We start from the raw sequence: 57,478 nt of genomic DNA on the forward strand, positions 1-57,478 counted from the left end.
GAACATCCAGGCAGCGATCATGGCATGCCCGAAGGATGGCCGCGTGCTCGTGCCGGCAGGCAAATACCTCGTGAAGTCGCTCTTCCTGAAGTCCGGGTGCTCGATCGAGCTCCAGGAAGGCTCACAGATTCTTGCCCGCCACGACCGCGACCAGCTTGCCTATATCCCAGGCACGCTCAAGGGCACAGAGGGCCTCGGCAAGGATGCGACGGACCTCTTCCCGCTGGGACGCTGGGAAGGCGAGTCCATCTCGACCTACTGCTCGCTCTTCACGGGCCTCTCTGTACATGATGTCAACATCTATGGCCGCGGCACGATCGATGGCCAGACGGACTTCGCCGATGACAACTGGTGGCACAACGTGAAGGACCTCTACCGTCCGGAAGAGGGAAGAGACATCGCCCGTCCGCGCATGGTCTTCCTCTCCGAGTGCTCCCATGTGTCTCTTGCCGGCATCACGGTCCAGAACTCGCCTGCCTGGAACATCCATCCGGTCCTGTGCGACCACTTCGATGCCCTGTGCCTCAAGATCTGCGGTCCCAAGAACTCCCACAACACGGATGGCATGGATCCTGAGTCCTGCTCCTTCGTGCGTATCCTCGGCTGCGAGTTCTCGGTCGGCGACGACTGCATCGCCATCAAGTCCGGCAAGCTCGGCATCGACAGGCCGCTTCGTCCTGCCACGCACGACATGCTCGTGGCCCACTGCCTCATGCATGATGGACACGGCGCGGTCGTCTTGGGTTCTGAGGCGGCAGGCGGCATCAAGGACCTTGTGGTCCGTGACTGCGACTTCCGCCGTACGGACAGGGGCCTGCGCATCAAGACGCGCCGCGGACGTGGCAATGACGCCGTGAACGAGGGCATCCTCTTCGAGAACATCCACATGGACCATGTGCTGACGCCCTTTGTCGTCAATGCCTTCTACTTCTGCGACAAGGATGGCAAGACAGACTATGTGCAGTCTAGAAAGCCGCTTCCGGTCGATGAGCGCACCCCGGGCTTCGGCATGCTCGAGTTCCGCGACATCGTGGCAGAGAACTGCCAGGTGGCTGCTGCCTGGATCACGGGCCTTCCTGAGCGCAAGATCTCCGAGCTCGTCTTCGACGATGTGAAGATCTCCTTCGACCCGGATGCCGAGCCAGGCGTGCCGGCCATGGCATCAGGCGTGGAAGCAATGGCACGTAAGGGCATCATTGCCCAGAACGTCGAGAGGCTTGTCCTGCGCTCCGTCACGATGGAGGGCCAGGACGGCGACGAGCTGGTGCTCGACAATGTCGACGAGGTTGTCCACCTCTAGCTTCCTTCCGGCAGCCTGCTCCTTTGCATATCGGCTGCCATTCCATAGAGCTTCTCTGCACCATCCCACCCAGCAGAAGAGAGCGTACACACGAGGCGCCAGATGCCTTCGGGCATCCAGCGCCTCTTTGCTGTCGCACTATAGAGGCTCAGAAAAGCCTGATGGCCGTCCTGCGCTGTTTTGGGCACAAGAAGATATGACGCGTATCCTCTATGGATCAGAAGGGTGCCAGGCAATATGCCTGACGAACTTTCTCTGTCCGTACGATTGGCATCGGAAAAGCTCGGCCACGAACCATGCGGTGAGAGCCTCTATGCTCGAGGCGTCGCTGTAGCTCATGATGGGGCAGCATATAGAGCGAAAGCCCCGGAAGGTCACTCATGCAAAAGATCATGATACCCCGGGGTTGCTTTTTGTCCGCGGCACCCAGCGCTCGGCGTCAGCTCGCGTCTCCAGCTATTGGCCATCTCCGGACGTCTCTTCTGGCCTGATGCTGCATGGGCGGTCCGCAGGGAAACCAGTTTGCATCGATCTCTGGAAGCCAGGTCTGCGAAATTCAGAGTTGAAGACTGGCATATCAGAGAAATGCATACTTCTGCATAGACTGGCCGAAGAGTGTACGTTCACCCTGAAAAAGTAACCGTTCACCCGAACCTGAACGAAAAATAACTGACATGCCAGTGTAAGGGCTATGCAACGTGCTATAACTATTCGCGTCAGATAAACCTGTTTAGAGACGGCGAAATCGCAAAGAAGACAGGAAATGTGGCATGCCAGATGGTATTAAGGAACAGCAAACAAAGTTCCACACATTTTTTCTGAATCTTCGGCGCAGGGGAGCAGTTGCAGGTGCATCTGGAATGCACGCAGCCTATGGGGGATGGGACCCTTTGAGAGGAGTGAGACGGCGTGTCAAAGATAGGTAAGAAGCGCAAGATAAACTTCTGGACAAGGCTCGGTTTCGGTATGGGAGGCATGGCCAACTCTGGTGCTCTGACCTTCACGCACAGCTACATGGTCATGTTCCTGTCCACGCAGTGCGGCCTGTCTGCAACGGAAGCAGCACTCATTGCTTCTGCGGCCATCTACATCAATGCCTTCCTCTGCCCGATCATGGGATTTGTGGCAGACAACTTCTATGCCACGAAGGTCGGCCGCAAGTTCGGACGCAGGCGCTTCTGGATCCTGCTTGCCATTCCTATGATGCTTGCTGAGCCGTTCATCTTCCTCGTCACGCCGTTCGGCTTCGGCTACTACTTCGTGCTCTACATGATCTACAACATCGCCTACGCCTTCGTGACGACGAACCTCGTGCCGCTCACGATCGAGATGACGGACGACTACAAGGAGCGCAGCCTCCTTACCGGCTATAAGCACATCTTCGGCAATGTCTCCGGCTTCGTTATGGCTCTTCTCGTCGGCATCGGCTTTGGCTTCTTCGGCGAGGACAATGCATCGTCCTACTTCATCATCGCTACGACGAACTCCCTCATCATGGTCGCCTCCCTCATCGCCGTCTACTGCTCCACGTGGGAGCGCTCGCCTGAGGAAGTTGCCCAGGAGAAGATCGACAATGCCTGGGAAGCCATCAAGAAGCTCTTCATCGATGTCTTCTCCACGTTCCGCAACCGTTCGTTCCGCCGTGTTCTTTCTGTCTATCTGACCATGAAGTTCGCAGCAGCCTGCTGGTCTGCCTGCCTCTCCTTCTTCATCGTCTACTCTCTCGGCATCGCAAAGTCCTACGAGTCCGTGATGGAGATGCCGGGCAAGATCGTCGCAATCGTCTGCACGGCTGTCTGGGTTGCCTGGATGGCAAAGAAGGGCTTCCACACGCCTTGGTACGTGTCCACGATCGGCGCTGCCGCCTGCATCATTGCCTTCAACTTCTTCGCCTTTGGCCGCATCAACGGCGCGTTCGATGTCACGACCGCTATGATTGCCTACCCGATCATCTTCGCAATCTGGAAGTTCTTCTACGTCGGATTCCAGTATCTGCCTGATGTGCCTATGAACTATGTCCCTGATGTCGATGAGCTCATCACGCTCCGCCGCCGTGAGGGTGTCTACTCTGCAGCACAGCAGTTCGTCCAGCAGATTGCTTCCGCTCTTGCTGCAACGCTCTGGTCTGTCGCCCTTGCCATGTCCGGATTCATCTCCTCGACCGGCAACAGCGCCCAGGTCCAGCAGCCTGCTTCCGTGCCTATCACGATCTGCACCTACATGCTCATCGGCTGCGCCGGCTTCTTCATCCTTTCCTGCATCCTCGGCTCCCGTATCCACGTCGACAAGACCGAGTGCGACATGCTCTGCGCTGAGGTCAAGCGTGTCCGTGAGGGCGGCAAGATGGAGGATGTCAAGCCTGAGGTCAAGAAGGTCTGCGAGGATCTCTCCGGCTTCCCGTATGAGAAGTGCTTCGCCCACAACAACGTCGGCTACCAGGAAGACATCAAGGCAGCTGACTAGGGTCTCAAGAGCATCTTTGAGCTTGTGGGATCCACACCGCGCGCCATGAGCCCCAGAGCTCATGGCGCGCTTCTTTCAGAGGAGGGATATGCGATGGAGGCAAGAGTCGCAGAGGTTGCTGCCGACGGCACTGGTGCGTACTCCCGCATCCAGGATGCACTCGATGCACTGGGTGAGCTTGCACCTGATGAGACACAGGAGTGCATCATCCATATAGCCCCTGGCACCTACGAGGAGACGGTCGAGATCCGCCGTCCCCATGTGACGCTTCTGGGCGAGTGTGCAGACCAGGTCAAGATCAGGGGCACCCATGGCGCCTTCGAGGAGATGCCGGATGGCACCAAGAGGGGAACCTTTCGTACCTATGTCGTCTTAGTCGATGCTCCTGACTGCCGCTTCGAGAACCTGACGATCGAGAATGCGGCAGGGGATGGACGTGAGGTCGGCCAGGCGCTTGCGTTCTATGCAGACGGCGACCGCCTCGTCGTGGATTCCTGCCGCCTTCTGGGACATCAGGACACCGTCTTCCTGGGACCTCTTCCTCCGACCGAGGTGAAGCCCGGCGGCTTCCGTGGCCCCAAGGAGCACGCACCGAGGATGCCGACGAGGCAGTATTGGCGCCGATGCTACATCGAGGGCGATGTCGACTTCATCTTCGGCGGTGCCACAGCCTTCTTCGAGAGCTGCGAGCTCCATTCGCTCAGCCGCGATATGGACGTGAATGGCTACGTGACGGCAGCCTCGACGCCTGAAGAGATGCCCTATGGCTTCGTCTTCCATGGGTGCTCGTTCACAGGGGAGTGCGCTGAGAACACGGTCTATCTCGGCCGCCCCTGGCGCGAATATGCCAAGACGGCGCTTGTCGACTGCTGGCTCGGTCCCCATATCAGACGTGATGGCTTCTGGGACTGGAACAAGGAAAAGGCACGGGAGTGCGCAGAGTATAGGGGAGCGCTCCTTTCGGGACCTGGGGCCACAACCGATGAATGGGTGCCCTTTGCCTCGACCATCCAGGAAGATCAGCTCGTCAGGTATAGCCGCGAGAAGGTGCTGGCAGGAGAAGACGGGTGGGACCCTGAAGGCGGCGGCATAGCAGACACCGAGACCTCGAAGCTCTCGGAAAATGGCAGGACCGTCCATACGGATACGTACTGCGCAGACGACGAAGCATTCGCGAAGCGCTTCGACCGCGAGGCACGGCAGTGCAGGTTTGTAGGCCAGACGGCGGAGGACTTCCTTGCCTGGCAAAAGGTCGCCAGGCAGAAGCTCGCGGAGGCCCTCAAGCTCGATGCTATCGAGAAGGTGGAGCCTCGTGCCCGTCTTGTCGGGGCCGCATCGGTGCCGGGCCATATCGAGCGCAGGAAGTATCTCCTCGAGGTCGAGCCTGATGTCTGGATGCCTGTCTATGTGCTGATGCCGGATGCGCCTTTGCGTGACGAGGAGGGACGCAGCTACACGTTCATCTGTCCGCATGGACACCAGGGGGCAGGAGCGGCGAGCGTCGCTGGCATCCTGGGCGTCCCTGCAGTCGATGAGGCGATTCGCCGCTTCAATTACGACTATGGCCTCCGCTTGGCCAGGCACGGCTATGTGGCCATCTGCCCTGAGGCAAGAGGCTGGGGAGAGCGCAGGAGCTGGAAGGGCCAGGGAGATACGGTTGACGCCTATGTGCGTGGCACCTGCTTGAACGAAGCACGGATGGCAGAGCCTTTAGGTCTCACGCTGCTGGGCCTTCTGGTATCCGATCTTCAGCGCCTCATCGACTGGATAGAGGCAGAGCCTGAGCTTTCGGCCAAGCATCTGGGATGCGTCGGCTTCTCCGGCGGCGGCATGCAGACGCTCTATCTTGCGGCTTTGGATGAGCGCGTGAAGTGTGCCTTCATCTCGGGCTACCTCTACGGCGTGAAGGATGCGCTCCTGCATCTCAATGGCAACTGCTCCTGCAACTATGTGCCGGACCTCTGGAAGCTCTTCGATATGGGAGATGTCGCCTCGCTCATTGCGGCGCGTCCGCTCCTTGTCCAGAGCGCAGACCATGACCACCTGATGGGGCCAAGGGGCCTTGCCAATGTCTTCGAGCAGACCGATATCGTGTGGCGTGCCTATGAGCTTCTGGGGAAGGAAGACCGCTTCAAGCACGAGGTGATACCAGGCGAGCACCATCTCGGCGTCCTCAGCTTTGCGGATGATATCGCATGGCTTCTCGCTGCCAGCACGGAAAGGAATGATGGCTGATGAGCCTTGAAGGAAAGACGATCGCCTGCTTCGGCGATTCCACGACCTGGGGAGACAACGGAACGGGGAAGGGCGGTCCTGCCATCTCCTGGACCTCGCATATGGCAGAGCTCACGGGCGCTGCCAAGGTCCTGAACTTCGGCGTCAAGGGCTCACGCATCGCCGTCAAGGCCGACCGCGATGACTCGTTTGTCGAGCGCTTTGGTGAGTATGACATGGCATCAGATGTGATCTGCCTCTTCGGCGGCGTCAACGACTTCTGCCGCAATGTGCCGGTGGGTGCGCCGGAAGACAAAGATGTCCATACGTTCTATGGGGCGCTCACCTGGCTTGTGGAGCAGATTGCAGAGAAGTACCCTGAGTCCATCCTTGTCGGCATGACCCCGTGCAAGACGGCAGGCGTTCCCAGGAAGGGCCTTCCTGCCTACAACGCGGCAAACGATCTGGGGTTCGTGGAAGAGGACTACGCGGATGCCTTCCTCGATGTGATGCACCGCTTCGGCGTACCCACGATCGACCTCTTCCGTGAGAGCACGATCTCGCCGCTTCTGCCAGCTCATCGCGAGCGCTACATGCCGGATGGCCTGCACTACTCGCCCGCAGGATATGAGCGCCTTGCCAGAAGGATTGCAGCAGGACTTGCCGCTATCGTCGGATAGGATAATTGTGCCGGCCAGATGCCGGCAGTGAAGGAGGGGACAATGGCCTCAAATGCCATTCTCGACCGCTACATCCAGCAGCTCATGGAGACCTCGACGCCCGAGGCGCCGGCCTGGAACATCGAGAAGATCCGTGCCGGGAAGAAGAACACCTGGAACTACATCGATGGCTGCATGATCAAGGCCCTGATTGAGCTCTACGGAATCACGAAGGATGAGGGATACCTCGACTTCGCCGATGCCTTCATCGACCATTTCGTCGACGAGGAAGGCCACATCGAGGGCTACCGTCCCGAGGACTACAACCTCGACAACGTGAATGCCGGAAAGACGCTCTACAGGCTCTATGAGATCTTCGGCAAGCACAAGTACCGTCTTGCAATGGACACGATCTATGGGCAGCTCGAGCATCAGCCGCGCACCCGCGAGGGCAACTTCTGGCACAAGGCCATCTATCCGAACCAGGTCTGGCTCGACGGCATGTACATGGCGCAGCCGTTCTACATGCAGTACGAGCTTGCCTTCCATGACAGGCGGGCGTGCTCTGACTCCTTCCACCAGTTCGAGACCGTGCACAAGATCATGAGGAACCCGCTCAACGGCCTCTATTCCCATGCTTATGATGCCTCGAGGAAGCAGTTCTGGTGCGACCCGGTGACCGGCCTCTCCTCGAGCTTCTGGCTCCGTGCCGAGGGCTGGTTCGCAATGGCGGTCATCGATACCTGGGAGCTCATGCCGCCTTCGATGTCGGGGGAGAAGGATGCTCTGCGCCAGATGTTCCAGGAGCTCGTCGATGCGATGCTGCCCTACCAGGACAAGGAGACGGGCATGTGGCATCAGGTCATCAACCTGCCGAACATTGCCCCGAACTACCTCGAGGAGTCCGGCTCTGCCATCTTCGCGAACGCAATCATGAAGGGCGTGCGCTTGGGCGTCCTCGATTCTTCCTACTATCCGAAGGGCCGTGCTGCCTTTGATGGCATCTGCCGTACCTGCCTCTCCGAGGAGGATGGCAAGCTTGCCTTGAAGAACATCTGCCTCGTTGCAGGCCTCGGCAACAAGACGCACCGCGAGGGCACATTCGACTACTACATGAGGGAGCCCATCGTCGAAAACGATGCAAAGGGCGTGGCTCCCTTGATTCTGGCCTACATTGAGACCATGCAGCATGATGCACTGAAGGGAGCGGCAGACCCTGCTTCTCCCTGCGGCACCTGTTCGCTCGACGACCCCTTCGACGGCTATACGCCAGGCATCAACGGAAAGAAGGAGTCATGACGGGCAGGATTGTCCCTGGTGTGAGGCTCCACGATGTGGCGGGAGACACGCTCGAAGAGAAGGTCCATAACGCAGCTGAGCTTGGCTTCAAGTGCGTCCACCTTGCCTCGAAGCTCCTCTGCAAGAGCTGGGATACCGATATCTTCGGGCTCACCGACGAGCGGGCCAAGCATCTCAAGGATCTCTTTGCAAAGGAAGGCCTGACGGTCACGGTCTTCGGCTGCTACAAGAACCTGCTCGAGCCCGATCTGGAGAAGCGCGAGGGGATCTTGAGGCAGTATGAAGCCTCAGGCCGCTTTGCCCGCGTGCTTGGCGCCTCTGTCGTCGGCACCGAATGCGGACGTCCCGATTCGAAGAACCAGATCACAGAGGCACGTACAACCGATGAGGCACTCCATGAGCTGGCACGTGAGGTCAAGCGTGCCGCAGCACTCGTCGAGGACGAAGGGTCGCGCCTTGCTATAGAGCCTGGCTGGAACGAGGCAGCCTCGACGCCTGAGCGTGCGCGCAAGGTGCTGGACGAGGCAGGAGATCCGGCTGTCTCTATCATCCTGGACCCCGTCTCGCTCCTGCATCCCACAATGCTCGAGGATGCTGCTGTCCAATCCGAGCGCGAGCTTGCGCTTCTGGGGGAGCGCATCTCTGTTCTCCATGCAAAGGACTTCCGCGTCATCGGGAACGAGGAGAAGGCAGGCTGGTGCGACGGGTCCGGAAGCAGGCTTGAATGCTATGGCGCTGGCGTTACGGGCAGCTTCGACTATGCTCCCTTCGTGCGCTGGGCCAAAGGCACCGGGCGAAGCATTCCCTGCATTGTCGAGAACGGAACGCCCGAGACGTTTAAGACATCTCTTGCCTATCTCGCGAGGCTGCAGGAGACGGCCTAAAGAGCCCGTTTCAGAGGTGCCAAAGAGCAGAAGGAGCTCTCTGCCAGAGTGTGTGGCAGAGAGCTCCTATTCGTACGCAGCGGCTTTCCGAAGACTATGCTGCGGCAGCTCCTGCAAGCGGCTTTGTGCTGAAGTTCGCGACATAGCCGAGCTCGTCCTTGTGGGAGTTGAAGAAGCGGAACATGTTCGAGAACATCTCATGGTTCTCCTGCTTCATCGCATTGAACATGATCTTCAAGGCGCCTTCCACGCCTGCGTCGTGGATCATGCCTTTCGGATCCATCACCGTCATGGCTCCCACCTTCTGCTCTGTCGCGAAGCCGTGCGACTCGATCCTGCTCTTCCGGCCATCGCTGGTGAGGGGCTCCACATTCACGTTGATGGCACGGCTGAGTCCTGCCCTGAGCTCCTTCTGCTCTGCTGTATCGTCGCAGCGGAAGCAGACATCCTGGTTGACACTCCCCACGGCTGAAGCTGGGGGATTCTCGCTTCGACGCAGATAGCCTTCCTCCGCCTTGCGGCGGAAGCTGGTCTTACGCCTGCTCCACGAGCGTTCGGGACGCTTTCGCGTCCCCGGTTCCCGCAAGCCCTGCGGTACCGTCTGCTTCATTTAGAAGCCGCGCTCCTTCCCGCGCGATGTTCAAGGCCGCATTGAGATCGCGGTCGTGGCGGCACCCGCATGCGGGGCAGGTCCATGCCTCCACGCCCAGCACGACCGCCTGATTGACCTGTCCGCAGGCAGAGCAGGTCTTGCTCGACGGGTAGAACCTGCTGACCTTCACGAACCTTCGCCCGTACCAGGAGCACTTGTACTCCAGCTGGCGGGCCATCTCGGACATGGAGGCATCCGCGACGGACTTGGCCAGGCGGCGGTTCTTCTCCATCCCCCTGACGTTCAGGTCCTCGACGGCGATGGCTTGGCTCTCGCGCACCGCCTCGGTCGTGGCCTTGTGCAGGGCGTCTTTTCTCTGGCTGGCTATCTTTTCGTGTACGCGGGCGACCCTTGCGCGCTGCCTGGCGCGTCTTCTGGAGCCCTTCTTCTTCCTCGAGAGCCTCCTCTGCGCCTGCGCCAGCTTCCTCTCCGATCTGGCAAGGCTCCTGGGATTTGCGATCGCATTCCCGTCCGAGCGGGCCATGAGGCAGCGGATGCCCACGTCCACGCCCAGGACCTCGATGCGCCCTTCGGGAATATCGGGCTTCGGACAGTCCGTGCACGTGAGCACGCAGAAGTACTTGCCGCTCGGCACGCGCTTCACGGTCGCGTTGAGGACGCGCCCCTCGACGGGGCGGCTCACTCGTGCCCTCACCAGGCCGAGCTTCGGAAGCCTCACGTGCCGGGCATCCGGCACCGAGATTCCCCAGTTGGTGCGGTAGGACTGCCTCGTGTCCCGCTTCGACTTGAAGCGCGGATATCCGGGCTTCCCGCCCGCCCTGCAGCGGCGGAAGAACCCATCGAAGGCCCTCCCCAGGTTCACGGCCGCCTGCTGGAGCGCGTGGGAGTCCACCTCGGCAAGCCAGGGTGCATCCGTCCTTTTCCAGGCCGTGACGAGCTTCTGGAGCTGGTGGACCGACGGCGATCTCCCGGTCCTCTCGTATTCGGCCTTCCTGGTCTCGAGGCACCTGTTGTAGACCCACCTGGCGCAGCCGAAGGTGCGCTCGACAAGCTCGCGCTGGGCGGCGTTGGGGTAGATGCGGATCTCGTAGGCCCTTTCCATGGCTACACGCTCTTCTGGTTCTCGATGCATTGCCTGGCGACTGCCAAGGGTGCCCCTTCCACGCTGGAGACGGAATGGCTGCTGGCCCTAAGCGCAGGGATGCGGGCCCTGAGCCAGGGGAACCCAGCCCTCAGGTCGTGGCTGGTCCTGCCCTTGATGCGCTTGACGGCCCTGTGGATCCCCAGCTGGGGGCCTGCCTCCAAGAGCATGTGGACGTGGCCGGGCATGGCCTCCATCTCGATGATGTCGAAGCCCATCTCGTCCGCCACCTCCAGCGCTATCTCCTTGAGGCGCTCGTCCACGCCGTCCACCAGCACCGGCCTGCGGCACTTCGGGCAGAAGACCGCGTGGTGCTTGCAGCTGCAGACGACGCTGTCGTTGCTCTTGCATTTCATGCAAGCATTATACCGCTTGCAGATAGCTATCGCCTGACGGCGATGCGCGGCTTGACCCCATGCCTGAAGGAAGGGGCTTGCGCCGCGCTTTTGGTCAGAAGGACGCCGCCGGGCTTGAGTACCCGCGCATACTCGGCAAGAGCCCTGTCCTTGCTGTCGCCTGTGAGCATCGTGAGCATGGCCTCATTGATAACAATGTCGAAGGAGGCATCCTCGAAGGGGAGCTCGAAGGCGCTGGCCTGAAGGACCTGGAGCCTGTCTGCAAGGCCATTCTTCTCGATATTCTCCCTGGCCTTTGTGAGCGCCTTCTCGTCGAGATCGAGTCCGGTGACGCTGCACCCATACTTCTTTGCAAGCATGATCATGGTCGTGCCCATGTTGCAGGCCACTTCCAGAATCTTCGTATCGGGACCGATGCCAGCCTTCTCGACAAGCCAGTTCGTGGCGTCGATGCCGTCGGGACGGAGCTTCGTCTTGCCGAGACGTGCGAGAAATGCATGTCCAGCTTCATGCATGAGAGGCCTCCTGACGATGAGTTAACTGTTGCTAATAAGCTAGCAGATGGCAGGAGGGCTGATTGCTCATCAAGTAAAATACGGCTAACTTGGCGCAGGCGTCCGTTCGGGAGAGCTGTCCCATGGCATGCAGATGCTCGGTATCATAGAGATCTGCGTTGCAAGGGCTTCACGAGTCACCGAGACGGAAATCTGGACAGGAAGCTGGTTCGTGCCATGGGAAAGCCGAAGGTAGCATTCATCTGCGTGCACAACGCATGCCGAAGCCAGATTGCAGAGGCACTGGGCAGGCTCCTTGCCTCTGATGTCTTCGAGAGCTACTCGGCAGGAACAGAGACGAAGTTCCATATCGATCCTGATGCGGTACGCATCATGAAAGAGCTTTATGGCATCGATATGGAAAAGACCCAGCATCCCAAGGCCATAGCGGAGATGCCTGCGCCGGATATCGCGATATCCATGGGATGCAATGTAGGGTGCCCCTTCATTGGCAGGCCATTCGACGAGAATTGGGGGCTCGAAGACCCGACCGGGAAGTCGGACGAGACCTATGTCTCTGTCATCAAGGAGATGGAGACCAGAATACAGGCACTCAGATTGGAGCTGGCCAGAGATGATTGATGTGCCCTGCATAGGACCCCGCTCCGTGGCCGTTGTTCCCGGCCTTGCTGGCTGCATGCGCTAAGCAGAGATGCTGGGCGCGTTGCTTGGGGATTGCTGCAGAAGTAAGGATCTGCGAGATAGGGAGATGCCTGCACGATGCAAAGCGAAGCGGAACAGCCAGCAAGAGAGGCTTCGCCCTATGATGCAGCATCTCGTGACTGAGGATGACGGAGCTGCATATCTTGATGCTGCACGCGAAACAGGGGATTTCTGGCTGTTTGAGGTGGCGCTGGGCGATGCGGCCCGTGCCCGCAGCAGAATGAGGCGGGTGTGTGATACACAATACGCTGACGTATTGCCTGCGGATTCATGGCACGAGGCCTGAGCCTGAGGTGGGATTCTATGCAGCAGGCCCTGTGGCCTCTCTGTGATGCTCAACTGGCGGGTTTGACCTATCTGCAGGATATTCCTCGGCATCGCATGGATGAAGCTGGCCAAGCTGGTTTTGAGACGGAGCGTTGCCAGAATCATCGGACATGCAGTAGAGTAGGGGACGGACGGCACCCGTGCCAGCGGGCCTAAAGCCGCTCCTTGCACTTTTTTAGAGTTTGGAGAGTGGCCGTTTCCGCTTAAGCGGGGGCGGCTATTTTCCTCTTCGTCCGATATGGTAGCCCAACCAGATTCCGAGGTCCGTAGCTGCGATAAGGATTCCTACGAGACTTATGACGGTTTCGATGTTCACTATGGCCTTTCCTTTCTTTCGATTGGAGCGGCCCCCGTCTGTCCCGTATGCTGCTGCATGATTGTCTAGGTACGAACAAGAACAAATGTTCTTGTCAATGAAATGATATTGCCTATGCGAATCTGACGGCAAGGGAAAGCCGTTTCATCTGCTTGAAGAGTACCTATGTTCGGTAAACGGCAGCCGTCGCTGCCGTTTGGCATCGGTCCGGGAAGTTCATCTGCCGCTCGCTCTCTTTATGGAGAGCAGTCCTCTGCCATATGTTCTCCTGCACGAGGACAATAATGGACTCATTCCATTTCCATAGCGCCACCCAGCCCTGGCTGTGCTCTGCACAGGATGGAGAAGGGGCGGGGCATGCATGTTGAGTGAAAGGATCCTATGGCAGCTTCTCGGGGAACGGCAAAGCCGATTGATATCCTTCATGGCAATCTCTGGACATCGGTCCTGCGTTTTGCCCTTCCGGTTGCAGCCACAGGCATCCTGGAGCAGCTCTCGAACCTGATTGACACGATGATGGTAGGAAGGCTTTCGGGAGATCTCGGAACCCTCGGCATGGCTGCCGTCGGCTCGAACACGCCGATCTCTGGCCTTCTGATTGGCCTCTTTGTCGGCATTGCCCTTGGCTCCAATGTGACGATTGCCACTGCTATCGGCAGGCGCGACCAGGATGCGGTCACGAAGGCCGTGCATACCTCCATGCTCATGACCCTTGTGGGCGTTGCTATGGCCATCGTCGGAGAACTTGCCGCAGAGCCTCTGCTCAGGCTCCTGCTTGTGCCTGAAGAGACACTTGGTGAGGCAGTGCTGTTCCTGCGTGTCTATTTCCTCGCGCTTCCTGCCATCCTGCTCTACAATCTCGAAGCGGCCATCTTCCGCTCGGTGGGCATCACCCGTCTGCCGCTCCAGGCCCTTGCTATCGCAGCCCTTCTCAATGTGGCCTTCGGCTACCTCTTCATTGGCGTCTTCGGCTGGTTTGTTGTGGGATCTGCGCTTGCAACCGATCTCTGCTATCTTGCGAGTGCACTCATCCTGCTTGTGCGGCTCTTGAAAATCGACTCGCCCATCAGGGTGGAGCCTTCGAAGCTCCACTGGGACGGCCGCTCGGCTGCCCAGATCGTGCGCATCGGCCTTCCTGCAGGCATCCAGAGTGCCGTCTTCTCGCTTGCGAACATCGTGATCCAGTCTGCCATCAACAGTCTCGGCACCACCGTCATGGCGGCATCGAGCGCCGGCATCTCGATTGAGTCGGTCGTCTACAACCTCCTGAACTCCTTCAGCCAGGCCTGCACGACGTTCGTCGGCCAGAACAATGGCGCCCGCCAGCTTGCGCGCTGCCGCTCCGTCTTCAAGGTCTCGCTCGCCGAAGGCTTCATCGCAGACATCGCGGTCATCGTCCTTGTCCTCATCTTCGGCCATCAGATGATCGCCCTCTTCAACAGCGATCCTGAGGTCATAGAGCTCGGCTATACGCGCATCTCGATCATCATCTCGTCCTACGTATTCTCGATGCTCTATGAGGTGACGAGCGGCTACCTCCGTGGTTTCGGCATCTCCGTCGTTCCTGCCATCATCACTTCTGTCGTTATCTGCGGCATCCGCTTCTTCTGGATTGCCTTCATCTTCCCGGCAGATCCGACCTTCCGCACGATCATGCTTGTCTACCCGATCAGCCTGGCGGCGAATGCCGTCTGCATTGCAGCGCTCGCGCTTTTCCTCCATCCGTCACGCACGGACAAGAAGGCAGATGCTCCGAAGGCTCGGGCATAGCTGCCAGCTGTCCGAACAGGAAGCACGAGAGCACAGGTCCCGGCTGCAGGAAGATGCAGCCGGGACCTGTCTCATTCTTGGTGCATATCGGGGATGCGCAGCTAGCCCTTGAGCCACGTGACATCTGCCACGCTGTAGAGCGGGATGAAGGGGATAAGAATCGGCGTCTTCTTCACGTAGGCCTGATACTCGGGGTCTTTCCCATAGTTCCTGTTCTGCCTGAGCTCGAGCCTGCGGGCGCCGCCGAACATCACGTAGACGATACCGAGATAGCCTGCAAGGGCAAAGATCCACTGGAATGGCCCTTCGAGTGCCGTGAGGCCGGAGATGAGGACACCTGTCCAGGTCAGGACCTCGCCGAGATAGTTCGGGCAGCGCACGAAGGAGTAGAGCCCCTTGTCACAGAAGCGCCTGGGGTCGGCCTTCTTCTGGGCGCTCTTCTGGAGGTCGGCAGCAGACTCGAGGACGATGCCTGAGAGCATCAAGACAGCACCGATATAGGTCGAGACGTCGGCAGCTGCCCCATTCGCGATGCGGAAGAAGATAGGGGAGGCCTCGGCAGCATAGAGGAGCGCACAGACTGCCCAGATGAGGATACGGATGGGAAGCGAGAGCCCAGAGCCGTCATTCACCTGCGTCTTCATCACATGGTTATAGGCTTTGCTCCTGCGCTCTCGGATGAGGAGATAGAGGCCAAGCCTCATCCCATAGAACACCATGAGCCCTGCCATCAGGAAGAGGACAGGCGAGGTGGCAGGGGTGGCCGCTGCAAAGACGGTCAGCGCCACACCGATCGCTGCCATGGAGAAGCCGTAGCCAAGCGAGATGAACCAGACGAACTTGTGGAAGCCAATCGAGCTCACGACGAGGCCGATCAAGAAGAGTGTCCAGATGCTCATGGAGCCTCCTGATTTGAATTGGTTGCATGCCTTAACGAGCTATCAAGTATATGCTTGTTCCGTACCCGCAGATGCGTGTTTCAGGAAGGCGGAAGGGTTATGGAGCAGAAACAGGGAAAGGTGTTGCCGGACGCAGAGATGCCCGAGGGCTTCACGGTGACGCTTGCGCTTGAGGATGCCGTGCCGGTCGTGCTCTTCTGCCTGGCCACCATCTCCATGGGCCGTGCCATACAGAGCCCGCTCTTCGTCCTCGGCGCCTCTATTGCCTTCGCAGCAGGAGCCTTGAAGGTCGCTTGGAAGCTCGTGATGGCCTTGGGCCACAGGAATATCCTTCTTCTATCCCACCAGATGCGCTATGTGATGCCTCTTGGCTTCCTGCTTATGGCAATCGGCCTCATCGTGCAGCGCGATGCAGCAGGTGCGCTGATACTGCGCATGCTCGAGCTCCCAAGCCTTCCCTTCACGCTTGTCTGGGCAGCCCTCATCTGCCTCATGGTCCATTTTGCCCGCACATCAGACCAGCTCGAGAGCGCAAGCAACTGGAAGGAGCAGGGGACGAACAGCGCAGCACAGCTTGCCTTCCTTGTCTCCGTGCTGCTTGCGAGCATGTGAGACGTGGGAAGAGGGGAGCGCCCAGGCGCTGCATCGCTCTCTGTCATGATTTCCCTGCATTTCGGGTAGGCTGAGATTGTGACACTTCCGGCAGCTCTGCTGCCTTGATGCTTGAGGAGCCATGAGAGACATGATGTGGCCTGAACCGATCGTGACCGAACGCCTGACGCTTCGTCCCTGGAGGAAGGACGATGCCGATGCGCTCTTTGCTGCTGCCTCCGACCCTGCCATCGGCATCCCCTGCGGCTGGCCACCCCACAGAACGCCCGCGGATTCTGCGGCAGCGCTCGAGTCTGTCCTTATGAAGCCGGAGTGCTATGCGATATGCCTGCGTGCCTCCAGGACGCCGGATGCGCCCGTCGGTGCCATCAGCCTCAGGAAGGAGGACAAGGATGTCCCGATTGCGGCAGATGAGGCAGAGCTCGGCTACTGGATTGCAAAGCCCTACTGGAATGCCGGCTACATGACGGAGGCCGTCCAGGCTCTTGAGCGCCATGCCTTCCTGGATCTGGGCCTCTCTGCCCTCTGGGCTGCCAGCTACAGCGAGAACCCGGCAAGCGCTGCTGTGCAGAAGAAGGCGCATCTCACGTTCCATCACCACCAGGACCGCTCGCTCGACCTTATGGGCAAGGCGCATGGCCTCGAGGTGAGCCGCATCACGCGTGCCGAGTGGGAGTGCGCGATTGCCGCAGATCCGACCGGCAAGGACTACCGCGGCGCCCAGCAGGCAGAGGCTTCCCGGGTCATGGCGGAAATGCCGCTCATCTCTCAGGTGCGTTCGGGAGGCCAGACTGGAGCCGACCGAGGAGGCCTTGATGCCGCACGCGAGGCTGGCGTCCCCATCTGCGGGTGGTGCCCGCCGGGTGGCTTGGCAGAGGACTTCCCCGAGGCACCAGGTCTCATGAAGCTCTACCCCGAGCTCCAGGAAGGCCATGCTCCCGGCTATGTGGAGCGTACGGCCTGGAATGTGCGCGACGCCCATGCGACCTTGATCGTCTCGCCGGGAGGGATCGAGCCCCTGAGCGGCACGGAGATGACAAAGATCTTCGCAGAGCGCTTCGGGCGTCCTGTGCTCGTGCTTGAAGGCGACAACATCGAGGACGATGCAGCGGCCGCGCTGGGCTGGCTCCGTGGCCTCGATATGCTGGGCTTGACGCTCAATGTCGCAGGACCCCGCGAGTCGAAGATGCCAGGCACCTACCAGAAGACGAAGGACATCGTCGCAGCCCTTCTTGCAGCTCAGAGAAGCGACAGCACGATATAGGCAGCGATGCCGCCGACGCAGCACCAGAGCATGGACTTCGTCTTGGCAGCGATAAGGCAGACGACAGCAGATGCCAGCAGCGGCATGAGGCCAGGCCAGACACCTGAGGCAAACATCGTGGGCGAGAGCAGGTCGTTTGCCACAAGGGCTGCAAAGACCGCGGTCGGAATATAGCTCAGCGCCTCCTCGACGCGGGGAGGAAGGCTCCTGCCCTGGAGGAGCGCTACGGGAAGCATGCGGCAGCAGAAGATGAAGGCAGAGCAGACAAGCCAGATGATCAAAAAGTCGGTCGTGCTCATGCCTGGTCCCTCCTTACAGCTGCTGCGATGAGTCCTGCGGCAACGCCGACGAGTGCCGCTATGGGCACGGCGGCGCCTGCTGCCCCTGCGGACTTTGCAAGGAAGACAGAAAGCGCTGCTGCCAGAGCCACGACGATGGAGGTCCTGTCCTTCAGCTGTCCTGACAGCAGATAGATGAAGAGGCCTGTCATTGCAAACGATGCGACCGCCGTAGGTATATTGGCGGCGCTTCCTATGACAGCGCCGGCAGCGACAGATACTGACCAGGTCAGAAGCAGGATGATATCGAGTGTGAAGGCATGGCGGAAAGACCAGGAGTTGCCCTCTGAGAGCTTGCCCAGGGTGATGCCGTAAGCCTCTTCGGTATAGGTCGAGGCAATGGCAAGAGACTCGCGCTTCGAGAAGCGGGCCAAGGCAGGGGCGAGCGATGCCGAATAGAGGGCAAAGCGCGAGGAGACGGCACAGACGGAGATGGCAAGCGAGGCGATAGGCGTTCCCTGGAGCCAGAGGTTCGATATCATGAACTGCCCCGATCCCGAGAGATAGGTAGCGGAGAGCAGGAAGCACTCGAGTCCGTTCATGCCTGCCTGGTCGGCGAGCACGCCGCAGGCAAGGCCGACAGCGACATAGGAGAGCATGACAGGCCAGGCGACGGCGAGAATCTCTGGAAATACGGATGAGCGATTCTTTGAAGCAAAGACCATGGCATGGCTTTCAGAAGGGCGAATGTGCATAAAGTGCATGAAGCGTAGCATACGTGCGGGCGGGCAGGCTTCCAGGAAATGCCGATATCCAGATATCCAAGGGAGATATTGGCCGCTCTGACCGATCTGTGTCTGAGGTAAGATGGCTCAGAACCAGAAAGGATCTCAATGACCCATACCTCGAAGCATCCGCAAGCGCTCCACCATCCCCATGATCTGCATCCTGGCCATCCCCTCATGGTCTTCGATGACTTCTGCTTTGCCTATGAGAACAGACCGGTGCTCTCGCATATCGACCTCACGATCGATGCGGGGGATTCGGTCGTGCTGATGGGGGACAACGGCTCCGGCAAATCGACTCTTCTCAAAGCCATGTGCGGCCTCATCTTCCCGGCAGAAGGCACCTATCGCTTCGACGGCGAGGTCGTGGATAGCAAGAGCATGAAAGATCCGCTCTTCTCGAAGCGGCTCCACCAGAGGGTCGGCTTCATCTTTCAGGACTCGGACTCCCAGCTCTTCTGTGCAAGTGTCGAGGAGGAGATAGCCTTCGGACCCCGGCAGATGGGGCTTTCCAGCTCCGAGGTGGAGCGGCGCGTGAACGATGTGATGCATCTCCTCAAGATCGAGGACCTCAAGGAGCGCGCTCCCTGGACGCTTTCGGGAGGAGAGCAGAAGAAGGTCGCTATCGCCTCCGTGCTCTCGATGAACCCGGATGCCTACTGCTTCGATGAGCCGATGAGCGGACTTGACCAGAAGTCGCGCGAATGGCTGCTCGGGTTCCTCAAGAGTCTCAAGTCAGCAGGCAAGACCCTCATCGTCGCGACGCATGACCAGTCGCTTGCGGATGAGGTGGCAGACTATTTCGTCTATTTCGGGGACTATCACGGCTACGAGGACAGGCCCCATATCCATATCAACAGGTACCCTGAGAAGGAGGACTAGGCTTCCTTCTCTGCAGCAAGTGCCTGGCTCAGGCGCCTGTAGTGCAGGAAGATCCCCTCATCGGCGAGTGCCCTGATCTCGTCTCTTGTGGCAAGGCGGACCGCTGTGGCTTCGCGCTCCTGGAGCTTCACATCTGCGAGCGTGAAGTCGAGGTGCAGATGGTAGATGTCGACGATATAGGAGTCTCCGCGCTCGGCATCGTCGTTCCTATAGCGCCAGATGGGCGTGGCGTCCTGGGGCACATCGAGCCCGACCTCTTCCTTCACTTCGCGGGTCACGGCTTCAAGCGAGGTCTCGCCTGAGCGCACGCCGCCGCCCGTGACTTCCCACCAGCCGGCAGCCCACTTCTTGTCAAGCGCGCGCTGGGTGATGAGGATGCGGCTCGAAGGGTCTTCTATGAGGGCAAGGACATAGAGCATGTAGCGGCCCGGAGCCAGGAAGGTGCCACGAGGAGCCGTCTCGCCGGTCTTCGTGCCGTCTGCGTTATAGATGTCTATCGTCTCTGCCATCAGAGGTCCAACTCTCCTTCTGCCGCCTGGAGTGCCGGCGTGAGGTCGATGTTCAGATCCACGCTGCCCTGGATGCCATTGACGGTGCCGGTGTTCGTGTACTGCCACATCGTGAAGGCGACGCTTGTCGTCGGCGTGGCGGAGTACTGCGCCATCCAGAATCCGTACTGGGACAGTCTGTCGAGGTTGTACATGTTCGTGAGGTCGGAGGAGCTGCAGTAGATGGCAGCCTTGTAGCCGGCATCCTCGATCGTGCTGCAGAAGGCAGCAGCGATGCTCGTGCGCTCCTGGGTCGTCAGGCCAAAGGCACGGTCTCCCGCGACCGGCTCGAAGTCGAAGATGACGGGGTAGGAGAGCTGGGCGCCATTCAGCTGCTCGAGCACGAACTTCGCCTCGGTCACGGCCTCGTCTTCTGTCGTTGCCTGGGAGTAGAAGTAGGCACCGACGCCGAGTCCTGCCTCCTTGGCACCGGCAAGATTCCTCGAGAACGAGTCGTCGACGACGATTGCATCGTTCGCTGTGCCGTGGGCACCGATGCGGATGATTGCATAGTCGATGCCATCTGCCCTGACCTTCGCCCAGTCGATTGTGCCGTTGTGCTCGGAGACATCGATGCCTTCGCGCGAGAGCGTGACGTCGGAGCCGTCAGATGCTGTCCCGACGTAGATGAAGTTGCCGTTGGCATCGGTCGTGAGATTCGACCAGTCATACGGATTGCTGTAGAGGAAGCGCGACTTGTCGACCGCCAGGCTCACGGTGCCATTAATCGGATAGGAGCCATCGCCTGCTGCCGTCTGGGTGTCGGAGGTGTCATCTGCATCCGTGTTCGTGACATCGCTCACGGCATTCTCGACAATCTCTGCTGCCTTGAAGCTCGGGTCGGTGAAGACCACGACGATTGCGACGCCGATAACGATGAGGGCGATGAAGAAGGCAAACGGGAAGATGTGACGGCGCCTCTGTGCTGGGCGCCTCATATGCCTGTCATCGGGACGGGTGCCGCGCGGACGCGGTGCCGGACGTGCCTGCTGGAAGCCGGATGCGCTCCTCGACGTTGCGGCATAGCGGCTGCTGGAGCTCCGCGGAGCAGTGCTCCTGGCAGAAGAGGTGCTGCGTGCAGACGTCGCGCGGGTGCTTCCGTAAGGGCGGGGCGTGTAGGAGCCTCTAGCTGACGAGGTCCGGGCGCTTGCCTGGTATCTCTGGGACGCAGCGGAGGGCCTCTGGGCAGAGGGACGCGATGTGCGGGCATGCGGTTCTGCGGCATACGAAGGCCGCCCCGAAGCGATGTACGGTTTCGGGGCATATGCGCGAGAGCTTGTGTCTGTTCGGTTATAGCTGCGGTTCGTGCTGCGTTGTGCTGTGTTTCTCGAGCTCTGGCGCGGTGTCGGTGTGGTGTGTCGTCTTCCTTGCACCTATGCTCCGTCGTGCCTGCCAAAATCCTGAGAATGAACTCGGAATATTCTAGAAGCTTGTCTGGGCCTTGCATAGAGCTATGGACGTTCTCGACAAAAAGGACAGCCATTAATTCTCATGGCTGAAACGCAGATGGCGGGCATGGAACTGCCTGGAGAATTTGGCAGCTGTTATCCAATATTTCTGTCTGAGGGAAATGGGGCATAGGGCAGATCGGAGAGACCTTGCCTTCTGGGGTGCAGGGGGCGCAGCTTGCCTGTCCGGCATCTGGCAGGCAGCCTCCATTCAGCTTCATGCTGCCTGGATGTCGGAAAATGGGGAGAATATTGCGGGCATGCGGCTTTGGTTACAGCTTGCGCATGGAAATGTTACAAGCCTGAGAGATGCTTGACCGTGCATTCGTTTGGCGGTTTCCTGTCAATGGCGCATCCCTTGCATATCCAATAATGGCAGGGAGCCCAAGCTACCATCCCAACTCTTCAAAGGAGCCAGCCATGTCCTTCGTCCTGCCTGCCTACCATGAGCCCGATTTCACAGATCCGAAGCTCCGCCAGGCACCCGATGCCACAACTGCCCGTGTCATCAAGGACGGTGTCGCTCCTGAAGGCTTCCACAGCACCTCGATGTATCCCGAGTACTTCAAGCTCGGCGGCAAATGGGTGCTTGCCCAGGAGAGCAGGATGGACTCTTCGGTCGTCGTCTGCCCGGATGGCTCGCTCGACGTCGTCGAAAACAGGAACCTCAAGGCAGGGCAGAAGATCGTGATCGGACGCACCGAGGATGGCTCTGAAGGCATCCTCGTGCATACGAAGGGCTTCTCGTCCGGAGAAGACGATGAGGGCGCCGGCGAGTTCGTGTTCCGCCAGGGAAGAAGCCGCGAGACGTCGTATGCCCGCGACTACGACAAGCTGGTCGACCTTCTGCGCTATGAGCATGACCACGGCTTCGTGCTCTGGGTCATGGGTCCGGCCTTTGCCTTCGACTACGATGCCCGCCGTGCCATGCAGGCCATGATCGACGCGGGGTATGTGAACGGCGTGCTTGCAGGAAACGCGCTTGCGACCCATGACCTCGAGGCAGCGACCCTCCATACGGCGCTTGGCCAGGACATCTATACGCAGAAGTGCCAGCCCTCAGGACACCACAACCACCTCGATGTGATCAACCGCGTCAGGAGGTCCGGCTCCATTCCGCAGTTCATCGAGGACCAGCATGTCGATAACGGCATCATGTATGGCCTTGTGAAGAACAATGTCCCGTTCGTGCTCACAAGCTCGATCCGCGATGACGGCCCGCTTCCTGAGGTCATTGCAGATGCCTATGAGGGCCAGACGCAGATGAGGAACCTCATCCGCCAGTCCACGACGGTCATCTGCCTCGCGACGATGCTCCATACGATTGCAACGGGCAATATCACGCCGAGCTTCCGTGTGCTGCCTGATGGCACCGTGCGCCCCGTCTATCTCTACGCGGTCGATGCGGCCGAGTTCGTCTTGAACAAGCTGCAGGACAGAGGCTCCCTTTCTGCCACGACGATCGTCGCGAACGTCCAGGACTTCATCACGATCGTGTCGCGCGGCCTCGGGGTCTTCCCGAAGGATTAGCCTTAGCTCCTGAACGGACTAGACTGGAGCTGTACCAGATCTATCCTCTTGAGGGGAGCGGCATATATGAGCACATTCCTGAACCGCACGCATGTCTATGGGCCGGTGCATAGCCGCAGGCTTGGCCTTTCGCTCGGCGTGAACATGAATCCGCTCGACGGCAAGCACTGCACGTTCGACTGCATCTACTGCGAGCTTGGCACGAACGAGCTGAGGCATACGGCAACGCCCTTCCCGAAGGCAGAAGAGATTGCGCGCGCCTTGGAGGAGCGCCTCGCCGAGCTTGCCTGTGACGGTACCGTGCCCGACGCAATCACGCTTGCCGGAAACGGCGAGCCGACGGAGAACCCCGAGTTCCCGGAGATGGTGGAGCGTGCGCGTGCGCTTCGCGACCGCTTCTGCCCGAAGGCAAAGATTGCCGTCCTCTCGAATGCGACGTTTGCTGCAGTGCCGAAGGTGCATGAGGCGCTCGAGCAGGTGGACATGAATATCTTGAAGCTCGACTCGGTCGACCCCGAGTTCATCCGCCTCGTCGACAGGCCGCACATCCCTTACGACGTGGAGGCTGTGATCGATGCAATCGCTTCCTTCAAAGGCCATGCCATCGTCCAGACGATCTTCCTCACAGGCGATGTGGACGGCGTGCACATCGACGACACGGTGCCCGAACTCGTAGATCCGTGGCTCGACGCGCTTGCCCGCATCAAGCCGGAGGAGGCCATGATCTACACGATCGCCCGCGAGACGGCGCTTCCAGGCCTTCAGAAGGCGGCGCCCGAGGTGCTTGATGCTATCGCTGCCAAGGTCGAGAAGCTTGGCATCCCCTGCGAAGTCGCGTACTAGAAGGCAGGACAGACAGAAAAGAGGGGAGCCCGGACTTGCGTGTCCGGGCTCCCCTCAGCATGTCTGGAGCTTCTTGCCTATGCGCGGTCGGCGACAGCCTTTGCGACGACATCTGCGACGCTCTTGTCGAGCGCAGACGGGATGATGTAGTCGGGAGCGAGCTTGTCCTCCGGCACAAGTCCAGCGATAGCCTCGGCAGCGGCGACCTCCATGTCCTCCGTGATCTGGGAGGCGCGGGCCTTGAGGGCGCCCTTGAAGATGCCCGGGAAGACGAGGACGTTGTTGATCTGGTTCGGGAAGTCGGAGCGGCCGGTTGCGACGACCTTGGCGCCAGCTGCGAGCGCCTCGTCTGGCATGATCTCAGGCGTCGGGTTCGCGCAGGCAAACACGATGCCATTGTTCATGGAAGCGACCATGTCCTTCGTGAGAAGGCCCGGCTTCGAGACGCCGACGAAGATGTCGGCACCCTTGATGACATCAGCGAGCGTGCCCTCTTCATGATTCTTGTTCGAGATCTTGGCAATCTCTTCCTTGACGGGGTTCAGGTTGTCCCTGCCTTCATAGATGGCGCCATGGCGATCGGTCAGGATAACGTCGCCGAAGCCCATGTGGATGAGGAGCGTGGCGATAGCGATGCCTGCTGCGCCTGCACCGGACATGACGATCTTGAGGCTGCCCTTCTGCTTGCCCGTGACCTTGAGGGCGTTGATGAGGCCGGCGGCCGTGACGATGGCGGTGCCGTGCTGGTCATCATGGAAGACGGGGATGTCGCACATCTCCTTCAAGCGCTTCTCGATCTCGAAGCAGCGCGGTGCGGCAATGTCTTCGAGGTTGATGCCGCCGAAGGACTTGGAGATCAGATAGACGGTCTCGACGAACTTGTCCACATCGTGGGTATCGACGCACAGAGGAATGGCATCGACATCGCCGAACTCCTTGAAGAGGAGGCACTTGCCCTCCATGACCGGCATGCCGGCGGCAGGTCCGATGTCACCCAAGCCCAGCACTGCCGTGCCGTCGGTGATGACGGCGACGAGGTTGCCGCGGCGCGTGAGCTCCCACGACTTCTGGTAGTCTGCCTGGATCTGGCGGCAGGGCTCAGCGACACCCGGCGTATAGAGCAGCGCCAGATCCTCGTTGGTCTCAGCCTTGGCGCGGGCAACGACCTCGATCTTGCCATGGAGCTTCTCGTGGAGCTCCAGGCTCTTCCTGCTGGTTTCGTCCATGGTGCTAAACCATCTCCTCAGGTCTCATGACCTTGTCGAATTCCTCCGCCGTGAGATAGCCAAGCGCAAGGCAGGCATCCTTCAGCGAAGTCCCTTCTGCATACGCCTTGTGGGCCACTTTCGCAGCCCGCTCATATCCAATATAAGGGTTCAGGCACGTCACGAGCATCAGGGAATTATGCAAATTGCTCTGCATCTTGTCCCTGTTTGCAGCTATGCCTGAGACGCAGTGGATATCGAACGAATGGATTGCATCGGCCAGGAGCCTCACCGACTGGAGGTAGTTGTAGGCGATGACGGGCATGAAGACATTGAGCTCGAAATTGCCCTGGGAGGCCGCAAAGCCGATAGCGGCATCGTTGCCCATGACCTGGACGGCGACCATCGTGACTGCCTCGCACTGGGTCGGGTTCACCTTGCCAGGCATGATGGAGCTGCCGGGCTCGTTCGCAGGAATCGTGATCTCGCCCAAGCCAAGCCTGGGGCCCGAGGCAAGCCAGCGCACGTCGTTTGCGATCTTCATGAGGTTCGCAGCCAGAGCCTTCACGGCGCCGTGGCTGAAGACGATGGCATCCTTGCCGGTGAGTGCATGGAACTTGTTCGGGTCGGTCACGAAGGGCTGACCGGTCAGCGCTGCCACCTTCGAGGCAACAAGCTTGTCGAAGCCTTCTGGGGCATTGAGTCCGGTACCCACGGCGGTGCCGCCGAGCGCGAGCTTAAGAAGTCCTGGAAGCGAGGCCTCGATGTCCTCGATGCCTGCCTCGACCAGGCCGCGCCAGCCCGAGATCTCCTGGCTGAAGGCGATAGGCACGGCATCCTGGAGATGCGTACGTCCGCTCTTCACGATGCCTTCGTTCTCCTTCTCGAGGCGCTTCAAGGTCTCGACGAGGTTTCTGGCCTCTGGCAGGAGCTCCTCTTCGAGTGCCAGGACCGCAGCGATATGGAGTGCTGTCGGGAAGGTGTCGTTCGAGGACTGCGAGCGGTTCACGGAATCGTTCGGGTGGAGCACCTTCATGCCGGCAATCTGGTTGCCACGGTTTGCAAGCACCTCGTTCATGTTCATGTTGCTCTGGGTGCCAGAGCCTGTCTGCCAGACCTTGAGCGGGAACATGTCGTCGCGCTGGCCGGCCAGGACTTCATCTGCTGCCTGGCCGATGAGCGTGGCCTGCTCTTCTGTGAGGCAGCCGAGCTCGGCATTTGCCTGGGCTGCCGCTTTCTTGAGGAGGGCGAAGGCACGGATGATGCCCTTGGGCATCGTCTCCGTCCCGATTCTGAAGTTCTCGTAGGAGCGCTCGGTCTGCGCTCCCCAGAGGGCCCAGGCGGGAACCTCGACCTCTCCCATGGAATCGTGCTCGATGCGCGTGGCGCCGTCCATAGCTGCCTCCTTATGTAGGAAAACTCCTGCTACCTTAGCACGTAAGCGGTCTTCTGATGGGTGCATCCGGACAAGCAGATGGTGCCTGTTCTGTCTGCACTCTGCTTCAGGTCTGAAGAATGCATCGCTGCGCTGCAGCAGAATGGAGCTATGGGAACTTCGGCATCCGGAAGGCGGCTGCCATGGAACATGGAAAGGACGAAAGTGAAGGCCAGAGAATGAAGGTGCAGCTGCCTCCCGCACCGCGAGATATCGACTACAGCAGGATGGGCGCAGAGGAGTTCCATGCACATATATGCCGTGGCTATGAGGACTATCTTGCAGGAAGGGTCCGGCCTCCGAAGAGGTCTTCGCAGAGTTCCGCGAACGCCTGAAGCGGAGGGGTGTCGAGCCGGCTTGCCAGCAGGAGCTGTGCCATCAAAATGAGATGATTTCCATGCCCATTATGAGCATGTTTCAGCTGCTCTGACGCTTCTGTGGAGACAAGTCCTGTTTGCTAGGATAGGTCCGTCCAATGCAAGGAGGCATGCACATTGAAACCGATCGTCTGCATCACACCGTCGCTCTTCCAGGGTCCCGACAAGGGCCATCAGCTCATCAACATGAAGTACGCGAAGATGGTGCGGCGCGCCGGTGCGCTTCCTGTCATGTGCGACTATCCATCGGATCCTGCTGAGGTGTCAGAACTCCTTGACGGGTGCCAGGGACTGCTCCTTACCGGCGGCTACGATATCGATCCTGCCCGCTACGGCGAAGAGCGCCTCGAGTGCACGAATGAGCCGCATAAGGACCGCGATGACTCCGAGTTCGAGCTTGTGCGCCAGGCTGTCGAACGCGACATGCCGATCTTCGCTATCTGCCGTGGCATCCAGGTGCTCAATGTCGCCTTTGGCGGCATGCTCTGGCAGGATGTGAAAGTCCAGGGTGCGACCGATTTCAACCATGCCCAGTTCGAGACGCCGGAGAAGCTTGTCCACAGCGTGAAGCTCGTGGAGGGGACGCCGATCCAGGCTGCGATGGGAAAGACGGAGATCGAGGTCAACTCCTGCCACCATCAGGCCATCAAGGAGCTTGCCCCTGCCTTCGAGGTTGCTGGCACCTCGCCTGATGGCATTATCGAGGCAGCTTGGATGCCGGAAAAGCGTTTCGTCTGGGGCGTGCAGTGGCATCCCGAGTCGCTCTTCTGCACCTATCCGGAAGAGATGGCGCTCTCTGACGCCTTCGTGGCAGCCTGCCAGAAGTAGACAGGCTCCCTTCTCAGAACAGCATAGATTCCCTCAGGCAGCCTGTCTTTTGTGCGGCAGGCTCTGTGCAGCTGACGTCTCAGCGTGCAGGATGGTTCAATTTGCGATAGGCTTTGCAGGGTATGAATGCACTTCTATGTGTCTTCGGGATAACGTCCCGGAGCCCTGAGGAGGATTTCCGTTGAACCGTACGAAGATCGCCCAGCTCTACAAGGAGCCGGACACATTCGGTGGCAGCTCTGTCACCTGCGCAGGCTGGGTCCGTTCCATCCGCGACATGAAGAACTTCGGCTTCGTCGTCCTGAACGACGGCAGCTGCTTCAAGGACCTGCAGGTCGTCCTCAACAAGGACGCACTCGGCGAGGATGTCTATCAGAACATCGTGTCCCAGAATGTGGGAGCAGCGCTTATCGTCACCGGCACGCTCGCGCTCACGCCAGACCGTCCACAGCCCTTCGAGCTCCAGGCTACCGAGATCACGGTCGAAGGCACGTCTGCTCCTGACTACCCGATGCAGAAGAAGCGTGCGACGCGCGAGTTCCTGCGCACGCAGCAGCACCTCCGTTCCCGCACGAACCTCTTCCGTGCCGTCTTCCGCGTCCGCTCTGTCGCAGCCTATGCCATCCACACGTTCTTCCAGGAGCGCGGCTTCGTCTATGTGAACACGCCGATCATCACGGCATCCGATGCAGAGGGTGCCGGCGAGATGTTCCGTGTCACGACGCTCGACCTCGCGAATGTTCCGAAGAACCCTGATGGCACGGTCGACTGGTCGAAGGACTTCTTCGGCAAGCCGACGAACCTCACGGTCTCCGGCCAGCTCCAGGCAGAGAACTTCGCAATGAGCTTCGGCGATGTCTACACGTTCGGACCGACGTTCCGTGCCGAGAACTCGAATACGAGAAGGCATGCTGCCGAGTTCTGGATGGTCGAGCCGGAGATGGCATTCTGCGACCTCGAGGGCGACATGGAGTGCGCCGAGGCCATGCTCAAGTTCGTGATCCGTACGGTCATGGACCAGTGCCCGGATGAGCTCGACATGTTCAACCGCTTCGTCGACAAGGGCCTCAAAGACCGTCTCGAGCATGTTGCCAGCTCCGACTTTGCCCGCGTGAGCTACACCGACGCAATCAAGATCCTCGAGGATGCCGTGAAGGAGGGCCACAAGTTCGAGTACCCCGTAAGCTGGGGCATCGACCTCCAGACCGAGCACGAGCGCTACCTCACGGAGCAGCACTTCAAGCGCCCGACCTTCGTCACAGACTACCCGAAGGAGATCAAGGCCTTCTACATGCGCGCAAACGACGATGGCAAGACCGTCGCTGCGGTCGACTGCCTCGTGCCGGGCATCGGCGAGATCATCGGCGGCTCCCAGCGCGAGGAGCGCTACGACCTGCTCCGTGCGCGCATCGAGGAGCTCGGCATGGACGAGAGCCAGTACCGCTACTACCTCGACCTCAGGAAGTATGGCGGGTGCCGCCACGCCGGCTTCGGTCTCGGCTTCGAGCGTCTCGTGATGTATCTCACGGGTGTCGACAACATCCGCGACGTGCTTCCGCACCCGCGTACTGTGGGCAACGCAGACTTCTGATCCAGAACCTTCGATAGCTGCAGAAGGGGACGCAGTTCACTTGGAGCTGCGTCCCCTTCGTCTGTCTGGATGAATTGCTTCTAGTAGAGCGGAAGCTTCCCTGTGAGCGGATCGATCTCTTCGGCTGAGAGCGGCTCGAAGGCAAGGCAGGTATAGGTCGGCTCGCCGTGGAACTCCGTGAAGCCGGCATCCCTGATGAGGGCGACGATGAAGCCAAGTTCGCGTCCCTTGGCAGCAAGGTCCAGGAGCTCTTCTTCTGAGTCCACATAGACGCAGACCTTTGCGACACCGGCGTCGAACCAGTCGGAAAGCGGTGTATGGTCGCTCTCCGGATGGTCGAGCGCCACCCAGGAGGGGGCGCCGTCCTCATCTTTTAGCACGCGCACCTCATCGAGCCTGCCTTCGCGTGCCAGCGCCATGAGCGTGGCCTCGACGCAGGCATGCCCTGCCTGTGCAGCGATCTTTCCCTTGCGCATCTTGAGGTCGCGGCGCATCACGATCATCTGCTTTGCCTTGTAGGACGAGCTTCCCATGGATGGACTCCTTCTGCTGGTTTCTATTGGCGGGCCGATACGTAGCTGTGGTCGACGGTGATCTTCGGCACCGCATCCTTCTTGTGGGACTTGACGATAGCGGAGATCTCGCGCTTGAGCTCTTCGTCAGACATCTCGAGCGAGAACGGCTTCACGACGTCGAAGATCACGTTCGTGTGGGTAGGGCCGGGGACGCATCTCAGGTCGTGGACCGTGATGGCAGGATCGATCGTTTTCACGTGCTCGGCAATCCAGTTCCTCAGGTCCTTGACCTCAGGGTCGTCGGTCACGATCGGGTCGAGGTGGAGGGAGATGATGAGGCCCTCCTTGTCCTTGAAGTCCTGCTCGATGTTGTCGAGCGTGTCGTGGCTCTTCATGACAGACTCTTCTGCTGGCATCTCGACATGGGCGCTGGCAAACTGCCTGCCCGGGCCGTAGTCGTGGACCATCAGGTCATGCGTTCCCAGGACCCCCGGATAGCTCATGATCGTGTCGTGGATGTGCTGGACATACTCGGCCGAAGGAGCCTGGCCCAGAAGCGGGCTGATCGTATCTTTCACAAGCTGGGCGCCGGAGACAAGGATGAAGACGCCGACAGCGCAGCCGCATATGCCATCCAGGTCCACACCCCAGAGGTAGGAGATGAGAGAGGTTGCAAGGACGGCAGATGTCGTTATCACATCGTTTCTGGCGTCGACAGAGGTTGCCTGCAGGGTCTCGGAGTCGATCTTCCTGCCGACGAGCTTGTTGAAGTGTGCCATCCAGAGCTTCACGGCAATCGATCCCAGAAGCACGACGACGATGGCCCAGCCGAACTCGACTGGCTCGGGGTCCAGGATCTTCCTCACCGAGGAATTGATGAGCTCGAGGCCGACGGCGCAGACCATGACAGCGACGACAAGGCCCGCAAGGTACTCGAAGCGGCCATGGCCATAGGGGTGGCCTTCATCTGCCGGCCTGCTTGCAAGCTTGAAGCCGATCAAGGACACGATGCTGCTTGCCGCATCGGAGAGGTTGTTCACGGAGTCGGCGACGATGGAGACAGAGCCTGCGATGAAGCCGACCGTGCCCTTGCCGAGAGCAAGCAGGATGTTGAGGACGATGCCTATGAGCGAGGCAGTGTTTCCGGCATGCGTCCTTTCCTCTGGTGTGGGATTCTCAGGAATGGATGCTGCGATATGGGAAGCAATGAAGGGTGTCATTGCCATTTTCTCCTTTCAGGGACTCGACGTCCGAAGAGTTGACTATAGGGCCTTTGGTCACCTCTTTGTCACACAAGTGCAGATAATTGGCGAAATATGCATCCGGCATGCAGGAAGGGCAGGAGCGGCACGTCCGCTCCTGCCCTTCCAGACACTCGCGCTGCAGTTTCCTGTCAGAGCTCTATCTCCTCGCCAGGCTTCAGGAGCAGGGCGCTCGAGACGAGCTTCGCAAAGCGCAAAGCAAGCTCTTCTGAGTAGAGCTTGCCAGGATTCAGATGGATCGGCGTCACATGTCGGGCCTTCAGGATATTGGCGCAGCGTGCTGCCTCGTCGATGTTCATGTTGAAGATGCCATCGCCAGGAAGGAAGGCATAGTCGATGCGCATCTTCGAGAGCTCATCCTTCATCTGGTCTGTGTAGGAGGTGTCGCCCGAGAACCAGAGCGTCTTGCCATCGACCTTCACGAGGAAGCCGACACACTCATCCTTCGGATGGTTCGCATTCTCGGCGATGGTGGCTTCGACCGTGAAGGGGCCGAAGGTCTTCGCAACATAGGTATCAGGGTCGGGGTGGGCATCCATGTTCTGCCAGACGACGCATCCTGGCTTTCTGGCGGGAAGATCGAGCGCGTTGTGGTCGTAGTGCTGATGCGTCACGAGGATGAGGTCTGCCGGCTTGTCGTAGCCCTCTCCGGCATAGGGGTCGATATAGCAGACGGCTCCCGAATCCGAGGTGAGCCTCAGGCTTCCGTGTCCCTGATACAGCAGCTTTCCCATACGTGCCCCTTTCTGCGATGCCTCACTGAACTCGTATGTACCAACATTTCAGCACATTCATTCTTCAAGGCGACTTTTGGCATTTGGCCTGAAGAGGCAGGAAGCGCTTGCGCTACAGGCTACAATTGGAACGTCTTGCATTTTCGGGGGTAGCACCCTCTCATGTGTGCCTGCTTGGCAGGCAATTCCTGGAGGATAAGTGTCTCAACAGATGAAGCCAGCTGCTGCTCAGGCAGGTGCCGGCAGAGCTTCTGCCTCTAAGAAGCCCTATGTCGCCTCGCTCGATGGTCTCAGGGCCCTCTGCGCCCTGGGCGTCGTCTTCTACCATATGGGCCTTGGCTGGTGCCAGGGCGGCCTTCTCGGCGTCACGGTGCTCTTCGTGCTCTCGGGCTATCTTGCGATGGGCGGCCTTCTCCATGAGTTCGAGAAGACCGGCACGATTGCATCGGGCAAGTACTATCTCAAGAGGATCAAGCGTCTCTTGCCGACATCTGTCGTCTACGTCGTCGTGTGTGCAGCTGCCTGCACGCTCCTGTCCCATCAGCTCCTGACGAAGATGCGGCCCGATATTGTGCCATCGCTTCTCATGGTGCTCAACTGGTACAAGATCTTCTCGAACCAGTCCTACTTCGCAGCTGCAGGAGCGCCGTCGCCCCTGACGCACTTCTGGTCGCTTGCAATCGAGTTCCAGTTCTATCTCATCCTGCCGCCTGTGCTGTGCCTTCTTCTCAGGAAGAAGGTCCAGAAGAAGCACCTTGCCATCGGCTTGGGCGTCCTCACCGTCGCCTCTGCTGTCGCAATGGCGCTTCTCTTCGTGCCTGGCGCAGACCCCTCGCGTGCCTACTACGGCACGGATACGAGGGCGCAGAGCCTCCTTCTCGGCTGCCTTCTTGCTATCATCTGGCCCTTCGACAAGATGAGCGCCAAGGCGGCAGGCGACTTCGGCCAGAAGAAGCGCCTCGGCCTCGAGCTGGCAGGTGCGGCCTCCGTCGTCGCCCTTCTCCTTATGATGCGCTTCACGGAGGGCTATACGTCCTTCACCTACTACGGCGGCACGCTCCTGATCTCTGCCATTGCCGCCGTCGCGATCGCTGCCTTGACGCCTTCCGGGACTGCAGCCGCCAAGGTCCTCTCGTGGGGACCTCTTGCCTGGATCGGCAAGAGGAGCTTTGCCATCTATGTCTGGCACTACCTGATCGTGCAGCTCATGGCCTCGCATAACGCGGCCCTGTCGCTTCCGTGGTGGCAGGTCGTGGTCGAGCTTCTGCTCACGTTCATTGCAGCAGAGCTCTCCTATGCGCTTGTCGAGATGCCGCTCAGACGCCATACGCTCCGCGCTGTCATCCGCCGCGACTTCGTCCGCAGGAAGAAGGACCGCGAGCGCGCCGTGCGAGAGCAGAAGCCCTGCCGTGGCGTGTCGCGCAAGGTCCACGCTGCGCTCCTCAAGAGTCCCGTGAAGGTGCCGCAGACCATCTGCGCCGCTGCTGTCATCGCAATTGCCGTCTTCGGCCTCATCCTCGTCCCGCCCGAGAATGCGATGGGCGGTACGAATGGCGCCCAGCAGGTGAGCGCTGCGACCCTGAAGAAGCCGCTTGTCGACGGCGTCTACGATGTCGTCTTCATAGGAGATTCGGTCTCACTTGGTGCCTCGACGGAGCTCAATGCCTCCTTCCCGCACGGCGTGGTCGACTCTGCTGTGGGCAGGCAGGCATCGGAAGCCCTCGATGTCTATAACAGCTATGCCAGCACTGGCGTTGTCGGGAATACCGTGATCTTCTCGATCGGCTCGAACGGCTACCTCGATGAGGATACGCTCGAGGCAATCTATGAGGCGGTGGGCACTGACAAGGAGCTCTGGTTCGTGAACGACAGGACACCGCGCGACTGGTGCACAGCAAACAACGACCTCCTTGCCTCCTTTGCAGCCGAGCACGAGAACGTCGGCGTGATCGACTGGTACGGCACCTCTGCCAACGAGTCTGGCTGGTTCTGGGACGATGGCACGCACCTTCGCCCGGAAGCTGCCCAGAACTTTGCAGACCTCGTCGTCAGCACGATCGGCTATGAGATTCCGACAGAAGAGAACACGACCTATTCCGTGCTCTTCCTCGGCGATGCCACGAGCATGCAGGCAGCAGACAAGCTTGCTGCCGCCTGGCCGCAGGGCATGGTCGACTGTGCCGCAGGCAGGACCGTCGATGCGCTGAAGGGCGACTGGGAAGGCTATGTGGGTGCCGGTACCGCAGGAAGCAGGGTCGTCGTGGCGCTTCCGACCGATGTGCCTCTCACGAAAGAGGGAGTGGATGCACTCCTTGACAGCATCGGATCTGAGCGTCAGATCTGGCTCGTGAACGGCAGGAGCAATGCTGCCTTCTGCGACTCGAACAACCAGATCATCGCCGATGAAGCTTCCTCTCGTTCCAATGTCCAGCTCATCGACTGGTACAGCGCATCCGAAGGCCAGAGCGGCTGGTTCACGTCAGACGGCGCAAGCCTCACGGATGAAGGTGTCGCTGCCTATGCCCAGACCGTCATCGACGCCGTAGGCGATGTCTCAGGCACGGATGAAGCGGCAGATGCTGCCAAGACCGCAACTGAGGGGACAGATGCCACAGCAGCGGGCGCAGCTGCCTAGACGGAGGTCCTGATAGCTACAAGAATGCGGCCGCACCGGGTGTCCGGTACGGCCGCATCTGCTATCTGGAAGAAGCTTTTACTCAGCGCTCAGGAGCGTGATCTCGAAGTTCAGGGCCTTGCCTGCCATCTCGTGGTTCAAGTCCACAAAGATCGAGCTCGGCGTGACCTTGGAGACGACAGCCGGGATAGGCTGGCCCATCGGGCCCTGGAGCATCACATGCTCGCCGACCTTGAGGGAGCGCATGTCCTCGGGCACCTGCTCCATCGGGAACTCGTAGATGAGGTCCTCACGGCGCTCGCCGTAGGCCTCGGAGGGCTCGAGATGGATGTTCACAGTCTGGCCGACCTCCATGTCGCGCACGGCCTCGTCGAAGCCCTTGATCATCTGGCCTGCCATGCAGGTGAACTCGAGCGGCTGGTTCCTGTCATAGGAGGAGTCGAACTTCGTTCCGTCATCAAGCGTGCCGGTGTAGTGGACGCTGACCTTCTTGCCTTCATTGCTCATGTGGGTATATCCAATCCTTCTCCGGTGAATACATGGGTCTAAGTGTACCCGGCTCTCGGCGCCACATGCCATCTCCATAGGAGAGGGGAGCGGCAGATGAAAAGAGCCAGCCTTGCGGCTGGCTCTGGGTTTCGCGCCTCTTGGGATATCTGGATCAGAAGATGCCGAGGAAGAAGTGGACGAAGAGGGCTGCGATGGCAGCGCCGACGAAGGGAGCGATGCCCGGAACGGTCAGGCCGTACTTCCAGTTGTTGTCGCACTTGTCCTTGATCGGGAGCAGCTGATAGGCCATGCGGGGACCGAGGTCGCGGGCCTGGTTCATTGCGAAGCCCGTGATGCCGCCCATGCCCATGCCGATGGCCCAGACAAGGAGGCCGACGCAGATGGCAAGCAGGAGCAGATTGTCGCCTGCATAGTGGGCAATAGCGAGGATGCCGGTGATGAAGAAGAAGGTGCAGAAGGCCTCGCAGAAGAAGTCATGGGAGAGGTTGTTGCGCGTTGGGTTCGTAGAGAAGATGTTGCGCTGGGCAATAGGATCGACCTTGCCGACAGACTCCTCGAACTCATCCTTGTACATGAACCATGCAGCGACAGCGCCGACGAAGCCGCCAAGCATCTCGGCAATGACATAGGGGATGAACATGGACCAGGGCACGAGGCCGAGGATGCACTGTGCCAGTGCCATGGCGGGATTCATGCAGATGGAGCCGCCGAAGATGAAGAGGCACACAGAGATGCCGAAAGACCAGGTCGTGATTGCGAACATATGGCCAGAACCCTGATACTTCGTGCCTTTGAGCACCGTATCGCAGTGCACGCCGACACCGAAGATGATCATGAGGGCCGTGCTGCCGAACTCCGCCAGAATGTTATAGGGCATCTTTTCTCCTTGGTCTCGTAGCCCACCCAATGACTCTCGCGGGCAATATACTACCGTTCACAGAAAATCATCGAATTGTGAAATACACAAACACATTGATGTTCCACTGAAACGTGTATGAATGCGGCTCTGACCTGCCAAGACAGCATGAATGCGGCATCTCTTGAAATGGATGGCAGAGTGTTGCCCATCGGTCTGAATGGAGCGAGGAGGCGCCATCCTCATGTGAGAGCAGGAAGGCGAGGCGTGACAGAAGATATGGGCAGATGGGCGTGGGTCTTCTGCCTGGCAGCACAGGATCGTCCTGAGAAAAGATGCGGCGGACAGAGAAGTTTGGCCAAGACAGCAGCATCAGGCATCGAACGAAAAAGGCGGGGATGCAATCAGAATAAAAACAGGCAGAACTGCTTCTGCAGTCCCGCCTTGCGAGGCCCAAAGGCTTTGCTGCCCGAACTATAGCGGCCAGAACCACGAACATGAAGGCCGCCAGGGAATCTGGAAGAAACTGGCGAAAACCAAGAGGGCACCAGAGCGGTCTGTGCTGCCCTGAAGTAACAGGCTGGGCAGACACAAGCCCATTATCGGCTTGAAGCAGCAGATTCTCTGTGTCGCATCGTTCGTGCTTGGCTACTTCTATCCTCTTGCCGGTGTCGTGCTCTACTTCGTGCAGAAGAAGCGCGGATCTGAGCCAGTCTGGCGCTTCTTCTCTCTTGCAGGACCGATCTTTGCTGCAGCCATCTTCACTGCGAACTTCATCTTCTACAGCATCAATGGGTTTGCATAAGGCAGCCAGTCAAGATTTGCATTGAGGCGGTATCGGAGCACAAATCCGATGCCGCTTTTCTCTTTGGGGCTGATTATGGATAACGTATCGGTGGTCTCTCGAGAAGAGTCTATCTGCAGGAAACAAATGATGCTTGTCAGACAGAGAAGCCAAGCGATTTGCAGCAGATGTCTTGTCAGCACATTATCGTCTGTCTCGAGATAAAAAAAGTAGGCAGGACCGCTTTCGCAACCCTGCCTTATAAAACCCGAAGGTTTTGTTGTCTGATACGATTATGCCCAATGAGAACCACGAGTCAATGAGAACCATGAGGAAATCGAGAGATGAGCGTATTGTGTCGTTGCTCAACATCTGATTGGAGGCCGTCACCATATCGTCTTCGAGATGCTGCATGTCTGAGATAGCTCGCAACCTGCTTGTTCCCTCCTGTACCATTTGGCTATGCAGATATAGAAGCGTAGCAATCGCTTTCAAGCATGGATTTGACATTCGTGCTGTTCTTACACGATGTGAGAGGCCTGTCGAGGCAAGCGCATTTTGTAATGAAGGCGTTGCCTGAAATCTATTGTCATGCGTACGGAGGCCATTGAGCATATCTGAAGAATGGGCGCAGGCATTTCGGACGTATTGTGCCTGACGAAGCATGTAATGTTCGACTTTTAGGTCTTTGTCGCCCCAGCGGTCAGTGCAGTAGAGATAGAGGCTTGCGAAGCTGCCGAACGAGAGGACCTCCATCAATACCCAGAGTGGCATCTCGTTCAGATCACCGTACTTTCGCACAAGGTCCCCGACGAAGGTATTGCGGGAAAGCATCGCAATCTCTCTTTCTCTTCTGTGTCGTTCGCTTGCGCTAAGCTGTGCAACGTAATCGGCTGAAATCGAATAGCCATCCTCGTCTTCCTGCGCAGTTGCTATGCGCATCAGCTTTGTCCGGGCGGCATGCTCGACATCAAGTGTGAGCGGAAGAAGCGCATAGCGGAGGTTTCGGTCCAGAGAGGCAAGAGACTTCAGATATCCGAAGTCGAGATCGATGTACTGCCCATCGCGCGTGCCACCTACCCGCTTCTGGAAGAGCACACGGTATGCCGCAATCTTGAAGAAATAGGTCCGGTCCGTGAGATAGGCTGCAGCCTCTTCCTTAGAACAGAGACGGAAGGTCACACCCTTGCTCTTCAGATGATTGATCTGCTCATCGATGCTGAGCATTGGCTTGGCTGGATGATGCTGGCCACTTGCTGGTGTGCCAATTTTGATGAGCTGTTCCTCCATGATGGCTCCTTTCTCAGGGGCCATATCATACGCTCGAAGCCGATATAACTGCAGGGATATCTGTGAACATAAACGCAGGTAGATAGCTATGTTTTGTTAGATTGCTGATAGATAAGAGATGATGTGGCTGCGCAGCGAAGATATCAAGGCATCCATGGCATGAATGCAGGGATTTCTTGGACGGCAAAATGGTGAAATGCATATGGCAAGGAGAAATCTGCCTGATATGAGGCAGGCGTACGGGTGCGTAATATAAGGCAGCCTTGCAGGGATGAGCGCTGCGCTATACGGAGATGCTTCAACGTTGAGGCTGAGCTTGCTTTGCAGGGATCGAACGACATCCTGCCTGGCAGAGTGGATTCCAAGCGCTATGCGTCGGTAGACGACCTATTTGCAGATTTGGAACGCATTGAAGAGCGGATGGACGAGCTGAATGTCCTTATCGAGGCCTGTAAAAGAAAGGTTCCTGACAGTAATTGACTGTCTCGAGGCAAAAAATGAGGCAAGCCCGCTTTCGCGACCCTGCCTTGCAAAACCCGAAGGTTTTTCTGTCTGAGGACATGCTCTCAGATTCAAACAGGAAATCAAGTGCCGGCGAAAGACGGGCGAGGGTTCTGTAACCGACTTGGAATTTCCAGACGAATTGCTGCGGGGGAGTGTCACTGCACTTTGCTTCTCTGCATGAAAAAGCCGGCTCCCACAGAAGTGGAAGCCGGCTTGCAGTTCGAAGGAATAGCCTCCGAAGCCTTACTTGTTCAGTGCCTCTTCGACAGCGACAGCGCAGGCAACGGTGCAGCCAACCATCGGGTTGTTGCCCATGCCGATAAGGCCCATCATGTCGACGTGTGCCGGCACGGAGGAGGAGCCAGCGAACTGGGCGTCAGAGTGCATGCGGCCCATGGTGTCGGTCATGCCATAGGATGCAGGACCAGCGGCCATGTTGTCCGGGTGCAGGGTACGGCCAGTGCCGCCACCGGAAGCGACGGAGAAGTACTTCTTGCCGGCAGCGAGACGCTCCTTCTTGTAGGTGCCCGCAACGGGGTGCTGGAAGCGCGTCGGGTTCGTGGAATTGCCGGTGATCGAGATGTCGACGTTCTCGTGCCACATGATGGCAACGCCCTCGCGGACGTCGTCAGCGCCATAGCACTTGACCGCAGCACGCGGGCCGTTGGAATACGGAATCTCGCGGACGATCTCGAGCTTGGAGGTGTAGTAATCGAACTTGGTCTGGACGTAGGTGAAGCCGTTGATACGGCTGATGATCTGTGCTGCGTCCTTGCCGAGGCCGTTCAGGATGACGCGGAGCGGCTTCTTGCGGGCCTTGTTGGCGTTGTTGGCAATGCCGATTGCGCCCTCAGCGGCTGCGAAGGACTCGTGGCCTGCGAGGAAGCAGAAGCACTCGGTGTCCTCGCCGAGAAGCATTGCGCCCAGGTTGCCGTGGCCAAGGCCGACCTTGCGCTCGTCTGCAACGGAGCCAGGGACGCAGAATGCCTGCAGGCCCTCGCCGATTGCGGAAGCTGCCTCAGCAGCGGTCTTGCAGCCCTTCTTCACAGCGATAGCGCAGCCGAGGGTGTAGGCCCACTTTGCGTTCTCGAATGCGATGGACTGAATGCCGGTCGTGATGTCATACGGATCGAATCCGAGGTCGGTGCAGATCTTGCGGGCGTCCTCGAGGTCCTTGATGCCATACTGCTCGCATGCCTTGTTGATCTGGGCGATGCGGCGCTCATAGCCTTCGAACGTAACTGCCATGTTTATCAGCTCCTTTCCTGGTTACTCGACACGCGGATCGATGACCTTGGCGGGGTTGTCCCACTGACCGTAGCGGCCCATTGCGTCGTCTACAGCCTTCTGGGCGTCGACGCCCTTCTTCAGGGCATCGGTGAACTTGCCGAGGTTCAGGAACTCGAAGCCGATGATCTCATCGTTCTCGTTGAGTGCCAGATGCGTGATGTAGCCCTGCGTGAGCTCGAGGTAGCGGGCACCCTTGGCCTTCGTGCCGTACGTGGTGCCGACCATGGAGCGGAGGCCCTTGCCGAGGTCGTCGAGGCCGGTGCCAATAGGCAGACCACCCTCGGAGAATGCGGTCTGGGAGCGGCCGTAGACGATCTGGAGGAACAGCTCGCGCATAGCGACATTGATAGCATCGCAGACGAGGTCGGTGTTGAGGCACTCGAGAATCGTCTTGCCCGGAAGGATCTCAGCTGCCATTGCAGCGGAGTGCGTCATGCCGGAGCAGCCGATGGTTTCGATCAGGCACTCCTCGACGACACCTTCCTTGATGTTGAGGCTAAGCTTGCAGGCACCCTGCTGCGGTGCGCACCAGCCTACACCGTGCGTGTAGCCGGAGATGTCGCTGATCTCCTTGGCCTGGACCCACTTCCCCTCCTCGGGAATTGGTGCAGGTCCGTGGTATGCGCCCTTGGTGACGGGGCACATCCTCTCCACTTCTGCGGAATACTGCATGGATTCTCCTCTCCAAACGCAATCGGCCTCAGACCCCCTATGAGCCAAGGCACAGCTTGCTAAACCGATAATACCGCGAACGCGGATATGCGCCATTCTGAATTTGCAGATGGTGATTGTCCTCAGAAAATGGCCAGATAGGGGCCAGAAGGCTCAAGGGTACAATTGATGGGAATAGCAAGTTGCTCAACGAAAGGAGCAGAGCTGTGACATTCAGGCAGACATCTGACAAGAAGGTTGCGGTCTTCCTTGCCAATGGCCTCGAGGAGATCGAAGGCCTCACGGTGTGCGACCTTCTCTATCGTGCTGGCATCCCTTCCGATACGGTCTCCATCACGGGCACGAAGGACGTGACCTCGTCTCATCAGATCCATATCGTGGCAGACAAGAGGATCGAAGATCTCGACTTCGACGAGTACGACATGCTCGTGCTTCCGGGCGGCATGCCGGGAACCTTGAATCTCGGTGGCTGCAAGATGCTGACGGACAAGGTCGTGGAGTTCGCCCAGACCGGCAAGGAGATTGCTGCCATCTGCGCTGCTCCTTCCGTCTTTGCAAAGCTTGGCCTTCTCAAGGGCAGGCATGCGACGTCGAACCCGAACTTCAAGGATGCCTGCGTCGAGGGTGGCGCCATCTACTCCGAGGCACCAGTCGTCGTTGATGGCAACATCATCACTTCCCGTGGCATGGGCACGGCCATCGACTTCGGCTTTGCTATCGTCGAACACTATCTCGGCGAGGCAGGGGTCGAGGACCTGAAGCCGAGGATCGTCTGGCAGGGAAAGTAGCCCTGCTTGCATGAGCGTCCCATTCCGGCTACCATGGCGCTGCAAACAATTCGTGGTCGTTTCCGGGCTCTGCCATCTTTGCGCCGCGCAGCTACTTCAGCTGTGTGGCGCTTTTTTGTGCGCAGATGCCGGACAGGGAGGTTTCATGGCAGAAGAGAAAGGCACCAGGCAGAGCCTTGCCGCCTTCGAGATGCTTCTCGGGGGAGCAAGCTATGGGTTCATGGCAACAACGTACAAGCTGGCCTATGCAGCCGGCTATAGCTGGCAGGAAGTCGTGGCAGCGCAGGCCTGGACAGGATGCGGCCTCTTCGTGCTCCTGGCGCTCATCGAGGCCCTCAGAGGGACGAAGCTCGTGCGACTGCCTCTCCGCGAGGCAGCCAAGCTCATGGGGCTCGGTGTGCTCTCGGCCGTGACTTCGTCCTTCTATTGCTTCTCGATGACAAGGCTTGAAGCGCCCGTGGCCCTGACGCTCCTCTTCCAGTATTCCTGGCTTGGCATTCCGGTGCAGCTTGTGCTCGATGGCAGGAAGCCGACGCGCAGGGAAGCCATCTCTGCTGCGCTGATCGTGGCAGCGACGCCCATTGCAAGCGGTGCCTGGCAGCATGGGCTTTCAGGGCTCGATCCTGCCGGTGTTGCCGCAGCTCTTGTTGCAGCTCTGAGCTGTGCCACGTTCCTTGTGCTTTCGGGACGCGTGAGCCCCGCATGCGGAACAGGGGAGCGTGGCACCTTCATCTGCCTGGGGCTGGGATTGGCATCGCTTATGGTCTGCCCTGACTATATTCCTTCGGGTGTCTTCTTCTCCGGCATGGCGCCCTTTGCCCTCATGGCGGGGCTTTTCGGGATGTTTCTGCCGGTGCTTCTCTTCGGGCTTGGAGGTCCTCATCTGAGTGCCGCTTCGGCAACGGTCCTTGCCTCGGCAGAGCTTCCGGCGGGCCTCTTCGTGTCTGCGCTTGTACTCAAGGACAGCACCGAGCCGCTCCAGTGGGCAGCGGTGGCGCTCATCCTCGGAGCGATTGCCTTCTCGCAATATCAGGGAAAGGAGCATGATTCAAGACGGAGGACGATCCAGGAGGTCTGAATCTGCAGTCGCGTCATTCATCCCGAAACGCGTACGCGCACTTTTCAGGCTACGAGTGGCAAGCCCGATAGAAGGCAGCTCCGATTTCAGTCTCGCTCGTCGGCTCGTATACCTGCTCTTTCTGTCCGCCAAGGTTGATGGCGCGGAGATATTGGCTGCGCAGGTTGTTCGATGCGCCTGAACCGCGGAATTTGATATAGCGGTTGTCCGGATTCGTTGTGGTGAAGACAAGGCAGCTGGATGGCGGGCATTCCAGCGGTCTGAGATTGTGCGCTGTGAAGATGAGCTGGCCTTTGCTGTGGTCAGAGATTACTTGGAGAATCTCGCCGAGGAGGAATTCGAAGATTCCCGAATCGAGCTCATCTATGTCCAGACAGGCATTTTCGTCGCTATAGACGTCAATCAGACGTCCGAGAATGGAGACGATTTTCTTGACGCCTTCAGATTCGCAGCGGAAGGGAACATAGATATCCCCTCTGCGCGAGAGCAGCTCGACACGCTTTCCGGGCTTCCCATCATCCAGCGTCTCTTCGTTGAGCTCTTTGAGCTCCAGAGACAGCCCTGGAATGATAGCGCCTAGAACTTCGTTTTCCATCTTGATGGCTGCATGAAGCTCGGGACAGATTGATGCAGGCACAACAGACGATCTGTCTGATCGGAGCAAGAAATCCCTGAAGTATCTGCTATCGCCATCCGGTGTGAAATCCGATTTCTCCATCAGGCGTTTCAAGCCATCTGGGGCAGGGAAAGGAAGCAAATTGAAGGCAAGCGAGGCTCCGCGGGTAGTGCTGAAGACTTCCAGCTGTGCTGGTGCATAAGCTGAGAGGAGAGAGATGGTGCCAGAAAAGGGAAGGGGGGTGCGCTTAAAGGCTTCTTCGCCAGCATGCGAGATGGTCCCCTCCTGCATGCGGTCGGCGCAGCCTTTTCTGACAGCATCGACGAATCCCCCGAATGCCTTCGAGAAGATTTTAGAGGCGCTTGCCTGCTCGGATGAACGCTGCGAGACCGTCAGCTCAAGGCTGGCTTCCGGTCCTGCCAGATTTCTGAGGGCGCGCCAGCGAATCTCCGGAGCGAGCGCAAAATCTTTTCCTGTATCGCCGAGGCCATAGGCAATAAGGGTGCGTTTTGGCAAGCCTCTCTGCTCCAGCAGGCAGGGAGCGTCCACACATCAGCAGCTTCAGGCATGAGAAAGCGTCGACGACTGCTGTCTTGCCCGAACCGTTCTGTCCATAGATGCCGGCAATGCACGACCCGAAATCGCTGTCGCGGAATTCTATGGATCCAAGATGGACGTTTTGATGTTCGAGAGCTCGATCTTTCTTGCACGAATCACGGCAATCCCTTTCCTTGGTTGCGTGATACGTAATAGGAAAAGAAATCGCCAATTAGAACGGAATATCGCAATGTATTCACGTCTATAGGGTTTATCGAAGGAACCTGATTGCTAACAGGGCATGACCAGCATCCCGAAGAGGTAGAGATCGATTGCCCCGAGCCCTGCTCCGATGAGGAGAGAGACGATGCCGAGCATGATGGCGGAGGAGCGGCTTGTCTTGATGAAGGTCGGGTCCTTCTTGCGGTAATAGATGTGCTGCGGCTTCTCATTGTCGAAGCGCTTCTGCACAGCATGCTCGTCGTAGGTGTCCCTTGTCGTGCTCTCATAGGGCTCACCGTCGATCTCATAGGCAAAGCTCACATGATAGATGTGGGGTGCTGCTGGCAGATGGTCTGCTGCCACGAATGTGGCATCGGTCTTCTTGAAGGCTATGAGCGGAAAGAGGATTTCGCGGATGCCGAGGACGAGAAAGAGGATCGTCAGGGGAGCCAGTGCATAGCTCAGGATGGCAAGCTCCTGGTCGGTCAGGTACGAAAGAAAGTTCACGGAGATCCTCATCCTTTCCAGGACGTTTCCTCATCATCACCTTCGCTCTGGCATGGAGCCGAAGGTGCGGCATCTACCGTATACTACAACGGAATGAACAAGCCATATGCTGTCTGGTTGTGATGAAATGCCGACTACTTCCCGCCGCGAGCTTCCTCCCGTGGTCTACAAGCTCCTGATTCTTTCCGCTGCACTCTTCTGGGGAGGCTCGTTTGTCGTCCTGAAGGATGCCATCAATGCGGTAACGCCCTCCTGGCTCCTTGCCATCCGTTTCTCCCTTGCCGCTCTTGTCCTGGGCTTCATCTGCAGGAAGAGGATTGCCCAGAACTTCGACAGGAGCCATCTTTTCGTGGGGGGCGTGACAGGCCTTCTCAATGGCCTCGGCTATCTCGTGCAGAACATCGGCCTTCTGGGCACGACGCCGGGACGCAATGCCTTCATCACGGCCATCTACTGCGTGATGACGCCGTTCTTCTACTGGGCCTTCGCAAAGAAGAGGCCTGCCATCCACAACGTGGTCGCGGCAATGCTCTGCGTGACAGGTCTTGGCTTCCTCTCGCTGGGAGACGATCTTTCGCTCTCGCTTTCCTGGGGCGATATCCTGACGCTTGTCTCTGCCGGCTTCTTTGCCGCAGAGATTGCCTCCTATGCCTGCCTGGCAAAGGATGAGGATCCCATCACGCTCACGGTCGTCCAGTTCTGCGCCTATGCAATCGTCTGCGCTATCGGCGGCCTTCTGACGGAGCCCCTGCCTCCTGCCTCTGCCTTCACGCAGGACTTCTGGCTCCAGATGGCCTATCTCGTGATTGCTTCGAGCTGCCTTGCTACGGTCGCCCAGAATATCGGCCAGAAGCATGTGCCTGCTGCAGAGGCGGCGCTCTTCCTTTCCTTCGAGAGTGTCTTCGGTGTCCTCTTCTCGGTGCTCTTCGGCTATGAGGCGCTGACGCTCACGCTCTTTGTGGGCTTTGCCTTCATCTTCGTCTCGATGCTCATCACCGAGCTCATGCCGTCGCCCGAGGCACGGGCTGTCGAAGCTGAGCTTGCGGCAGGGGGAAAGCCGGAGCTGTAGGAGCTCTGGCCCCACAAGAGAGACAGAGCAGACCCTCCGCCATGAAAAAAGCTGCCGGGTACCGCATCAAGCGGACCCGGCGGCTTCATGTTCAGATACCTACCGCGTCAGGCTTGAGAAGCCTAAGGGCTACTCCGCGTGACGACGGTGACGCGGGGAGGCGAAGATGGCAGCGATACCGAGAGCGGCTGCTGCACCGGCGCCTGCCATATCGTTCGTGTCGGAGGTGTTCGGCAGGGCCTCTGCGCTTGCTGCGGCCGCAGGCTGGGCTGCAGTCGTGCTTGCTGTCTTTGCAGAAGCCATGTGCTTCGGCGCGTAGGCGTCGCTCATGGTGCCCTCAGGCTGTTGCGCGTTGTCGATCTGCTTTACGGCATCGTCGATTGCCTTCTGGGCATCGTGGTCAGCCTGTGCCCTCCTGAGGTCATCGGCGGTCTTCTGCTCGTTTTCGGCAGCGGCGTCGTAGGCGTCCTGGTCTTTCTGGGCCTGGGCATCCGCGAGGTCCTGCTTCGCGGTGGCAGCATCTGCTGCTGCCTTGTCGTGCGCTGCCGTTGCCTCATCGAGTGTCTGCTTGGCAGACTCGGTCGTGGTGGCAGCCGTCTCGGTCTGAGCTGTATCCTTCGCAGGCGCGGTTTCAGATGCGGACTCCTCTGCGAGAGCCGGCGTCGCCGTCATGATCAGTGCGCCTGCAGATGCAGCAACGGTTGCTGCTGCCAGGATGCTCTTCGGTGCCTTCGGCTTATCGGCCTCTTTCAGATGCTTTGGCTCTGCGCTTCTCCTCATGATTCCCCCCTTCCGAGCAGGATGTGATGGATGCGGCTGGCCGGGAATGGTGTGGCCTCGCCCCATCCTTTCTCCCGTCATTGTTCAAGGAGGCTTCAGGATGCTGCGCAGCATTTGGCAGCCTGAGGGCCTCCCGCAGAAAGAAGAGAGCCGGAAGAGCGAAGATGCTCTCCCGGCTCGTGTGAGCGCTTCTGAGAAGATGGCCTCTAGGCGTCGAGGCTCTTGAGCACAAGCCTCCATGCCATCTGGAATGGGAGTCCCTGCGCCTTTGCCAGCGCGGCGACAGAATCGTATTCGGGATAGGTGCGCTCGGTGCCGTCCGGCATCGTCACGATCTTGATGCTGACAGGGCCGATCTCGGCCTGGATGGTCTCGATGCGGCGGGGGAGGGTCGTCCTCTGATAGGGATAGCGGCGGATTCCTATGGTCGTCGTGTCCTCGAAGAGGATGCGCTCGAGGGCTTCCCGCTTCTCCTCGGTGCAGAGGACCTGGATCTGCCAGCCGGGCCTTTCCTTCTTCATGAATACGGGCAGGAAGTGCGCATCGAGGGCGCCGGCATCGAAGAGATGCTCCATCGCGTAGCCAAGGGCCTCTCCTGTCGCATCGTCGACCTCGCACTCGAGCTTCCAGACCGTGCCAGCACCACCGCAGGCATTCTCTGTCGCGGCCTTCTGCTTCGGGGCATCTTGAGACTCGATGAGGTAGGCACGTACGGTGCTCACGGGGTGGTAGTCGCGCTTGCCAGATCCTATGCCGGAAGCAAGGATCTTCCAGGAGGAGGGGAGCGCCTCTTCGGTCTTCAAGGCTGCTGCGATCGCGGCGCCAGTCGGCGTCACGAGCTCGCCTTTGCGCTCTGTCGTGGCAAGTGCGAGCCTGTGGCTCTCGCAGATATCTGCGACAGCAGGCACCGGAATCGAGAGGACACCGTGCTGCGTGCGGATGCGTCCTGTGCCCTCGGCAAGCGGCCCCACATACGTCCGCTCGATATCAAGGTCGTCGACACAGACGGCTGCTGCCACGGCGTCGACGATGGAGTCGACAGCACCGACCTCGTGGAAATGGACCTCCTCGACGGGCACGCCGTGGGCATGAGATTCTGCCTCGGCGACGATGCGGAAGATCTTCTTTGCAAGCTCGTTTGCACGCGGCGTGAGCTCGCCCGCATCAATGATGGATTCGATCTCGGCGAGGCCACGGTGCATGTGGTGATGCTCATGATCGTGTTCATGTTCGTGGTCGTGATGGTGGTCGTGACCATGCTCGTGTTCGTGCTCATGATCGTGGTGATGGTGATGCTCGTGCCCGTCTTCGCCGTCGAGGTCGCCATAGAGCCATGCCATGTCGTGGTCGTGGCTCTCCTCGTCGAGCTCGACATCGAAGTCGGTGGCCACGATGCCTGAGACCTGCTTCTTCGAGATCTTCACCTTATAGCCATCGAGCGGCAGGCTCGAGAGTGCCTGCTCGAGCTTTTCCTGGTTTGCGCCCAGATCGAGGAGGGCGCCTACGACCATGTCTGCGGAGATTCCTGTCTCGCAGGACAGATACAGCATGTTGCTCATAGCTCAGCCTACTTCCCTACATGATTGATGAGGTTCGCCTGATAGCCTGCCCCGAATCCGTTGTCGATATTCACGACCGAGACGCCGCTTGCGCAGGAGTTGAGCATGGAGAGAAGCGCTGCCACGCCGCCGAAGGAGGCGCCGTAGCCGACGCTTGTGGGAACGGCGATGACGGGGCAGGCGGCAAGGCCGCCCACGACGGAGGCAAGCGCCCCTTCCATGCCGGCAACGCAGATGATTGCCGCTGCATGCTGGATATCGTCGGTGTGGGCAAGGAGGCGGTGTATTCCGGCAACGCCGACATCGTAGACGCGCCTGACCTCGCTCCCGAGCATCTCGGCTGTCACGGCTGCCTCCTCTGCACAGTAGAGGTCGCTCGTGCCGGCAGCAAGGACAAGGACGGTGCCTTGGCCGTCAGGCGCAGGCGGGTTGCCGATGATGCCGAGACGTGGGGTGGGCTCATAGCGGAATGCGCTGCTGTCGTGCAGGAGCTTCTTCGCAGCTTCGGCCTTATCCTCGTCGAGCCGGGTGATCAGGATGCGCTTCTCGCCGGCATCCATGAGGGCGTCCGCGATGCCTGCAATCTGTGGGGCAGTCTTTCCGGCGCCGTAGATGACCTCGGCCGCTCCCTGGCGGATGCCGCGGGAAAGGTCGGGCACGGCGTAGCCGAGGTCGACAAGCGGTGCCTCCCCGATCCTGGCGGTTGCATCGTCTATCGAGACGGTGCCTTCCTGGACCTCGGCCAGAAGGGCCTTGAGCTCTGCACGTTCCATCTCTTACGCCTTCTCTTCTGCAGCGAGCGTCTCGTTCATGGATCCTGTGCGGTATCCCAGAAGGTCCATCGTCACATAGGAGAAGCCGATCTTCTTGAGCTCATCTGCCACCTCGAGCCTCAAGTCAAGGAGCTTCTGGAGCTCATCGGGTGCAACCTCGATGCGGGCGATGGCGCCGGTCTTTCCCTCCTGATGGATCCTCACGCGGAGCTGGTGGAAGCCGAGGTCGAGCAGGAACTGCTCGGATTTGTCCACCATGGCAAGCTTCTGGCGCGTGATCTCCTCGCCGTAGACGAAGCGGGAGGAGAGGCAGGCAAAGGACTGCTTCTGCCAGGTCGGAAGGCCCATCTCGTGGCTGAGGTCTCGGATTTCCTGCTTCCAGAGATTGGAATGGCGGAGAGGCGACTTCACGCCGAGCTCGGCCACGGCCTTGAGGCCGGGGCGGTAGTCTCCCTCATCGTCCATGTTCGAGCCTTCGAGGAGATAGGAGAAGCCTTCCTCGTCCTTCTTCTGAAGGATCTCCGAGAAGAACTCCTTCTTGCAGAGATAGCAGCGGTTCGTCGGGTTGTGGCTGAAGCCGGGGATATCGAGCTCCTCCGAGGCGACAGAGATATGGCGGATGCCTTCCTTCTGGCAGAAGTCCTCTGCCTCGTGGAATTCCCTTATCGGGAAGGATTCGGAGCGGGCGGTGATGGCGATTGCGTTGTCGCCGAGCGTGTCATGGGCGACCTTCAGAAGGAACGTCGAGTCGACGCCTCCGGAGAAGGCGACGGCGACCGATCCGAGCTCCTGAAGATATTGCTTGAGGGCATCGAGCTTTGCGTGCTCTTCTGCAGAAGCGGTGAATTCATCTGGCATGTAGATCCTTCCGTACGTGGCTGTCACTCAAAGGGTAGCAAATAGGCAGGGTTTGCATGAGACTCTGTAACGTTCCGGACAGAAGAAATAGCGGGACCTTAAAACCGTATAGTATAAGGGCTATGAGAACGTGCGTGAGGTGATAGCGTGGACGAGAACTACCGCAAGGCGATGAAGCAGGGCGAGCGCGACTGCAGGAGGGCGCAGGCGCAGGGCCGCCATCCCTATCTGACAGCGCTCGATTCGATCACGGGCGAGGAGTCGTTTGCCGGCGAGAAGCCGCTCGGCACGTTCGAGATTCCGCTCTCGCAGGTCGTGGGCACCCGTACGGAAGGCCGCCAGGTCGCGTTCTCGCGCACGTTCCTTCCGATCCTGCCCCAGAACTCCGAGTTCGCGATGAAGTGGTCGCACCTCTATGACATACAGGTCACAGAAGGTTTCCGCGATCCGATCAAGGTCTATGAGTTCCTGCACCGCTTCTATGTGCTCGAAGGCAACAAGCGCACTTCTGTCATGAAGTACCTCGGTGCCAAGACGATCGAGGCTGAGGTCACACGCCTGGTCCCGAGCGAGGCCGATGGCACCTACAACGAGTTCCTTGCCTTCTTCAAGGTATGTCCGCTCTTCGAGATCGACTTCACCCGCGAAGGCTCCTATGCGAAGCTTGCTGCCTGTTTCGGCGAGGACCTCGAGCATCCCTGGCCCGATGAGCGTGTGCACTATCTGAGGAGCACCTACTACTTCTTCGAGGAGATGTTCCTGCGTGCTGGCGGCTGGCACCTCGATGTCACGGCGTCGGATGCCCTCCTCATCTATCTCTCCTTCTTTGGCCAGGACAATCTCCTCGAGACGCCGTCCCAGATCGTGCTCGAGCGCATCCAGAGGATCTGGAAGGAGCTTGTCTTCCAGGGCTCCACGCTCGACGGCGAGGAAGGTCCGGTCGTGCTCGTGGACGGGCCGAAGGTGGCTCCCCGGAGCCTCATCTCCCATGTTCTCGGGCGCCTGCCGCAAGGCAGCCAGAAGCCCGTCATCGCTGCCTTCATCCACGAGGAGACAGCAGCGGAGTCTGCCTGGGTGCGTGCGCATGAGGAAGGCAGGAAGGAGATGGCAGAGCGCCTCTCCGGCGTCGTCGAGACGCTTGCCTATGAGGGCTGCTCGGACGATACGGCAGTCGCTGGAGCCATCCAGGACGCCGTTGCCCAGGGAGCGAGCATCGTCTTCACGACGTCTCCTACCCTCATGCAGGCAACCGTGAAGGAAGCGGTCATGCACCCCGAGGTGCGCTTCCTGAACTGCTCGATCACGCTGCCGCACCAGTCGGTGCGCTCCTACTATGGGCGCATGTATGAGGCGAAGTTCGTGCTCGGTGCGCTTGCGGCAAGCCTCTCCGAGGATCACAGGCTCCTCTACCATGCCCATGTCCCGATCTTCGGCACAGTATCGGAGATTGATGCCTTCGCGCTCGGAGCAGCCCTTGTCGACCCTGCGGCAGAGGTCCTGCTTTCCTGGTCGAAGCGCGGCGAGCAGACAGAGTTCTTCCAGGCAGACCTCGAGAAATGGCAGGGGGCTCCGCTCATCTCCGGAAACGATGTGACAGCCCCTGTCGGCGAGCCCTCTGCCTTCGGCCTCTTCACGCTCGAGGAGGGCCACGTCCACAACCTCGCCGTGCCGGTCTGGCACTGGGGCCGCTACTACGAGCTCATCATGAGGAGCATGCTGCAGGGGGCGCTTCCGCCGGCACTCCAGGATGGAGACGGCAGGCTCGAGCTGCCGAAGCCGGCAGGAGATGCCCAGGCTGTGAGCTACTGGTATGGCCTTTCTTCCGGCGTGATCGATATCGTGCTCGCGCCGGGACTTCCTGAGTCCTCGAAGCGCCTTGTCGGGCTCCTCGAGCACGATATCAAGGCCCGGACCCTCGAGCCCTTTGCAGGCGAGATCGCGCTCCAGGATGGCAGGACGATCGACGGCACGAAGCTTGCGCCGTCCGACATCGTCTCCTGCGACTGGCTCTGCCAGAATGTGCGGGGCGGCCTTCCTGGGGACTGGAAGCCGGCCGAAAGCTCGCTTCCCGAAGTGCCTCAGAACACCCAGAAAGGTGCGTGAGGGATGCGCATCCTTGCTATTGCCGACGTCGAAGAGAAGGTGCTCTGGGGCTCCTTCAACAGGCGCCGCTTCGAGGGCATAGACCTCATCCTTGCTGCAGGAGACCTCGATCCCGACTACCTCGAGTTCCTTGTCACGATGCTGAACAGGCCGCTTCTCTATGTGCATGGCAACCACGATGACAAGCTCAGGAAGTCGGCACCGGGAGGCTGCATCTGCCTCGACGACTCCGTCTATGTCTACCAGGGCATCCGCATTGCAGGTCTTGCCGGCTCCCGGAAATACCGGGACGGCAAGTATATGTATACGGAGCGCGAGATGGCACGGCAGATCCGGCGCATTGACCCCCAGATCAGGCTTCTGGGAGGGCTCGATATCCTGCTCACGCATGCGCCGGAGCGCGGCGTCGGCGACCTCGAGGACCTGCCGCATCAGGGATTCGAGTGCTTCGATGAGTTCGTCGAGCGCTGGCATCCCCGCTACCACATTCATGGGCACGTGCATGCGAATTATATCCCTGACTTCAAGAGGGAGCGCGTGCTTGCATCCGGCACCCATGTGATCAATGCCTATGGCTATACGACGATCGATGTGCCTCCAGCGTCCCAGCTCTCCTATGGATGGAAGGAGTCCTGGGTGAACAGGCGCTGCCTCAAGAAGAGCGACGGGCTCACGGCCCAGGAGGCAGGCGTGCTCGGCGCCGGCCACACGTATTTCGGCTGACCGGGAGGATCTCAGCATGCATCGTTCATTCGTGCTCGCGCTCAACGACAGGCCTGGGTCCTTCCTGGCGCAGGAGCGGCTCTTCGCGGCCCATGGCCTCGATATCAAGCGTGTGAGCTACAACAAGGTCATCGATGTCCATACCCTCTTCATCGAGGCGGAGGGGGAGGAAGAGGCCCTCGATGCAGCAGAAGCCGAGCTCAGGGAGCGCAGGGTGCTTGCCGGCCAGCGGCTCTGGGGTAGGGTCGTCCTCCTCGAGTTCGAGCTGCCCGATGCAGAGGGGGCGTTGACACCCTTCCTCGAGCTCTGCGAGCGCTACGGCTTCTCGCTCACCTATCTCAATGCCCGTGCGAAGGACTACCACGTGGGTGCCGCCTTGGATGCCCTTGTATCTGAGCCTGAGCTGCCGGGTGCAGAGATCGTGCGCGCCGGCCTCTATGTGGAGGATCCGGCACGTCTCCAGGTCTTCCTCGACGAGGTACAGAGGATCTGCCCCTGCCGGCAGCTGCCGTTCGGGCGCGAAGGCTACCTGATCGACAACACGCTCTTCTACGAGCCATTCGCGAAGGACATCTCGAAGATCTGCGGCTTCACGGAGGCGCAGGCAAAGCGGGTCATGGTGAACGCAAACAGGCTCATCCAGGTCCTCGAGACGACGAGTGCAGACCCGTTCAAGCCGTTCGACTACATGCGCCAGTTCGCAGAAAGGATCGAGCGCTACCGGGGAGACGGGTACGCCGAGGCGGTGCGCACGACGCGCTTTACGGCGCCAGGCGGAGCCCAGTGCGCCCTGATTGAGCCGCCCTGCGGCTCTGATACCTGGATCCTCTTCGGCGACGAAGGCCTGCTCTTCGTCGATACTGGCTTTGCGGTCTACAGAGACGAGCTGGCGCGCGAGATCGAGGCGCTCTGCCCGGGCTGGAAGCCGGGCGAGGGCACCGTCCTTCTGAGCCACGGAGATGCGGACCATTCGGGTGCCATCAATCTTTTTGCCCATGCCCTTGCCTCAGAGCATGTGATCGAGAACTATGCACGGCAGCGCGAGGGACGTCCCGACTGGCGCGAGCGCGACCCGCGCGGCCTTGCCTATTCGAGGCTTGCAAACCTCTTCAGCCGCTATGAGCCGCCCGCGGCGGAGCTCTTCGAGAGCCTCGGCAAGCGTCCCGAAGGGGCAGATGAGCCTATTGCCCGCTGCGTCGATGCAGACGGAGACCCTGTGACGCTCGACTTCGCCCCCTTCTCCTTCGAGGTCTATGAGGGGAAGGGCGGGCATGTGAAGGGCGAGACCGTCCTCATCGACCGGACGCAGCATCTCTGCGTCTCGGGCGACATCCTCATCAACATCCACGGAGAGACGCGTCCCCAGTCCGAGTTCAACCGCCTGGCACCGTTCCTGCTCACCCGTGTGGATGCGGTCCCCGATCTTGCCCGTGCCGAGCGCAAGTATCTGATCCGCCTTCTTGGTCCGGGGGTTTGGCAGATTCTCGGTGGTCACGGCGCTGTGCTCACAAGGCAGTCGTAGGATTTCTGGGAGACCACGAGAGACAAGGGGAGACCATGCCAAGCTGGACGAGGACAGAGCCGGTAGAGGCAGCATTCTTCGATGCAGACGGAACGCTCCTGTCGTTTGCGACGCACCAGATACCGGAATCGACGAAGCAGGCGCTGCACGAGCTCAAGCGGGCAGGTGTCAAGTGCTTCCTTGCGACAGGACGCCCTCCCTATCAGGTCGATATGATCGATATCGAGGACATGGAGGCCTTCATCCTCTTCAATGGCCAGTTCGTCCTGAACCGCTACGGCGTGATCTTCCAGCAGCCGATCGACCCCGACGATATCAGGGTCGTCGTCGACCAGGTGCACCAGGGCCTCTACAACTGCGCCTTCATGGAGGCGACGAAGTGCTATGTGAGCGGACGCGATGAGCTCCTCGAGCGTGCCTTCGAGGCAGCCAATATCGATATGCCGACAGAGGATATCGACCAGGCGCTCGACCACGATATCATCCAGCTCAACATCTTCCTGGGACCCGGCAAGACCGACATCGTGACCAAGAACACGAAGCATCTGAAGCTCACGCGCTGGAGCCCGAACTTCGTCGATGCATTCCCGCTCGGCGGCGGCAAGGCCAGGGCGGTGGCCCGCATGCTCAGGCACTACGAAATACCTCCCGAGCATGCCATCTGCTTCGGAGACGGCGGCAACGACCTCGAGATGTTCGGCGTCGTCGGCACCTCCATCGCTATGGGCAATGGCAACCCCGAGGTGAAGGAGTTTGCCGACTACGTGACAGACGATGTGGACCACGACGGCGTCTGGAATGCCTGCGTGCGCCTCGGCCTCATTCCCGGCAAGCTCAGAGGGAATGGCGCGAACCAGTGAATCTCTTCGGTGCGCTCGTGAATGGCCTTGCGGCATCAGGCGGGGCATTTGTCGGCCTCACATTCCGGAGCCGGATCTCCGAGGACCTCGGCACCTTCCTGATGAAGGGCATGGGGCTCTGCGTGATTCTGGTCGCCGTGGAAGGGATGATGAGAGACGCGTCGGTCGTGACGATCACGCTCTCGGTTGCCTTGGGCGGCGCTCTTGGCCATGCGCTCGACCTCGACGCTCTGATCTCGCGCTTCGGCTCCTGGGTGGAGCAAAAGCTCGGCCCGGTGGCACCTGCCGAGCAGAAGGCAGCAAGCCCCGGCTTTGCCCGGGGCTTCGTCTCCTCGACGCTCTTCATCTGCGTGGGGTCGATGGCAATTGTGGGATCGCTCGAGGCGGGCCTTGAAGGCGATGCATCGACGCTCTTCGCGAAGTCCTTGATTGACTGCGTCGTCTGCATGCTCATGGCGGCGACGCTCGGCTCGGGCACCGTGGCCTCAGGCCTCTGCGTCTTTGCCTATGAGGCTGTGCTCACGATCCTTGCAGGAGCGGTGGCGCCGTATCTCTCGGATGCGACCATCTCCCAGATGCTTGTCACAGGATCGCTCCTCCTTCTTGCCATTGCCTTCGATATGATGGACATCTGCCATATCAAGACAGCCAATCTCCTGCCGGCAGCCTTCCTGCCGCTTGTCCTCTATCCCCTGATATCGCTCGTGCCGGCGCTTGCCTGAGGCACAGAAAAGAAGCATCCATGATTCAGGAAATCGCTCCGCACGTCTTCGACAATGCCTTCAAGGCGCTCGATCCCGAACCAGGAGACTATGTCCTCCACTATGCTGCCAATGCGTCCTGGACAGGGGCAGACAGCATGCGGGTGCACGGCAAGGGCATGCTTGCGCAGGAACGTGATGGAGAGCTCGTGCTGCCGAAGCTTGCGGACTACGCACGGAAGCCTTCCTGCGTCTATCTCTTCTCGATCGACGACAAGCGGTTCTTCCTTGCGACCGATGTGCTCGTCGAGGTCAAGGGATCCTTCCGCTACCTCTCCGTCTCAGGCTGCCGGTTCTATGAGCCACGCTGGCTGGCATTCGCTGCCATCACGGGCTACCAGCTCTGGGACTGGCGGCAGCACAACCGCTACTGCGGTGCGTGTGCCGCCCCTCTTGTCCATGCACCGCGCTCCCGCGAGCTTGTCTGCCCGTCCTGCGGAAACATCGTCTATCCCCGCATCAACATCGGCGTGATCGTCGCAATCGTGGACGGCGAGAGGCTCCTCCTCACGAAGTATGCCGGAAGACGCATCACGCACTATGCGCTTGTCGCCGGCTATACCGAGGTTGGAGAGACGCTCGAGGAGTGCTGCCGGCGCGAGATCGCAGAGGAGGTCGGCCTTTCCGTCAAGGACCTCACCTATGTCACGGACCAGCCCTGGTCCTTCTCGGATACCCTGCTTGTCGGCTTCTTCGCCAGGCTCGACGGCTCGGACGAGCTCACGGTCGACGAAGGGGAGCTCAGCCTCGCCGAGTGGGTCGAGAGGAAAGATCTTCCGAAGACGCATGAGGACACCTCGAGCATGACAAACTGGATGATCGAGCTCTTCGCGAAAGGGGAGGACCCGTTCAGCAGGAAGGCTTAGGCCATTGGAAGCAAGCTATACAGAAGGAAGCCCCGGAGCATATGCGCTTCGGGGCTTCCTGCATGGTGCGTGTGCCGATTGCCCTAGCCGGCAAGGCCTGCGGCAACGGCGATGAAGGCGATGATGACACCGACGATGGACTCGCCACCAAGGACGCCCGAGGCAACGACAAGTCCTGCCTCATCTGCCTCCTTCTGGGCCTCCTGAGCTTCTGCTTCAGGCATGCCCTTCCTGCGGGCACGCTGGATACGGTCGTAGACCTGCTTCGCGAGAGCGCCGAGGAAGGCCGTGAAGCTCATGTAGAAGGGAAGATACACGCCAAGCCCTATGAGCATGGCAGGAAGGCCTGCCCAGTAGAGCGCGATACCGGAAATGAGCCCCACCCAGAAGGCAGGCAGGCTCGGGATTCCTGACACCATGGTCGCAACGACCGATGCCTGGGCAGAGACGAATTCCTTGCCAGGGCCGAAGGCATCAGGCCCATAGGCAGAGACGAGCGCGACCATCACGGCTGCAGCGACGATGGCACCGATGATGCCGCCCAGAGCCTGCCCCAGCCATTGGGCCCTCGGATCGGTGCCGAGGATGGCGCCAGCCTTGAAATCATTCATGACGTCTCCTGCAAGGCCGCAGGCGACAGCGACGATGCCGGCCACGAAGAAGAGCTTCACCTGGGCCACGCCGGAGAGGGCAGCGACGGCGAGAAGGGCCATGAGGCCGAAGATCTCCATCGGGTCGATGCCGGTCTGGCCGCATGACTGTGCACTCATGATCGTTGCGACGAAGGCAAAGAGCACGACGACGATGGCGGGAAGAGGGCCCAAGCCGAGAGCAAAGCAGACAAGGAGTGCCACGGCGGCCGCGGCGATGCCGAAGATGCCCGCATCGAGGCGGAGAGACCCTGTCGCAAGCGAATAGGGGGAGTCCTTCTCCTCGGTGGCTTCATGCCTGAGTCCTGAGACAATCGTCTTCGCTTCGGGCAGGATGTCCTTCACGACGGTCGCTGTGCCAGAGCCCATCATGAGGCCCATGCCGAGGGAGGAGACGATGCCCCGGGCCGTGGCGATATCCCAGAGTCCTGCTGCAGAGCCGCCGACGATGAGGCCGAAGTTCGAGAAGAGGGCTCCTGCAAACCAGAAGAGGACCGGCACCCAGCCGACGAGGAAGCCGACGGAGAGCATCATCGGCGAGTTGTATATGCCGAAGGTGATGCCGGGAATGGGAAGTGCAGCGAGCATCGTGGGCAGGGCGCCCACGCCGTCGCGCAGGACGCTCCAGAGGCCGGCCACACCCATCGAGCAGAAGAGCTCGCGTCCCGTGGCACCCCCCGCCTCGGTCGCGCGCAGCGTCTCTGCGGCAGCGGTGCCGGTCGGGAATTCGAGCGCGGCATCGACGATGAAGTGGCGATGGATGAGCGCAGTGGAGATGAGGCCCAGGATGGTGCCGGCAAGGGCGACGAGGAAGATCTCGGTCCAGCCGATCTGGTCTCCCAGCCCCAGCATCCAGGCACCGGGAATCGTGAAGGCAAGGCCACCTGCGACCATAGCGCCAGCGCTCATGATCGTGTGCGTTACATTCGCTTCATTCAAGGTCGTATGGCCCAGAAGCTTCAGGAAGAAGAGGGAGATGACGGCCGCGAAGACGATGGGCCAGGGAAGGGCTCCGAGCTTCAGCGCCGTGTAGACGGACGAGGCTGTGATGATGACACAGCCGATGCAGC

52 protein-coding genes (2 of these 52 only partly in view) are annotated in these 57,478 nt (G+C 59.7%); 26 read left to right on the forward strand and 26 right to left on the reverse strand.

Features of this window, described 5'->3' with window-relative positions; translation table 11 throughout:
* The 6 genes from ABVS03_RS01320 to ABVS03_RS01345 all read left to right on the forward strand — a co-directional run.
* Positions 1–1,300, forward strand: partial view of a glycoside hydrolase family 28 protein gene (locus tag ABVS03_RS01320; RefSeq protein WP_368017708.1) — the 3' portion only. Its footprint begins 293 nt before the window's first position; 1,300 of the gene's 1,593 nt are visible here — the last part of the coding sequence; the start codon falls outside the window, past its left edge; it ends in the stop codon at positions 1,298–1,300.
* A gap of 909 nt (positions 1,301–2,209) precedes the next feature.
* Entirely contained in the window at positions 2,210–3,763 is a 1,554-nt protein-coding gene (locus ABVS03_RS01325; protein WP_330971259.1) for an MFS transporter, read from the forward strand.
* A 93-nt stretch (positions 3,764–3,856) separates the two neighbouring features.
* Positions 3,857–5,998 carry a pectinesterase family protein gene (locus ABVS03_RS01330; protein ID WP_368017709.1) on the forward strand — a complete coding sequence of 714 codons (2,142 nt, stop codon included), beginning with the start codon at positions 3,857–3,859 and terminating at the stop codon, positions 5,996–5,998.
* The gene (locus ABVS03_RS01335; protein ID WP_330971261.1) at positions 5,998–6,657 is read left to right on the forward strand and encodes an SGNH/GDSL hydrolase family protein; all 660 of its coding nucleotides are present in this window, start codon (positions 5,998–6,000) and stop codon (positions 6,655–6,657) included. Before ABVS03_RS01330 ends, ABVS03_RS01335 begins: the two co-directional genes overlap by 1 nt.
* A gap of 42 nt (positions 6,658–6,699) precedes the next feature.
* A complete protein-coding gene (locus ABVS03_RS01340) occupies positions 6,700–7,935 on the forward strand; it encodes a glycoside hydrolase family 105 protein (protein WP_368017710.1) in 1,236 nt (411 codons plus the stop codon).
* Positions 7,932–8,819 carry a sugar phosphate isomerase/epimerase family protein gene (locus tag ABVS03_RS01345; RefSeq protein ID WP_368017711.1) on the forward strand — a complete coding sequence of 296 codons (888 nt, stop codon included), beginning with the start codon at positions 7,932–7,934 and terminating at the stop codon, positions 8,817–8,819. The genes ABVS03_RS01340 and ABVS03_RS01345 overlap by 4 nt, the downstream gene beginning before the upstream one ends.
* Before the next feature lie 94 nt (positions 8,820–8,913).
* Here ABVS03_RS01345 and ABVS03_RS01350 read toward each other — a convergent pair whose 3' ends face one another.
* The 4 genes from ABVS03_RS01350 to ABVS03_RS01365 all read right to left on the reverse strand — a co-directional run bounded on the left by ABVS03_RS01350 (position 8,914) and on the right by ABVS03_RS01365 (position 11,444).
* The gene (locus ABVS03_RS01350) at positions 8,914–9,285 is read right to left on the reverse strand and encodes a hypothetical protein (RefSeq protein ID WP_368017712.1); all 372 of its coding nucleotides are present in this window, start codon (positions 9,283–9,285) and stop codon (positions 8,914–8,916) included.
* Between the two features lie 67 nt (positions 9,286–9,352).
* Positions 9,353–10,534 carry an RNA-guided endonuclease TnpB family protein gene (locus ABVS03_RS01355; RefSeq protein WP_368017713.1) on the reverse strand — a complete coding sequence of 394 codons (1,182 nt, stop codon included), beginning with the start codon at positions 10,532–10,534 and terminating at the stop codon, positions 9,353–9,355.
* A gap of 2 nt (positions 10,535–10,536) precedes the next feature.
* A complete protein-coding gene (gene tnpA, locus ABVS03_RS01360; RefSeq protein ID WP_368017714.1) occupies positions 10,537–10,929 on the reverse strand; it encodes an IS200/IS605 family transposase in 393 nt (130 codons plus the stop codon).
* Positions 10,930–10,955: 26 nt separating this feature from the next.
* Positions 10,956–11,444, reverse strand: a complete 489-nt coding sequence (locus ABVS03_RS01365; protein ID WP_368017715.1) for a class I SAM-dependent methyltransferase — start codon at positions 11,442–11,444, stop codon at positions 10,956–10,958.
* 216 nt (positions 11,445–11,660) lie between these two features.
* Between ABVS03_RS01365 and ABVS03_RS01370 the strand changes: the two genes are divergently transcribed.
* Positions 11,661–12,065: an arsenate reductase ArsC gene (locus ABVS03_RS01370; protein WP_368017716.1), complete on the forward strand. Its 405-nt coding sequence runs from the start codon at positions 11,661–11,663 to the stop codon at positions 12,063–12,065.
* A gap of 1,105 nt (positions 12,066–13,170) precedes the next feature.
* On the forward strand, positions 13,171–14,559 hold the full coding sequence (locus tag ABVS03_RS01375; protein ID WP_368017717.1) for an MATE family efflux transporter: 1,389 nt from the start codon (positions 13,171–13,173) through the stop codon (positions 14,557–14,559).
* A gap of 101 nt (positions 14,560–14,660) precedes the next feature.
* Here ABVS03_RS01375 and ABVS03_RS01380 read toward each other — a convergent pair whose 3' ends face one another.
* Positions 14,661–15,458 carry a DUF1295 domain-containing protein gene (locus tag ABVS03_RS01380; RefSeq protein ID WP_368017718.1) on the reverse strand — a complete coding sequence of 266 codons (798 nt, stop codon included), beginning with the start codon at positions 15,456–15,458 and terminating at the stop codon, positions 14,661–14,663.
* Between the two features lie 99 nt (positions 15,459–15,557).
* Here ABVS03_RS01380 and ABVS03_RS01385 point away from each other — a divergent pair, with 99 nt between their 5' ends.
* Positions 15,558–16,070, forward strand: coding sequence for a hypothetical protein (locus tag ABVS03_RS01385; protein ID WP_368017719.1), 513 nt, complete (start codon positions 15,558–15,560; stop codon positions 16,068–16,070).
* Positions 16,071–16,200: 130 nt separating this feature from the next.
* A complete protein-coding gene (locus ABVS03_RS01390) occupies positions 16,201–17,334 on the forward strand; it encodes a GNAT family N-acetyltransferase (protein ID WP_368017720.1) in 1,134 nt (377 codons plus the stop codon).
* Here the strand turns inward: ABVS03_RS01390 and ABVS03_RS01395 are convergent.
* Complete coding sequence (locus ABVS03_RS01395; protein ID WP_368017721.1) at positions 17,310–17,633, reverse strand: AzlD domain-containing protein; 324 nt, start codon at positions 17,631–17,633, stop codon at positions 17,310–17,312. The genes ABVS03_RS01390 and ABVS03_RS01395 overlap by 25 nt on opposite strands.
* A complete protein-coding gene (locus ABVS03_RS01400; RefSeq protein WP_368017722.1) occupies positions 17,630–18,337 on the reverse strand; it encodes an AzlC family ABC transporter permease in 708 nt (235 codons plus the stop codon). The genes ABVS03_RS01395 and ABVS03_RS01400 overlap by 4 nt, the downstream gene beginning before the upstream one ends.
* A gap of 168 nt (positions 18,338–18,505) precedes the next feature.
* Here ABVS03_RS01400 and ABVS03_RS01405 point away from each other — a divergent pair, with 168 nt between their 5' ends.
* On the forward strand, positions 18,506–19,279 hold the full coding sequence (locus ABVS03_RS01405) for an energy-coupling factor ABC transporter ATP-binding protein (RefSeq protein WP_368017723.1): 774 nt from the start codon (positions 18,506–18,508) through the stop codon (positions 19,277–19,279).
* Here the strand turns inward: ABVS03_RS01405 and ABVS03_RS01410 are convergent.
* Both ABVS03_RS01410 and ABVS03_RS01415 read right to left on the reverse strand, forming a co-directional pair.
* A complete protein-coding gene (locus ABVS03_RS01410; protein ID WP_368017724.1) occupies positions 19,276–19,788 on the reverse strand; it encodes an NUDIX domain-containing protein in 513 nt (170 codons plus the stop codon). The genes ABVS03_RS01405 and ABVS03_RS01410 overlap by 4 nt on opposite strands.
* Positions 19,788–20,765: a glycoside hydrolase family 25 protein gene (locus ABVS03_RS01415; RefSeq protein ID WP_368017725.1), complete on the reverse strand. Its 978-nt coding sequence runs from the start codon at positions 20,763–20,765 to the stop codon at positions 19,788–19,790. Before ABVS03_RS01415 ends, ABVS03_RS01410 begins: the two co-directional genes overlap by 1 nt.
* Positions 20,766–21,695: 930 nt before the next feature.
* Between ABVS03_RS01415 and ABVS03_RS01420 the strand changes: the two genes are divergently transcribed.
* Both ABVS03_RS01420 and ABVS03_RS01425 read left to right on the forward strand, forming a co-directional pair.
* Positions 21,696–22,805 (forward strand): hypothetical protein, encoded by a 1,110-nt coding sequence (locus ABVS03_RS01420; protein ID WP_368017726.1) that lies wholly within the window; start codon positions 21,696–21,698, stop codon positions 22,803–22,805.
* Positions 22,806–22,871: 66 nt separating this feature from the next.
* Positions 22,872–23,648, forward strand: coding sequence for a radical SAM protein (locus tag ABVS03_RS01425; protein ID WP_368017727.1), 777 nt, complete (start codon positions 22,872–22,874; stop codon positions 23,646–23,648).
* Positions 23,649–23,725: 77 nt separating this feature from the next.
* Here ABVS03_RS01425 and ABVS03_RS01430 read toward each other — a convergent pair whose 3' ends face one another.
* On the reverse strand, positions 23,726–24,874 hold the full coding sequence (locus tag ABVS03_RS01430) for an NADP-dependent malic enzyme (protein ID WP_330971280.1): 1,149 nt from the start codon (positions 24,872–24,874) through the stop codon (positions 23,726–23,728).
* A gap of 4 nt (positions 24,875–24,878) precedes the next feature.
* Positions 24,879–26,249: a class II fumarate hydratase gene (gene fumC / locus ABVS03_RS01435; protein ID WP_368017728.1), complete on the reverse strand. Its 1,371-nt coding sequence runs from the start codon at positions 26,247–26,249 to the stop codon at positions 24,879–24,881.
* A gap of 533 nt (positions 26,250–26,782) precedes the next feature.
* Between fumC and ABVS03_RS01440 the strand changes: the two genes are divergently transcribed.
* Positions 26,783–27,493 carry a gamma-glutamyl-gamma-aminobutyrate hydrolase family protein gene (locus ABVS03_RS01440; protein ID WP_368017729.1) on the forward strand — a complete coding sequence of 237 codons (711 nt, stop codon included), beginning with the start codon at positions 26,783–26,785 and terminating at the stop codon, positions 27,491–27,493.
* A 181-nt stretch (positions 27,494–27,674) separates the two neighbouring features.
* Positions 27,675–29,084, forward strand: a complete 1,410-nt coding sequence (asnS, locus tag ABVS03_RS01445; RefSeq protein ID WP_368017730.1) for an asparagine--tRNA ligase — start codon at positions 27,675–27,677, stop codon at positions 29,082–29,084.
* An 80-nt stretch (positions 29,085–29,164) separates the two neighbouring features.
* Here the strand turns inward: asnS and pth2 are convergent, their stop codons facing one another.
* From pth2 to ABVS03_RS01460, 3 genes are all read right to left on the reverse strand, one after another.
* On the reverse strand, positions 29,165–29,617 hold the full coding sequence (gene pth2 / locus ABVS03_RS01450) for an aminoacyl-tRNA hydrolase (protein ID WP_368017731.1): 453 nt from the start codon (positions 29,615–29,617) through the stop codon (positions 29,165–29,167).
* A 23-nt stretch (positions 29,618–29,640) separates the two neighbouring features.
* Positions 29,641–30,825, reverse strand: a complete 1,185-nt coding sequence (locus tag ABVS03_RS01455; RefSeq protein WP_368017732.1) for a cation diffusion facilitator family transporter — start codon at positions 30,823–30,825, stop codon at positions 29,641–29,643.
* A 167-nt stretch (positions 30,826–30,992) separates the two neighbouring features.
* Complete coding sequence (locus ABVS03_RS01460) at positions 30,993–31,595, reverse strand: MBL fold metallo-hydrolase (protein WP_368017733.1); 603 nt, start codon at positions 31,593–31,595, stop codon at positions 30,993–30,995.
* Between the two features lie 199 nt (positions 31,596–31,794).
* Here ABVS03_RS01460 and ABVS03_RS01465 point away from each other — a divergent pair, with 199 nt between their 5' ends.
* Positions 31,795–34,230: an acyltransferase family protein gene (locus ABVS03_RS01465; protein WP_368017734.1), complete on the forward strand. Its 2,436-nt coding sequence runs from the start codon at positions 31,795–31,797 to the stop codon at positions 34,228–34,230.
* Between the two features lie 78 nt (positions 34,231–34,308).
* On the opposite strand, the gene ABVS03_RS01470 is transcribed toward ABVS03_RS01465, so the two are convergent.
* Complete coding sequence (locus ABVS03_RS01470; RefSeq protein WP_330971288.1) at positions 34,309–34,737, reverse strand: peptidylprolyl isomerase; 429 nt, start codon at positions 34,735–34,737, stop codon at positions 34,309–34,311.
* Positions 34,738–34,891: 154 nt separating this feature from the next.
* On the reverse strand, positions 34,892–35,617 hold the full coding sequence (gene larD, locus ABVS03_RS01475; RefSeq protein WP_330971289.1) for a D/L-lactic acid transporter LarD: 726 nt from the start codon (positions 35,615–35,617) through the stop codon (positions 34,892–34,894).
* A gap of 586 nt (positions 35,618–36,203) precedes the next feature.
* Here larD and ABVS03_RS01480 point away from each other — a divergent pair.
* On the forward strand, positions 36,204–36,401 hold the full coding sequence (locus tag ABVS03_RS01480) for a hypothetical protein (RefSeq protein WP_330971290.1): 198 nt from the start codon (positions 36,204–36,206) through the stop codon (positions 36,399–36,401).
* A gap of 183 nt (positions 36,402–36,584) precedes the next feature.
* Here ABVS03_RS01480 and ABVS03_RS01485 read toward each other — a convergent pair whose 3' ends face one another.
* The 3 genes from ABVS03_RS01485 to ABVS03_RS01495 all read right to left on the reverse strand — a co-directional run bounded on the left by ABVS03_RS01485 (position 36,585) and on the right by ABVS03_RS01495 (position 40,136).
* Entirely contained in the window at positions 36,585–37,670 is a 1,086-nt protein-coding gene (locus tag ABVS03_RS01485; protein WP_368017735.1) for an Abi family protein, read from the reverse strand.
* A 747-nt stretch (positions 37,671–38,417) separates the two neighbouring features.
* A complete protein-coding gene (locus tag ABVS03_RS01490) occupies positions 38,418–39,422 on the reverse strand; it encodes a GGGtGRT protein (protein WP_330971292.1) in 1,005 nt (334 codons plus the stop codon).
* A gap of 21 nt (positions 39,423–39,443) precedes the next feature.
* Positions 39,444–40,136, reverse strand: a complete 693-nt coding sequence (locus ABVS03_RS01495) for an iron-sulfur cluster assembly scaffold protein (RefSeq protein ID WP_330971293.1) — start codon at positions 40,134–40,136, stop codon at positions 39,444–39,446.
* Between the two features lie 206 nt (positions 40,137–40,342).
* On the opposite strand from ABVS03_RS01495, the gene ABVS03_RS01500 reads away from it, so the two are divergent.
* Positions 40,343–40,924 carry a DJ-1 family glyoxalase III gene (locus tag ABVS03_RS01500; protein WP_368017736.1) on the forward strand — a complete coding sequence of 194 codons (582 nt, stop codon included), beginning with the start codon at positions 40,343–40,345 and terminating at the stop codon, positions 40,922–40,924.
* Between the two features lie 145 nt (positions 40,925–41,069).
* Positions 41,070–42,002: an EamA family transporter gene (locus ABVS03_RS01505; protein ID WP_368017737.1), complete on the forward strand. Its 933-nt coding sequence runs from the start codon at positions 41,070–41,072 to the stop codon at positions 42,000–42,002.
* Between the two features lie 49 nt (positions 42,003–42,051).
* Here the strand turns inward: ABVS03_RS01505 and ABVS03_RS01510 are convergent, their stop codons facing one another.
* A complete protein-coding gene (locus ABVS03_RS01510) occupies positions 42,052–43,134 on the reverse strand; it encodes an ATP/GTP-binding protein (protein WP_368017738.1) in 1,083 nt (360 codons plus the stop codon).
* Between the two features lie 312 nt (positions 43,135–43,446).
* Positions 43,447–43,884, reverse strand: coding sequence for a hypothetical protein (locus ABVS03_RS01515; protein WP_330971297.1), 438 nt, complete (start codon positions 43,882–43,884; stop codon positions 43,447–43,449).
* A gap of 127 nt (positions 43,885–44,011) precedes the next feature.
* Here ABVS03_RS01515 and ABVS03_RS01520 point away from each other — a divergent pair, with 127 nt between their 5' ends.
* Complete coding sequence (locus tag ABVS03_RS01520; protein WP_368017739.1) at positions 44,012–44,953, forward strand: DMT family transporter; 942 nt, start codon at positions 44,012–44,014, stop codon at positions 44,951–44,953.
* A 129-nt stretch (positions 44,954–45,082) separates the two neighbouring features.
* Here ABVS03_RS01520 and ABVS03_RS01525 read toward each other — a convergent pair whose 3' ends face one another.
* The 4 genes from ABVS03_RS01525 to larE all read right to left on the reverse strand — a co-directional run bounded on the left by ABVS03_RS01525 (position 45,083) and on the right by larE (position 48,923).
* Complete coding sequence (locus ABVS03_RS01525; RefSeq protein WP_368017740.1) at positions 45,083–45,733, reverse strand: hypothetical protein; 651 nt, start codon at positions 45,731–45,733, stop codon at positions 45,083–45,085.
* A gap of 206 nt (positions 45,734–45,939) precedes the next feature.
* Positions 45,940–47,292 (reverse strand): nickel pincer cofactor biosynthesis protein LarC, encoded by a 1,353-nt coding sequence (gene larC, locus ABVS03_RS01530; RefSeq protein ID WP_368017741.1) that lies wholly within the window; start codon positions 47,290–47,292, stop codon positions 45,940–45,942.
* 8 nt (positions 47,293–47,300) lie between these two features.
* The gene (gene larB, locus ABVS03_RS01535) at positions 47,301–48,065 is read right to left on the reverse strand and encodes a nickel pincer cofactor biosynthesis protein LarB (RefSeq protein WP_368017742.1); all 765 of its coding nucleotides are present in this window, start codon (positions 48,063–48,065) and stop codon (positions 47,301–47,303) included.
* Positions 48,066–48,068: 3 nt separating this feature from the next.
* Positions 48,069–48,923: an ATP-dependent sacrificial sulfur transferase LarE gene (gene larE / locus ABVS03_RS01540; protein WP_330971302.1), complete on the reverse strand. Its 855-nt coding sequence runs from the start codon at positions 48,921–48,923 to the stop codon at positions 48,069–48,071.
* 147 nt (positions 48,924–49,070) lie between these two features.
* Between larE and ABVS03_RS01545 the strand changes: the two genes are divergently transcribed.
* The 6 genes from ABVS03_RS01545 to nudC are packed head-to-tail and all read left to right on the forward strand — an operon-like array spanning position 49,071 to position 55,758.
* Positions 49,071–51,026, forward strand: coding sequence for a BMP family ABC transporter substrate-binding protein (locus ABVS03_RS01545; protein ID WP_368017743.1), 1,956 nt, complete (start codon positions 49,071–49,073; stop codon positions 51,024–51,026).
* Between the two features lie 3 nt (positions 51,027–51,029).
* Positions 51,030–51,749 carry a metallophosphoesterase gene (locus tag ABVS03_RS01550; RefSeq protein ID WP_368017744.1) on the forward strand — a complete coding sequence of 240 codons (720 nt, stop codon included), beginning with the start codon at positions 51,030–51,032 and terminating at the stop codon, positions 51,747–51,749.
* A 16-nt stretch (positions 51,750–51,765) separates the two neighbouring features.
* Positions 51,766–53,271, forward strand: a complete 1,506-nt coding sequence (locus tag ABVS03_RS01555; RefSeq protein ID WP_330971305.1) for an MBL fold metallo-hydrolase — start codon at positions 51,766–51,768, stop codon at positions 53,269–53,271.
* Positions 53,272–53,306: 35 nt separating this feature from the next.
* On the forward strand, positions 53,307–54,131 hold the full coding sequence (locus ABVS03_RS01560) for a Cof-type HAD-IIB family hydrolase (protein WP_368017745.1): 825 nt from the start codon (positions 53,307–53,309) through the stop codon (positions 54,129–54,131).
* Positions 54,128–54,853 carry a DUF554 domain-containing protein gene (locus ABVS03_RS01565; protein ID WP_368017746.1) on the forward strand — a complete coding sequence of 242 codons (726 nt, stop codon included), beginning with the start codon at positions 54,128–54,130 and terminating at the stop codon, positions 54,851–54,853. Before ABVS03_RS01560 ends, ABVS03_RS01565 begins: the two co-directional genes overlap by 4 nt.
* Before the next feature lie 20 nt (positions 54,854–54,873).
* The gene (gene nudC, locus ABVS03_RS01570) at positions 54,874–55,758 is read left to right on the forward strand and encodes an NAD(+) diphosphatase (RefSeq protein WP_368017747.1); all 885 of its coding nucleotides are present in this window, start codon (positions 54,874–54,876) and stop codon (positions 55,756–55,758) included.
* An 83-nt stretch (positions 55,759–55,841) separates the two neighbouring features.
* Here the strand turns inward: nudC and ABVS03_RS01575 are convergent, their stop codons facing one another.
* On the reverse strand, positions 55,842–57,478 hold the 3' portion of the coding sequence (locus tag ABVS03_RS01575; RefSeq protein ID WP_368017748.1) for an OPT/YSL family transporter. The gene runs 64 nt beyond the window's last position; only the last 1,637 of its 1,701 coding nucleotides appear in the window; its start codon lies off the right edge, out of view — the gene reads right to left on this strand; the stop codon is at positions 55,842–55,844.

The organism is Olsenella sp. AGMB03486 (assembly GCF_040884255.1).
Classification (GTDB): domain Bacteria; phylum Actinomycetota; class Coriobacteriia; order Coriobacteriales; family Atopobiaceae; genus Olsenella_L; species Olsenella_L kribbiana.

Coding starts and splice junctions, on each gene's coding strand:
- pth2 (WP_368017731.1), bottom strand. CDS start 29,617: ATGGGAAGCTCGTCCTACAAGGCAAAGCAGATGATCGTGATGCGCCGC.
- ABVS03_RS01550 (WP_368017744.1), top strand. CDS start 51,030: ATGCGCATCCTTGCTATTGCCGACGTCGAAGAGAAGGTGCTCTGGGGC.
- ABVS03_RS01560 (WP_368017745.1), top strand. CDS start 53,307: ATGCCAAGCTGGACGAGGACAGAGCCGGTAGAGGCAGCATTCTTCGAT.
- larD (WP_330971289.1), bottom strand. CDS start 35,617: ATGCCCTATAACATTCTGGCGGAGTTCGGCAGCACGGCCCTCATGATC.
- ABVS03_RS01385 (WP_368017719.1), top strand. CDS start 15,558: ATGGAGCAGAAACAGGGAAAGGTGTTGCCGGACGCAGAGATGCCCGAG.
- ABVS03_RS01555 (WP_330971305.1), top strand. CDS start 51,766: ATGCATCGTTCATTCGTGCTCGCGCTCAACGACAGGCCTGGGTCCTTC.
- ABVS03_RS01490 (WP_330971292.1), bottom strand. CDS start 39,422: ATGGCAGTTACGTTCGAAGGCTATGAGCGCCGCATCGCCCAGATCAAC.
- ABVS03_RS01365 (WP_368017715.1), bottom strand. CDS start 11,444: ATGCATGAAGCTGGACATGCATTTCTCGCACGTCTCGGCAAGACGAAG.
- ABVS03_RS01390 (WP_368017720.1), top strand. CDS start 16,201: ATGATGTGGCCTGAACCGATCGTGACCGAACGCCTGACGCTTCGTCCC.
- ABVS03_RS01495 (WP_330971293.1), bottom strand. CDS start 40,136: ATGCAGTATTCCGCAGAAGTGGAGAGGATGTGCCCCGTCACCAAGGGC.
- ABVS03_RS01410 (WP_368017724.1), bottom strand. CDS start 19,788: ATGGCAGAGACGATAGACATCTATAACGCAGACGGCACGAAGACCGGC.
- nudC (WP_368017747.1), top strand. CDS start 54,874: ATGATTCAGGAAATCGCTCCGCACGTCTTCGACAATGCCTTCAAGGCG.
- larE (WP_330971302.1), bottom strand. CDS start 48,923: ATGCCAGATGAATTCACCGCTTCTGCAGAAGAGCACGCAAAGCTCGAT.
- ABVS03_RS01455 (WP_368017732.1), bottom strand. CDS start 30,825: ATGGCAATGACACCCTTCATTGCTTCCCATATCGCAGCATCCATTCCT.
- ABVS03_RS01335 (WP_330971261.1), top strand. CDS start 5,998: ATGAGCCTTGAAGGAAAGACGATCGCCTGCTTCGGCGATTCCACGACC.
- ABVS03_RS01330 (WP_368017709.1), top strand. CDS start 3,857: ATGGAGGCAAGAGTCGCAGAGGTTGCTGCCGACGGCACTGGTGCGTAC.
- ABVS03_RS01345 (WP_368017711.1), top strand. CDS start 7,932: ATGACGGGCAGGATTGTCCCTGGTGTGAGGCTCCACGATGTGGCGGGA.
- ABVS03_RS01375 (WP_368017717.1), top strand. CDS start 13,171: ATGGCAGCTTCTCGGGGAACGGCAAAGCCGATTGATATCCTTCATGGC.
- tnpA (WP_368017714.1), bottom strand. CDS start 10,929: ATGAAATGCAAGAGCAACGACAGCGTCGTCTGCAGCTGCAAGCACCAC.
- ABVS03_RS01520 (WP_368017739.1), top strand. CDS start 44,012: ATGCCGACTACTTCCCGCCGCGAGCTTCCTCCCGTGGTCTACAAGCTC.
- ABVS03_RS01505 (WP_368017737.1), top strand. CDS start 41,070: ATGGCAGAAGAGAAAGGCACCAGGCAGAGCCTTGCCGCCTTCGAGATG.
- ABVS03_RS01405 (WP_368017723.1), top strand. CDS start 18,506: ATGACCCATACCTCGAAGCATCCGCAAGCGCTCCACCATCCCCATGAT.
- ABVS03_RS01420 (WP_368017726.1), top strand. CDS start 21,696: ATGTCCTTCGTCCTGCCTGCCTACCATGAGCCCGATTTCACAGATCCG.
- ABVS03_RS01380 (WP_368017718.1), bottom strand. CDS start 15,458: ATGAGCATCTGGACACTCTTCTTGATCGGCCTCGTCGTGAGCTCGATT.
- ABVS03_RS01485 (WP_368017735.1), bottom strand. CDS start 37,670: ATGGAGGAACAGCTCATCAAAATTGGCACACCAGCAAGTGGCCAGCAT.
- ABVS03_RS01525 (WP_368017740.1), bottom strand. CDS start 45,733: ATGAGGAGAAGCGCAGAGCCAAAGCATCTGAAAGAGGCCGATAAGCCG.
- ABVS03_RS01425 (WP_368017727.1), top strand. CDS start 22,872: ATGAGCACATTCCTGAACCGCACGCATGTCTATGGGCCGGTGCATAGC.
- ABVS03_RS01355 (WP_368017713.1), bottom strand. CDS start 10,534: ATGGAAAGGGCCTACGAGATCCGCATCTACCCCAACGCCGCCCAGCGC.
- ABVS03_RS01430 (WP_330971280.1), bottom strand. CDS start 24,874: ATGGACGAAACCAGCAGGAAGAGCCTGGAGCTCCACGAGAAGCTCCAT.
- larB (WP_368017742.1), bottom strand. CDS start 48,065: ATGGAACGTGCAGAGCTCAAGGCCCTTCTGGCCGAGGTCCAGGAAGGC.
- ABVS03_RS01340 (WP_368017710.1), top strand. CDS start 6,700: ATGGCCTCAAATGCCATTCTCGACCGCTACATCCAGCAGCTCATGGAG.
- ABVS03_RS01400 (WP_368017722.1), bottom strand. CDS start 18,337: ATGGTCTTTGCTTCAAAGAATCGCTCATCCGTATTTCCAGAGATTCTC.
- ABVS03_RS01395 (WP_368017721.1), bottom strand. CDS start 17,633: ATGAGCACGACCGACTTTTTGATCATCTGGCTTGTCTGCTCTGCCTTC.
- ABVS03_RS01470 (WP_330971288.1), bottom strand. CDS start 34,737: ATGAGCAATGAAGGCAAGAAGGTCAGCGTCCACTACACCGGCACGCTT.
- ABVS03_RS01415 (WP_368017725.1), bottom strand. CDS start 20,765: ATGAGGCGCCCAGCACAGAGGCGCCGTCACATCTTCCCGTTTGCCTTC.
- ABVS03_RS01370 (WP_368017716.1), top strand. CDS start 11,661: ATGGGAAAGCCGAAGGTAGCATTCATCTGCGTGCACAACGCATGCCGA.
- fumC (WP_368017728.1), bottom strand. CDS start 26,249: ATGGACGGCGCCACGCGCATCGAGCACGATTCCATGGGAGAGGTCGAG.
- ABVS03_RS01460 (WP_368017733.1), bottom strand. CDS start 31,595: ATGGGAAAGCTGCTGTATCAGGGACACGGAAGCCTGAGGCTCACCTCG.
- larC (WP_368017741.1), bottom strand. CDS start 47,292: ATGAGCAACATGCTGTATCTGTCCTGCGAGACAGGAATCTCCGCAGAC.